This window comes from Aeribacillus composti (genome assembly GCF_007827555.1).
In the GTDB taxonomy this organism is placed as follows: domain Bacteria; phylum Bacillota; class Bacilli; order Bacillales; family Aeribacillaceae; genus Aeribacillus; species Aeribacillus composti.
In genome coordinates this window covers 1-48,180 of record NZ_VISS01000036.1, presented here as the reverse complement: position 1 = coordinate 48,180, position 48,180 = coordinate 1, and the positions used below count along the sequence as shown (strand labels likewise).

47 protein-coding genes and 1 riboswitch are annotated in these 48,180 nt (G+C 37.4%); of the genes, 22 read left to right on the top strand and 25 right to left on the bottom strand.

Going from position 1 to position 48,180, the window contains the following annotated elements:
* Nucleotides 1-94 precede the first annotated feature (94 nt).
* From FB379_RS16050 to FB379_RS16040, 3 genes are read right to left on the bottom strand one after another with little or no spacing between them, the layout of a single operon-like run.
* On the bottom strand, nucleotides 95-922 hold the full coding sequence (locus tag FB379_RS16050; protein ID WP_144598399.1) for a YihY/virulence factor BrkB family protein: 828 nt from the start codon (nucleotides 920-922) through the stop codon (nucleotides 95-97).
* A 29-nt stretch (nucleotides 923-951) separates the two neighbouring features.
* Complete coding sequence (locus FB379_RS16045) at nucleotides 952-1,275, bottom strand: YtxH domain-containing protein (RefSeq protein WP_063386772.1); 324 nt, start codon at nucleotides 1,273-1,275, stop codon at nucleotides 952-954.
* 16 nt (nucleotides 1,276-1,291) lie between these two features.
* Nucleotides 1,292-1,765, bottom strand: coding sequence for a low molecular weight protein-tyrosine-phosphatase (locus FB379_RS16040; protein WP_066247737.1), 474 nt, complete (start codon nucleotides 1,763-1,765; stop codon nucleotides 1,292-1,294).
* Nucleotides 1,766-1,915: 150 nt separating this feature from the next.
* Here FB379_RS16040 and FB379_RS16035 point away from each other — a divergent pair, with 150 nt between their 5' ends.
* Both FB379_RS16035 and FB379_RS16030 read left to right on the top strand, forming a co-directional pair.
* Nucleotides 1,916-2,146: a DUF1128 domain-containing protein gene (locus tag FB379_RS16035; RefSeq protein WP_063386774.1), complete on the top strand. Its 231-nt coding sequence runs from the start codon at nucleotides 1,916-1,918 to the stop codon at nucleotides 2,144-2,146.
* 509 nt (nucleotides 2,147-2,655) lie between these two features.
* Complete coding sequence (locus FB379_RS16030; RefSeq protein WP_063386775.1) at nucleotides 2,656-2,838, top strand: hypothetical protein; 183 nt, start codon at nucleotides 2,656-2,658, stop codon at nucleotides 2,836-2,838.
* Between the two features lie 41 nt (nucleotides 2,839-2,879).
* Here the strand turns inward: FB379_RS16030 and FB379_RS16025 are convergent, their stop codons facing one another.
* The 3 genes from FB379_RS16025 to FB379_RS16015 form a co-directional block, all read right to left on the bottom strand.
* Nucleotides 2,880-3,251, bottom strand: coding sequence for a DnaJ family domain-containing protein (locus tag FB379_RS16025; RefSeq protein ID WP_144598398.1), 372 nt, complete (start codon nucleotides 3,249-3,251; stop codon nucleotides 2,880-2,882).
* Between the two features lie 21 nt (nucleotides 3,252-3,272).
* Nucleotides 3,273-3,818 carry a DUF2179 domain-containing protein gene (locus tag FB379_RS16020; RefSeq protein WP_063386777.1) on the bottom strand — a complete coding sequence of 182 codons (546 nt, stop codon included), beginning with the start codon at nucleotides 3,816-3,818 and terminating at the stop codon, nucleotides 3,273-3,275.
* A gap of 103 nt (nucleotides 3,819-3,921) precedes the next feature.
* Nucleotides 3,922-5,157, bottom strand: coding sequence for a DUF418 domain-containing protein (locus FB379_RS16015; protein WP_242009353.1), 1,236 nt, complete (start codon nucleotides 5,155-5,157; stop codon nucleotides 3,922-3,924).
* A gap of 162 nt (nucleotides 5,158-5,319) precedes the next feature.
* Nucleotides 5,320-5,423, top strand: a riboswitch (TPP riboswitch).
* Nucleotides 5,424-5,492: 69 nt separating this feature from the next.
* Between FB379_RS16015 and thiT the strand changes: the two genes are divergently transcribed.
* Nucleotides 5,493-6,053 carry an energy-coupled thiamine transporter ThiT gene (gene thiT, locus FB379_RS16010; RefSeq protein ID WP_066247732.1) on the top strand — a complete coding sequence of 187 codons (561 nt, stop codon included), beginning with the start codon at nucleotides 5,493-5,495 and terminating at the stop codon, nucleotides 6,051-6,053.
* A gap of 41 nt (nucleotides 6,054-6,094) precedes the next feature.
* Here the strand turns inward: thiT and menC are convergent, their stop codons facing one another.
* Both menC and FB379_RS16000 read right to left on the bottom strand, forming a co-directional pair.
* Entirely contained in the window at nucleotides 6,095-7,204 is a 1,110-nt protein-coding gene (menC, locus tag FB379_RS16005; protein ID WP_066247766.1) for an o-succinylbenzoate synthase, read from the bottom strand.
* Nucleotides 7,205-7,467: 263 nt separating this feature from the next.
* Nucleotides 7,468-8,424, bottom strand: a complete 957-nt coding sequence (locus FB379_RS16000) for a carbon-nitrogen hydrolase family protein (RefSeq protein WP_063386780.1) — start codon at nucleotides 8,422-8,424, stop codon at nucleotides 7,468-7,470.
* Nucleotides 8,425-9,282: 858 nt separating this feature from the next.
* Here FB379_RS16000 and pdxR point away from each other — a divergent pair.
* From pdxR to FB379_RS15980, 4 genes are all read left to right on the top strand, one after another.
* Nucleotides 9,283-10,722, top strand: coding sequence for a MocR-like pyridoxine biosynthesis transcription factor PdxR (gene pdxR / locus FB379_RS15995; protein WP_144598397.1), 1,440 nt, complete (start codon nucleotides 9,283-9,285; stop codon nucleotides 10,720-10,722).
* A gap of 84 nt (nucleotides 10,723-10,806) precedes the next feature.
* Entirely contained in the window at nucleotides 10,807-11,055 is a 249-nt protein-coding gene (locus FB379_RS15990; protein WP_144598396.1) for a hypothetical protein, read from the top strand.
* Nucleotides 11,056-11,303: 248 nt separating this feature from the next.
* On the top strand, nucleotides 11,304-12,146 hold the full coding sequence (locus FB379_RS15985; RefSeq protein WP_144598395.1) for an SPFH domain-containing protein: 843 nt from the start codon (nucleotides 11,304-11,306) through the stop codon (nucleotides 12,144-12,146).
* A gap of 15 nt (nucleotides 12,147-12,161) precedes the next feature.
* Nucleotides 12,162-12,329 carry a type II toxin-antitoxin system antitoxin gene (locus FB379_RS15980; protein ID WP_065095528.1) on the top strand — a complete coding sequence of 56 codons (168 nt, stop codon included), beginning with the start codon at nucleotides 12,162-12,164 and terminating at the stop codon, nucleotides 12,327-12,329.
* Between the two features lie 169 nt (nucleotides 12,330-12,498).
* Here FB379_RS15980 and FB379_RS15975 read toward each other — a convergent pair whose 3' ends face one another.
* Both FB379_RS15975 and FB379_RS15970 read right to left on the bottom strand, forming a co-directional pair.
* Entirely contained in the window at nucleotides 12,499-13,554 is a 1,056-nt protein-coding gene (locus FB379_RS15975; RefSeq protein WP_144598394.1) for an acyl-CoA dehydrogenase family protein, read from the bottom strand.
* Nucleotides 13,555-13,940: 386 nt separating this feature from the next.
* Entirely contained in the window at nucleotides 13,941-14,474 is a 534-nt protein-coding gene (locus tag FB379_RS15970; protein WP_066247720.1) for a DUF4242 domain-containing protein, read from the bottom strand.
* Between the two features lie 126 nt (nucleotides 14,475-14,600).
* Here FB379_RS15970 and FB379_RS15965 point away from each other — a divergent pair, with 126 nt between their 5' ends.
* The 11 genes from FB379_RS15965 to FB379_RS15915 all read left to right on the top strand — a co-directional run bounded on the left by FB379_RS15965 (nucleotide 14,601) and on the right by FB379_RS15915 (nucleotide 25,954).
* On the top strand, nucleotides 14,601-15,047 hold the full coding sequence (locus tag FB379_RS15965; RefSeq protein ID WP_066247718.1) for a winged helix-turn-helix transcriptional regulator: 447 nt from the start codon (nucleotides 14,601-14,603) through the stop codon (nucleotides 15,045-15,047).
* 637 nt (nucleotides 15,048-15,684) lie between these two features.
* Entirely contained in the window at nucleotides 15,685-16,476 is a 792-nt protein-coding gene (locus FB379_RS15960; RefSeq protein WP_066247716.1) for an ABC transporter ATP-binding protein, read from the top strand.
* Nucleotides 16,477-16,536: 60 nt separating this feature from the next.
* Nucleotides 16,537-17,517: an ABC transporter substrate-binding protein gene (locus tag FB379_RS15955; protein WP_066247714.1), complete on the top strand. Its 981-nt coding sequence runs from the start codon at nucleotides 16,537-16,539 to the stop codon at nucleotides 17,515-17,517.
* A gap of 188 nt (nucleotides 17,518-17,705) precedes the next feature.
* Nucleotides 17,706-18,464 (top strand): ABC transporter permease, encoded by a 759-nt coding sequence (locus FB379_RS15950; RefSeq protein ID WP_063386789.1) that lies wholly within the window; start codon nucleotides 17,706-17,708, stop codon nucleotides 18,462-18,464.
* Nucleotides 18,465-18,967: 503 nt separating this feature from the next.
* The gene (locus tag FB379_RS15945; RefSeq protein ID WP_242009352.1) at nucleotides 18,968-19,570 is read left to right on the top strand and encodes a glycerol-3-phosphate responsive antiterminator; all 603 of its coding nucleotides are present in this window, start codon (nucleotides 18,968-18,970) and stop codon (nucleotides 19,568-19,570) included.
* 468 nt (nucleotides 19,571-20,038) lie between these two features.
* Nucleotides 20,039-21,352 (top strand): ABC transporter substrate-binding protein, encoded by a 1,314-nt coding sequence (locus tag FB379_RS15940; protein WP_066247712.1) that lies wholly within the window; start codon nucleotides 20,039-20,041, stop codon nucleotides 21,350-21,352.
* A gap of 112 nt (nucleotides 21,353-21,464) precedes the next feature.
* A complete protein-coding gene (locus FB379_RS15935) occupies nucleotides 21,465-22,364 on the top strand; it encodes a carbohydrate ABC transporter permease (protein WP_144598393.1) in 900 nt (299 codons plus the stop codon).
* The gene (locus FB379_RS15930) at nucleotides 22,354-23,178 is read left to right on the top strand and encodes a carbohydrate ABC transporter permease (protein WP_003252244.1); all 825 of its coding nucleotides are present in this window, start codon (nucleotides 22,354-22,356) and stop codon (nucleotides 23,176-23,178) included. The genes FB379_RS15935 and FB379_RS15930 overlap by 11 nt, the downstream gene beginning before the upstream one ends.
* A gap of 14 nt (nucleotides 23,179-23,192) precedes the next feature.
* Entirely contained in the window at nucleotides 23,193-24,338 is a 1,146-nt protein-coding gene (locus FB379_RS15925; protein ID WP_063386792.1) for an ABC transporter ATP-binding protein, read from the top strand.
* Nucleotides 24,339-24,349: 11 nt separating this feature from the next.
* Complete coding sequence (locus FB379_RS15920; protein ID WP_063386793.1) at nucleotides 24,350-25,150, top strand: sugar phosphate isomerase/epimerase family protein; 801 nt, start codon at nucleotides 24,350-24,352, stop codon at nucleotides 25,148-25,150.
* A gap of 15 nt (nucleotides 25,151-25,165) precedes the next feature.
* Nucleotides 25,166-25,954: an HAD-IIA family hydrolase gene (locus FB379_RS15915; protein WP_144598392.1), complete on the top strand. Its 789-nt coding sequence runs from the start codon at nucleotides 25,166-25,168 to the stop codon at nucleotides 25,952-25,954.
* Nucleotides 25,955-26,087: 133 nt separating this feature from the next.
* On the opposite strand, the gene FB379_RS15910 is transcribed toward FB379_RS15915, so the two are convergent.
* Nucleotides 26,088-26,888 carry a uroporphyrinogen-III synthase gene (locus tag FB379_RS15910; RefSeq protein ID WP_144598391.1) on the bottom strand — a complete coding sequence of 267 codons (801 nt, stop codon included), beginning with the start codon at nucleotides 26,886-26,888 and terminating at the stop codon, nucleotides 26,088-26,090.
* A gap of 441 nt (nucleotides 26,889-27,329) precedes the next feature.
* Here FB379_RS15910 and FB379_RS15905 point away from each other — a divergent pair, with 441 nt between their 5' ends.
* Nucleotides 27,330-27,947, top strand: coding sequence for a YiiX/YebB-like N1pC/P60 family cysteine hydrolase (locus tag FB379_RS15905; protein WP_144598390.1), 618 nt, complete (start codon nucleotides 27,330-27,332; stop codon nucleotides 27,945-27,947).
* Nucleotides 27,948-28,091: 144 nt separating this feature from the next.
* Nucleotides 28,092-29,021 (top strand): hypothetical protein, encoded by a 930-nt coding sequence (locus FB379_RS15900; RefSeq protein WP_144598389.1) that lies wholly within the window; start codon nucleotides 28,092-28,094, stop codon nucleotides 29,019-29,021.
* A 494-nt stretch (nucleotides 29,022-29,515) separates the two neighbouring features.
* On the opposite strand, the gene FB379_RS15895 is transcribed toward FB379_RS15900, so the two are convergent.
* From FB379_RS15895 to FB379_RS15880, 4 genes are all read right to left on the bottom strand, one after another.
* Nucleotides 29,516-30,472: a siderophore ABC transporter substrate-binding protein gene (locus tag FB379_RS15895; protein WP_144598388.1), complete on the bottom strand. Its 957-nt coding sequence runs from the start codon at nucleotides 30,470-30,472 to the stop codon at nucleotides 29,516-29,518.
* A gap of 163 nt (nucleotides 30,473-30,635) precedes the next feature.
* The gene (locus FB379_RS15890; protein WP_144598387.1) at nucleotides 30,636-31,394 is read right to left on the bottom strand and encodes an iron ABC transporter ATP-binding protein; all 759 of its coding nucleotides are present in this window, start codon (nucleotides 31,392-31,394) and stop codon (nucleotides 30,636-30,638) included.
* Nucleotides 31,388-32,338 carry an iron chelate uptake ABC transporter family permease subunit gene (locus FB379_RS15885; RefSeq protein WP_144598386.1) on the bottom strand — a complete coding sequence of 317 codons (951 nt, stop codon included), beginning with the start codon at nucleotides 32,336-32,338 and terminating at the stop codon, nucleotides 31,388-31,390. Before FB379_RS15885 ends, FB379_RS15890 begins: the two co-directional genes overlap by 7 nt.
* A complete protein-coding gene (locus FB379_RS15880) occupies nucleotides 32,328-33,281 on the bottom strand; it encodes an ABC transporter permease (protein WP_063386800.1) in 954 nt (317 codons plus the stop codon). The genes FB379_RS15885 and FB379_RS15880 overlap by 11 nt, the downstream gene beginning before the upstream one ends.
* Before the next feature lie 384 nt (nucleotides 33,282-33,665).
* On the opposite strand from FB379_RS15880, the gene FB379_RS15875 reads away from it, so the two are divergent.
* Nucleotides 33,666-34,142 (top strand): N-acetyltransferase, encoded by a 477-nt coding sequence (locus FB379_RS15875; protein WP_144598385.1) that lies wholly within the window; start codon nucleotides 33,666-33,668, stop codon nucleotides 34,140-34,142.
* Nucleotides 34,143-34,350: 208 nt separating this feature from the next.
* Here the strand turns inward: FB379_RS15875 and FB379_RS15870 are convergent, their stop codons facing one another.
* The 5 genes from FB379_RS15870 to FB379_RS15850 form a co-directional block, all read right to left on the bottom strand.
* The gene (locus FB379_RS15870; protein WP_144598384.1) at nucleotides 34,351-35,205 is read right to left on the bottom strand and encodes a Cof-type HAD-IIB family hydrolase; all 855 of its coding nucleotides are present in this window, start codon (nucleotides 35,203-35,205) and stop codon (nucleotides 34,351-34,353) included.
* A gap of 39 nt (nucleotides 35,206-35,244) precedes the next feature.
* The gene (locus tag FB379_RS15865; protein ID WP_144598383.1) at nucleotides 35,245-37,107 is read right to left on the bottom strand and encodes an ABC transporter ATP-binding protein; all 1,863 of its coding nucleotides are present in this window, start codon (nucleotides 37,105-37,107) and stop codon (nucleotides 35,245-35,247) included.
* Nucleotides 37,088-38,821: an ABC transporter ATP-binding protein gene (locus FB379_RS15860; protein WP_144598382.1), complete on the bottom strand. Its 1,734-nt coding sequence runs from the start codon at nucleotides 38,819-38,821 to the stop codon at nucleotides 37,088-37,090. Before FB379_RS15860 ends, FB379_RS15865 begins: the two co-directional genes overlap by 20 nt.
* Before the next feature lie 275 nt (nucleotides 38,822-39,096).
* Nucleotides 39,097-40,560, bottom strand: coding sequence for a catalase KatA (katA, locus tag FB379_RS15855; protein WP_066250008.1), 1,464 nt, complete (start codon nucleotides 40,558-40,560; stop codon nucleotides 39,097-39,099).
* Nucleotides 40,561-41,010: 450 nt separating this feature from the next.
* Nucleotides 41,011-42,213, bottom strand: coding sequence for an MFS transporter (locus FB379_RS15850; RefSeq protein WP_144598381.1), 1,203 nt, complete (start codon nucleotides 42,211-42,213; stop codon nucleotides 41,011-41,013).
* A 159-nt stretch (nucleotides 42,214-42,372) separates the two neighbouring features.
* On the opposite strand from FB379_RS15850, the gene FB379_RS15845 reads away from it, so the two are divergent.
* Nucleotides 42,373-43,341, top strand: coding sequence for a glycine-rich domain-containing protein (locus FB379_RS15845; protein ID WP_144598380.1), 969 nt, complete (start codon nucleotides 42,373-42,375; stop codon nucleotides 43,339-43,341).
* A 294-nt stretch (nucleotides 43,342-43,635) separates the two neighbouring features.
* Here the strand turns inward: FB379_RS15845 and FB379_RS15840 are convergent, their stop codons facing one another.
* From FB379_RS15840 to FB379_RS15820, 5 genes are read right to left on the bottom strand one after another with little or no spacing between them, the layout of a single operon-like run.
* Nucleotides 43,636-44,691, bottom strand: a complete 1,056-nt coding sequence (locus FB379_RS15840; protein ID WP_395994391.1) for an ABC transporter substrate-binding protein — start codon at nucleotides 44,689-44,691, stop codon at nucleotides 43,636-43,638.
* Between the two features lie 14 nt (nucleotides 44,692-44,705).
* A complete protein-coding gene (locus FB379_RS15835; protein ID WP_066250016.1) occupies nucleotides 44,706-45,509 on the bottom strand; it encodes an ABC transporter permease in 804 nt (267 codons plus the stop codon).
* 10 nt (nucleotides 45,510-45,519) lie between these two features.
* Nucleotides 45,520-46,311, bottom strand: a complete 792-nt coding sequence (locus FB379_RS15830) for an ABC transporter permease (RefSeq protein WP_144598379.1) — start codon at nucleotides 46,309-46,311, stop codon at nucleotides 45,520-45,522.
* A complete protein-coding gene (locus FB379_RS15825) occupies nucleotides 46,301-47,380 on the bottom strand; it encodes an ABC transporter ATP-binding protein (protein WP_063386811.1) in 1,080 nt (359 codons plus the stop codon). Before FB379_RS15825 ends, FB379_RS15830 begins: the two co-directional genes overlap by 11 nt.
* A 27-nt stretch (nucleotides 47,381-47,407) precedes the next feature.
* Entirely contained in the window at nucleotides 47,408-47,950 is a 543-nt protein-coding gene (locus FB379_RS15820; protein ID WP_066250024.1) for a helix-turn-helix domain-containing protein, read from the bottom strand.
* Between the last annotated feature and the right edge of the window lie 230 nt (nucleotides 47,951-48,180).

Here is a 48,180-nt window from a genome sequence, read left to right as displayed (position 1 = left end):
TTTGTTGGCACATCTATTCTAACCAAGGAATCGGGTTCATGTCTCCTTTTTTGTTTCGATGTAAATTTATGTTAGTGATTTTGCTCATCTACAGTTAATTATTGGAATCTTTTGATAAAATTGCATTGATCTCCCCGCCTAATATAATAATAACCGCGGAAAGATAAAACCAAATTAGAAGAATGATCACCCCGCCGAGGCTTCCATATGTCACGCTGAAATTCCCAAAATTTCCGACATAGTAAGAAAAAAGAAGAGAAACAACAATCCAGCCAACGGTAGCAAATAAAGCGCCTGGATATGCTTCAGAAATTTTCATCCGTTTATTTGGCGCAATAAAATACAGTCCTGTAAAAACGATGCACAAAATAACAGCACTTAATAACCATCTTATCGTATTCCATATCGTTAAAAACACTTCTGTAAATCCGAACGCCCGAAATATAAACAAGCCTATCTCTCTGCCAAACACCGGAAGCAGCAGTGCAACTAAAATGACTAAAATCATGGCAAAAGTCAACAAAATAGACATCAAGCGAGCTACAAGGAAATGACGGTTTTCTTCCACTTGATATGCTTTATTAAAAGCTCTGACAATCGCATTAATCCCATTTGAGGCGGACCAAATTGTTCCAATGACTCCGAACGACAAAAGGGTCACATTTTGAGTTTCAATAATATGCCTCACATTGTTTTCGATCAATTTCATTGTATTTCCCGGTGCATATTGTGCGACAAAATCAAGAACAACATCTGAAGAGAGGGGCAAATATGCAAGGAGATTCATTAAAAAAATAAGGAATGGAAAAAGAGACAAAAGAAAGAAGTAGGCTAACTCCGCAGCTAAACTTGATATTTCATCTTCTTTAAACCGTTTAAAAAGCTCTTTAGCGATTTGAAGAAGGTTGATGTGGTCATCCATCTTGGCACCTCATTTCAAACTAGTTTCTGTCAAAGGCGCTCCTTCCATTTCTCTTTTGCTTCTTTCATTATTTCCATTACTTTCGGTGTCGTTTCTTTTAATTCTTTCACTTTTTCAGAAACAAATTCAATATCTTCGATTGTTTGCTCGATTGTTCTTTTGACAGAGTTCATTTTTTCCTTTGTTTTATCAGCAATCTCCATCGGATTTTCTGCGCACTGCTTGATTTTGCTAAAAGCTGATCTGCTTTTGCTGATTACATCGTCCCTTGTTTTTTTATCCAATAAAGAAAGCGCTGCGCCTGCGATCGCTCCGATGAACAGCCCTTTTAACAATTTATTTTGCGATTTCATTTGACTTTCACCTCTTCTACGAAAGATGGTGTTCTTCTTTGATCTTCTGGAGCAGCCCTTTGCAGCCTTTGACAACCATGTCATAAACCTCTTCAAAGTTCCCAGTATAATACGGATCAGGGACGTCCAAAATATCAGCATCTGGTACGAAATCCATTAAACGACTGATTTCACCCGTATTGTTATATCCTGCCATCCGATGCAAATTTCCTAAGTTTTCTCCATCCATGGCAATAATATAATCAAAATCTGATAAATCATTCTTATGAATTTGACGTGCTTTTAAACCTTCATAAGAAATTTGGTAACGGTCTAATATTTCTCGAGTACCTCTATGCGGCGGGCTTCCTACATGCCAGCCTCCCGTTCCCGCTGAATCGACAAAAATTTTATCTTCCAAACCTTCCCGTTTAACTAAATCACGAAAAACCGCCTCAGCCATTGGCGAACGGCATATATTTCCTAAACAAACAAAAAGTACTTTTATCATTGCTGAAACCTCCTGAAACCATTGCTTCAATCGTTTTTTCATAAGCTGCAAAGAATAGTTTGGAAAGATCAATTTTTTTGATCATAATATTCAATCTTTCATAATACATGATACAATGAAACAAATAAAAAAACGAGAGGATGAAATCAATTGAATTTATGTGAAAAATCAGCAGAAAATATGGAATACATGATTAAAAAAATTACAGAAAAATTGAATATGATCAACATCAGTGCAGTTCAACCAACACATTTTAATGTAAATATGTATGAAGACCTAAAAGAAATTTATGACCATGTAATGAAAAAAAATACTTTCAGCCCCAGCGAAATGCAAGCAATTGCAGAGGAATTGGGGAACCTACGAAAGAGCACTCTTTAAGTGAATTGAGCTTTCTGCTGCTCGTTGCGAATGGGCTTGTGCAAATGACGGCAATAAGTGTTTAACTTAGCGATGTTGAAGTGTTGTGAAAACTCGCAGCTGCTGTCCTCATCAGCTTGCTTCAGTTGATTTGTTATATGTGGTTCTATACGCTTCTCAAAACGATGTTCGAGTCACATTAGGAACCGCCCAATCTGCCATCCATCAGAGGTTTAGCTTGGATTCTAAAGCAGGCGAATCGTGTACGCGCTCCATTTTCATCATTCTCTTTTTTCTTTTGCAGGAGAAAAATAAAGATAGACCTCCTTGTTGTTTAGATGCCAGATTTCAGAAGAAATCGTTTTTACTTTAAAGCAGCTTTATAAATTCAGTATAAGCTGCTTTTTGTATAATAACTTTTTGTCAAAACGGTGTCTATTTTTTGAACAAAATGTGAATTTTTTGTTTCGTTTTTGTGACAAATGATTTATAATAAAAGAAAACGTTTTCTTTGTTTGGGGGTCAAAAAAATGGTCGTGACACTTATGAAATATTTTTATTTATTCGTTGCTCTCTTCTGTTTATTGTCTGGAATTTTGGTCGGTTTTGCAAAGGAGCTTCCGCTTTCGGTGATAGTCATTTTCTTAGGCTTTTTCAATCTTGCTTTATATTATGTCTTCCATAGAGAAGCCTTGAAAAAACAGCAAATTTAAAAGAATGGCGAAAATAAAGGCACCATTCTTTTTCGAAAACGTCAAATAAGCTTTTTATAAACTTTATCTTTATAAAATTGAGATGCAGATGTGTTGAATATATTCCTTTTCTTCACGATTCGTTCCAATGCTAATTGTTTTTCCGACAGCTTTTGTTGTAATTTTTTCCTTTCTGCTTCATCTTCACAGCATTTTAGTAAATCTTGAATAGTTAATTGTTCCTTTTTCAAGTCATTTTCTTGATCGACCATACCGGCGTTTCTCAAAAGACGATAAGCCATTCGGAGTTCTTCCGGAATATCAGACAAATCGTCATGCGGGAGAGGCTTCCCCATCCCGGGAAGTTCTTTAAACTCTCCCTCTTCATATGCCTTTTTGATCCGATCCTCAGCAATTTGTGCAAATATATCCACGCTTCATCCTCCCTTCGACCGTTATGTTCGTTCTTTTTCTAAACGCTTTACCCGCTTTTTCATCGCTTTTGTTAAATATCCGCCTTTAAAAGAACGAATTTCATATGAGCTTAAAAACGCTTTTGGTTCTATTTCATTGACAAGTTTTAAAAATTCTTCCTCCCGAGACCGTTTGGCAACAACTTCCAAACGATACCTAATCGAATTCATTCCTTCTCCTTGAAAGACCGTAACCCCAAAACCAGCCTCCCTCAATTTTTTGACTAATCCGGAATTTTTATCCATTAAATTCACATTGTATGTTACATATCCAAAAGCCAGCTTTTTCTCCAGTTCACCGCCCAACAACAGCCCTGCACCAAAACCGATAATATATGCACTAATATTGTAAATATTAGATAAATCTTGAAAAACTATTCCTAAAGCGACAATATAAATCGCTGCTTCTAGCAAACCTATACCAGCAGCAGCCTTTGTTTGATTTTTCACTAACAAAATAGTTCGGATCGTCAATACTGGTACATACAATAATTGCAGCAAAAAAATAAAAATTGCTTGTAGAAACATGTTGCCTAGACACTCCTTTGTTCCATCATACTATAAATTATTTTCAAAAAGAAAGAGCTATCATAAACTCAAAATCTGAGATTTGAAACTACATTTTTACAATTCATCTTGATCTGTTATTATGCTTCGAAACTTCCTTTTTCATGCGAATAGGCTGGCGCTTGAAATACATCGCTGTTCTCCATACCCACTCCAACGGCCCTAATTGAAAATATTTAAACCAAATATGGCTGATGATAAGCTGCACGGCAAAAATTGCGAGTGCAAGCCAAAAACCGGCGAAGGGGTATACTTTACCGTACAATCCCAATCCGTAATGATAAAAAATATATGTACAAATAACAGATTGCATGATGTAATTTGTCAATGACATGCGTCCAACAGGCGCAATCTTCTTAACAATTTGCCGACAGATTGGGTGAAAATATAAAAATATGAGAGAGATCACATAAAACAACATGAGAAATGGTGCACCGAACACCATGTAAAAACTATTTTTAGCGGTGACCGCAAAAATATTTAACGGAAGCCCAATGATAAGCCCGAAAAACCAGATGGCTGTTAATAACCTTCGATGCTTCTCCGGTTCTTGAAAAAGCTTTTGTTTCGCAAATATCATGCCAACTAAAAACATGCTGATATATGGGAGCATGTTTATTATATAGACAAGCGGTTGAAAAGGCCACATGCCAGACATAGACATGTAAAAAAGCCGATCATGAATACGCTGATGGAAAATATCAGTAAAACTTCCGTTTTGATATGAATGGATTGCGTTTCTTGCCTCCTCTTCCAGTAAGGCAGCCTGCTCTCTTTTTTGGACTAAAGCATCCTCACCATTGGATACAGCCGTCATCAAACCAATAAGGAGCAAATATAAACTAAATAAACATACAGTCCATACCAAAAGGGTTTTCCAGGAACACTTCCGGAAAAAAAGGAGAAGAAACCCCAGCACAGCATAATCCATTAAAATGTCTCCATCCCAGATGAAAAATGAATGAATTAGTCCAAATACAAAAAGCACCACCAGTCTGCGTATATATATAGAAACAAAGTTCCTGCCGTTTCCTAAAGCCCGTTCCTCCATGATGATGATTCCAAATCCGAACAATAATGAGAACATTGTAATAAACTTCATTTGTACAAATATTTCCAAAATATTTTTCGTTAGAAAATCCCATGTTCTCCATGTTTCAGTAAAAAAATTTTCGCTGCCTATTTGGTATAAATATACATCTGGATAGCTGAAATGCGCCATATTCACAAGTAAAATGCCAAATATCGCAGCCCCCCGCACCACATCCACTACTTCATAACGCTCACGTTTAAGATTCAAACCAAAACCCCCATTCTGAAAAAAGTTCTTATTGTTAACGCCCTTTTTTCATTACTTTTTGTCCAAAGGCTGCATTTCAGCTTAAATTTATTTGAATATAGCGAAAAAAGAATGACAATTTTCTTATAGTCTATTATGATAGACATAAGATTCGAATATCAACAGATCCACAAGGGGAGCTATATGCTGAGAGTGGACGGATATTTCGTCCAGACCCTTTGAACCTGTTAGTTAATGCTAGCGTAGGGATGTGGAAGTATACTGATCCATGATACAGCCTTTTTCCCCCTTATGGATATTTGTTGATAGCAAATAATATACAGGGGGTTTTATTTTTGGAAAAAAATCGCTTATTACTATTAATAGAAGCAGCAATCTTTGCAGCATTGGCAGTTATACTTGATCTTCTCCCTTCCATTCAATTATCATCAGCCATTTCTATATCCATTGCCATGGTGCCTGTACTCATATTATCGTTTCGATCCGGTGCAAAGATTGGCTTCATTTCCGGCTTTTTATGGGGATTATTGCAAATTGTATTAGGTGATGCATACATCCTGACGCCTGTTCAAGGCTTCATCGACTATTTTCTAGCTTTTTCCTTTATCGGTTTAGCCGGTCTTTTCAGCAAAACTATCCAAAATAAGCTGAAAGATGGAAAGAAAAGCTCTGCTCTTGTTTTCATCATCTTTGGCGTCTTCATCGGAGCTTTTGCACGTTATTTTTGGCATTTTATCAGCGGTGTCTTTTTCTTCGGAGAATATGCACCAGAAGGAATGTCAGCGGTCGTTTATTCTTTGATCGTAAACGGCATTACGATGATAGGAGCCTTTGTATTATGCGCTGTCGTTACTGTTATTCTCATTATGGCGGCGCCAAGATTGGTTGTAAAATAAATAAAATAGTCCTCTGCAAAACATGCAGAGGATGATTTTGTTTATAGGGTAAATACTTTCGTTTCAACAGTGTATTTTTTTAATTTTTCACGGCTTACATGAAAACCGATCCCCGGGTTATCAGGCAAGGCAATTTTTCCATTATAAACCGATATTTCCGGTTCAATAATATCTTCTTCCCAATACTTAGATGAACTGGATATATCTCCTGGCAGTGTGAATTGTTCAAGTGTCGCTAAGGCTATATTATGGGCCCGTCCAATCCCTGATTCAAGCATCCCTCCGCACCAAACTGGAACATTTTGCTCTTTGCAAAAATCATGGATTTTTTTTGCTTCTGTCAAACCGCCAACACGGCCGATTTTTATATTCATAATTTTGCAGCTTCGAAGTTCAACAGCCTTTCGAGCATCTTCGAAGGAACAAATACTTTCATCTAAACAGATCGGTGTGTCCAATTCTTTTTGAAGTTTGCTATGATCCACAATATCATCGTGCGCAAGAGGCTGCTCAATCATCATTAATTGAAACTCATCCAATTGTTTTAGATGATTTATATCTTTTAATGTATAGGCACTGTTCGCATCAGCCATTAAATCCAAGTTCGGAAAATGCTTCCGTATTTCCTTAACTACTTCAATATCCCAACCGGGTTTAATCTTTATTTTTACTCTCTTGTATCCTTCCTCCTGATATTGTTCAATAAGACTGATTAAATCTTTTATTGTCGGCTGAATACCGATGCTCACCCCAGCTTCAACTTCTTTTTTCATTCCCCCGAGAGCTTGTGAAAGAGGTATATTTTGCTGTTTTGCATATAGATCCCACACGGCACCTTCCAAAGCCGCTTTTGCCATATAATTTCTGCGAATAAAACGAAACGATTCAGCCAACTCACGAGGATGATGAAACGACGTCTTTGATAAAATCGGAATGAGGAAATCTTCGATCATGTGCACAGTTGTTTTCACGGTTTCTTCTGTATACCATGGAGTGGAAAAAGCAACCCCTTCTCCAAAACCGGCTGCACCATCATCATCCTTTACTTCTACGATCAACAATTCGCGATCGTGAATGTCTCCATAGCTAGTAGAAAATGGGGCTTTCAAACGCATCTGTAATATATGCAAAACAATTTTCTTAATTTTTATCAATTAAGAGCATCTCCTTTTTTAAACAAGCTCTCAGCTAAGTTCGACAAAATCATTCCCATTCGCCAGAGGGCTCGATATTTCCCGGAAAATATTTCTTAAAATAGCGAATCCACTCGAACGTTTGTTTTACACTAATTATAAAATAAACGCTTTCTTAATGTAAAGGAGCAAGGGATTTCTTTATTTCCCTTATTGTTTATTGAACTGTAAAATCTCAAATAAATAATGAGATAATCGTAGAAACGAGTCTCATCATGAGATTAATTTTTCCACTCAATAGTTGTCTTCTTCTCTTTGTTGACTAGCAATTTAAAAACATCAGGTCTTGCATAATGCCCAACAGGATCAAAATCAAACTGGCTATAGGCGATTTGTTTCATATCCAGTTCTGCAATGATGATGTCTTCCTTGCCAAATACGGGCTCTGCCACATATTCGCCCAACGGTCCAACAATCGCGCTACCACCTCTGCTCATTACTTCAGGTGAAGAAGCAAGTTCATCATAACAAGCCAAATCTTTCGGATACATATCTTTTGTCACATATTGATTGGCAGACAAAACAAAGCATCTCCCCTCCAAAGCAATGTGGCGGATTGTTGACTGCCAAGTTTCCCTTGCATCAGCCGTTGGGGCAATATAAATTTGAATTCCTTGTGCATACATCGCAGCCCTTGCTAACGGCATATAATTTTCCCAGCAGATTAGCGCCCCTATTCTTCCATAAGGGGTGTCAAACACTGGTAATGTGCTTCCATCCCCTTCCCCCCAAACAATCCGTTCTGCTGCAGTCGGTTTTAATTTGCGGTGTTTTCCTAACAACTGTCCGTCAGAATCGAAAAATAAAACAGAACAGTAAAGAGTCCCGCCGCTAAATTCATTATCCCTTTCTGTAACGCCTATCACAAGGTAGACACCTGCTTTTCGAGCCGCTTCGCCCAGTTGTTCCGTCGTTTCGTCCGGAACAGCTACAGAATTGCTCCAGTATCTATACCAATCCTTCCTCCCTTCAGCCGAACGGCTCCCAATCGTTGTACCGAAAGATAAGCCTCTAGGATAAGCGGGAATAAAAGCTTCAGGAAATACAACAATCTTTGCTCCTTTTTCAGCAGCTTGATGTATGAGGCTAACCGCCTTTTTTGTCGTGGCGTCCCGGTCCATAATAACAGATGAGGCTTGTATAACAGCAACTTTAACCTTTTGTGCTCTGTTCGACATATTCTTCCCCTCCATCAAATTGAAAAATCTAAAGCCATCTTAAATGCCGAAGCTCATGAACCTTCAAAGTCAATAACCTTCGGAAGTTGCCCCCTATTCATCTTCCATAAAAAAATCTGCACAGGAAGGAAAACACTTTGAATAATCCTCTTTTTAAGCATAGAAGGGCCGGCCCATGTATTAGAGTTCAAAATAATTGGATTATGTTTTTCCATGAGAGCTTTTCATGTGATATCTCATCTGAAGTAATTTAATGATAATTTCTTAGCATGCTCCTTTGTACAATACAGCTGTGGCTGAGTGTCGAACTAACTATCAACACTTAATTCTATAGAAGCATTAAGCGTAAAATATGAGAAACGGTTTGAATTGGAGTATATTATTCATAATAAAAATGTTCAAAAATTTTTGGACCATCCAATCAAAGACTTTGTCAATCATCCAATTTCAATACTGCAACAGCCATTTATCCAAGACGAACCATAAAGTGAAATAAATTTGCCGAAAATCGCACATCTATTTTAAGGGTTTTCAACTTCAAGTAAAGAAAAAATCGGGCAGGACAGCTTTAAGCATTGCGTCCATATTACAAAAGATAATGATTTTTCAGCAGCGTTCAAATCATGTGCTAAAAACTCCAAGTTAAAATAAAAGTGGATGGGTAAAATGTTACTGAATTGGATGGGCATTATTCTTTCATCTAGCGTTATAATTAATGTTTGAACAGGTTCAAATTTTGATGGATATAACAACATTTTCGATTATGTTCAATAGAAACATTCTATAGATAAATAACAAAGAACCTGATTAACTTGCCATATAGCAGGAAGTGCCAAGCAAATCTAAAGGGTGAAGCATATGGACTGGAAACCGGATCGAAATGCAAAAAAGCCTATATATAAACAGTTGGCCGAATATATTGAAAACGGAATTGCGGATGGCACATTTCCCCCTGATAAACCGCTGCCTTCTGAACGGTTTTTGGCCAATAAGCTGCAAATAAACAGAAGCACAGTTGTGGCTGCATATGACGAATTAGAATCAAACGGACTTATCGAGAGAAAGAGAGGAAGCGGAACAACAATCAGCAAAGATATATGGGGCATGACAAAGAAGCGTGTACCAAGCTGGAATCGGTATATTGAGGCAGGATCGTTCTTGCCGAATTTACCTGTGACCCAGAGAATACGCAAAGAGATGGAAGAGCATAAACTAATCAATTTAGCTAGCGGTGAATTGTCGGAAGATCTTTTTCCAATCGACTCCTTGCGAGAAATCATTTCGACAAGGTCATTTATCGGAAGCCTAGGATATGATCATCCTCAAGGGAATGAGATATTAAGAAAAACTATCACAAAGCATGTGAAACGATATCGGAGAATTGAGACAAATCCGTCTTCCATTCTCATCACATCAGGAGCGCAGCAAGCTTTATATTTAATCGTCCAATGCTTATTAAAGCCGGGTGATGCGATAGCATTAGAAGAGCCTTCGTATTATTACAGTCTCCCGGTCTTTAAATCAACCGGAATTAGACCTTTCTATTTACCAGTTGACAAAGACGGTATAAACCCGGATGATTTGCTTCTATTGCATAAAAAACATCGAATCAGGATGATCTTTTTAAATCCTGCTTTCCAAAATCCATCAGGCGCTTTCCTTCATAAAAACCGGCGGGAAAAAATATTGGAAATATCGTCTGAGTATGGAATACCGATTGTTGAAGACGATCCTTACAGTTTAACGTCCTTTAATGGGGGAGAGACCTACCCGCTAAAATCAATGGATGAGCATGGAAATGTCTTATATATCAGCTCATTGTCAAAAATTGTTGCTTCTGGTTTGCGAATTGGTTGGGTTATTGGACCAAAGCCTGTGATTGAAAGATTGTCTGATGCCAAACAGCAAGTGGATTTCGGTCATGCCAGCTTTACTCAATGGATTGCCAATGATTTTCTGGAATCTGACGACTTCGATGCCCATATCAACTGCTTAGTCAAACGGCTCGAAAACAGAAGGGATCAAATTGTCAAAAGCCTTCGATTCTACTTAAAAGACGATGTTGATTTTTATATCCCACAAGGAGGCATTCATTTATGGTGCAAAATAAAGAAAGACTTTAATGAGATCCAGCTGCTAGAAGAGTCGATCAAGCGCGGGGTTATTTATGTTCCGGGCTCAACGCTTGGATCAAGTACAAAATATGTCCGTTTTACCTTCGCAAGAGAAAATGAAGAAAATATAAATGAAGGAATAAAAAGATTTGCTGATGCATTTTATAATATTCAGCATAAATAAATTTCTATTTTCAGGTGATTATCAAGCAAGGACATTAACGAATCAATTCTCTACCACAATGTAAAGAGACAGGGAGATGGTTTTATGTATAGTATGTTATTGACCGTAGGCATTATTATTTGTATACTTGCACTCATTTTAACTGCGTTTATCGGAAAAGAAGTAGGAAACAAAATAGAAACATATAAAGCGATCGGGAACAGTCCCCATGATGAACTTGCAAGGTCAAGGGAATATGAAACAAGCTCCTTTCGCAATGTTCGCTCGTTGACATGGATTTATACCTTATTGTTTATTGTCATCCTCATTGTATGTCTTATTTTTCTGTTTTAATGCTAAAGAAACGAACCTATGCAAACAATAATGAACTAAATATATTTAAACCTAAATCCTCGACTAACCCTTGCTAACGAATGACGTTTAGCATGGTTGTTAGTTGAGGTTTTTTATTTTGGTTTTCATTGAATTTTCATAGCTCCAAAAACGTTTTTCGCCAAAATTTTTTGACAATATACATTTACATTTATTTCAAAAAGTGATATCATTTTAATATAAAAATAATATGAGAGGGGCAATGAAAGTTGAAAGAAAAAAAGGCATGGTTTATTGACGGGTTTATTGGAATTGTACTAATCGTTGCACTTTTGCTCGGAGCAGCTTTTACATTTATCCAGGAGTTTATTGTTCTTGCAATTGTATTGGTTGTTCTTGCCGCACTGCTTGGAAGCGGTCTTACCATTGTACAGCCGAATCAAGCAAACGTTGTCATTTTCTTCGGACGTTATTTAGGAAGCATTCGGAAAAGTGGCCTTGCCTTAACGGTTCCATTAACTATTAGACAAAAGGTGTCCCTTCGCGTTCGAAATTTTAACAGCAAAAAGCTAAAAGTAAACGATGTGGAAGGGAATCCGATTGAAATTGCTTCGGTCATCGTCTTTAAAGTAATCGATTCCGCAAAAGCAACTTTTGATGTGGATGATTATGAAGAATTCGTGGAAATCCAAAGCGAGGCTGCCATTCGTCATGTAGCAACGAAATATCCTTACGATACGTTTGATGACCACAATATTACATTAAGAGGCAACGCCGATGTTGTTTCAAAAGAGCTGGCAGATGAATTGCAAGAACGGTTGAACGTCGCTGGAGTTGAAGTAATAGAAGCTAGACTGACTCATTTAGCTTACTCGACTGAAATTGCCAGCGCCATGCTTCAGCGCCAGCAGGCAGCCGCCGTTTTATCTGCGAGAAAAAAGATTGTCGAAGGAGCCGTCAGTATGGCCCAAATGGCTGTCGAGCAGCTGGCTAGCGACGGAACGATTGAGCTTGATGAAGAAAGAAAGGTTAACATGGTGAATAATTTAATGGTTGCGATCATCTCCGATCGCGGCACCCAGCCGGTCATAAATACCGGAAGTCTATATTAATGGTTGTGTCGCACCATGGCAAAAAAGAAAAATTTCCCTTTAAGAATCGATCCTGAATTGTATGCCGTTATTGAACGTTGGGCGCAAGAGGAATTCCGCAGCGTCAATTCCCATATTGAATTTTTATTGCGGGACGCTGCTCGACGCGAAGGAAGGTTAAAGAAAAAAAAGGAGAAAGAATAAAACATCGATCATCTTTTCCGCAAGTCGAAAATTGGCTGCTGACTTCCTTCAGATCTTGGCGCCCTAGACACCCTTGTCTTAAACAAAATACTGCTGCTTTAAAGCTTGGCGAATGTACAGATGCCCAGCACATACAAAAAATCCCTTATGGAGAACCATGAGGGATTTTTTATGAGTGAAGAACTTTTTCTAAATGTTTCACTGTTGGTGTTAAATTAGCAAAGAAATACGCTTCGCGGAGTCTGCGGGAAGGTGCACTATGCATGAGATATCCGGCGCTTCCGTGATGAAGCATGTTTGCCTGTACAGCTTCAAGTGTTAAATAAGCAGCTTCCAAACGTATCCTTGCAATTTCTTTCCAGTCGAGTCTTTGACCGCTGAACAATGCATGAATGTCATCTTGAATTTTGCGCTCTTGTGTTTTCAATTGACCCGGCTGTATTTTTAAAAAGCTGTTGCAGCCATTTTGTTTATTAATAACCTTTTCAATGGAGGCGATGGAAGATCGTATAACACCTAAACCAAGAGGTATTTGATATAAAATGAAAACCGGGCGGATTTTCTCCACAAAAAGATCCGCATCGTCAGATACAACCCACTCATTCGGGACAAAAACATCTTGAAAAGTACAAGAATATGTTGCGCTTCCATTTAAACCTAGAAAATCATTTTTTTCCTTTAATATTAATCCTTCCGCATTGCTCGGAATAAAGCACATGATTCGTTTGTGTTCATCCACCTCAGCAATCACACCGAACCAATGATTGTCACCTAGATTGGATACATTCGGTAAAACACCTGAAAGTATATAACCATCTTCTTTAGGTTTTGCCTTTAAGTGCAATTTTTCAAGTCCTGCATAATATTTCATCGGATTCGATAAGCCTGTTGCACCTAAAATTTTTCCATTCTCCAGCAAAGGGAGCAATTTATTTTTTAATGAAAGATTGTTGGAATTTCGTACATAAGTTAAAGCAGCCAGATGGCACCATAGACAAAATGCAGTCGTCATACACCATTTTGCTGTTTCTTCTACCACTTTCATTTCCTGTAAAATATATTCCTTTTGCGACTTATGATTCGTAGAGAAAAATCCAGCTTTCCCTAGCTCCCGCAAATATTGCTCCTGGTAAAAACCTTCCGCATCAATTTTTTTCACATATGGTTTCAATTCTTTTTCAATTAACTGCTCCAACGTTTCAACTTTTTCGTCCAAACTATTCATTTCATTCATCACCCGCGTTCATAATGTCCGAAATCAGGCATTCCAATTATTATTAAATAAATAATTCCTACGTGTTTAGTTGGTTTAAAGTCATTTTATTATATTAGGTTCAAAAAATCAATCTTTATTTTGCCGCCCCTTCTATTTTTTTGATAAAGATGAACCTGTATATGTATTTCAAAAGAGCTTTGCAAAAAAAAGACAATAAACCAATGCTTGGTTTATTACAACTTCCTGAAAGTAGCCGGCATCCGCCAGCTACTTTCAGATAAAAATCGAAAAAATATAAAAGCAAGTGGAGAGAAACGCATTGTTTTTCTCCACTTGCTTCATTTTAGAGATTTATCGGACAGCCCTGCCTCTTAAAAAAAGGTTATTAAAATTTATTATTTATCTGCCAATATTTCCGTAATGGAGTCAATTGGTGTTTTTACTGCGTTGCGAGCACGCTTAACAGCCTCTTCATCTGGTGCATCGTAGAAGCAAAGGCATTTTGTCATATCTTCACAAACATAAGTTCTCGAAAATGTTACTTCAGGAACTTCTTGATAATGTACAGAGTTTTTCTTCTTTCTCTCCAAATATTGTTCCATTGTCAAATCTTCTGGTAAATTCCATTCAACCAAATAATTGACAACTTCATTATTTTTCTTTACATCTTCGAGTTCTTTTCCAACAAGACGTACTTGTTTTACTAGATGAATAGGTATATGAATATCTTTTAACGTTTCAGTGGCAGCTTTTTGATTTTCTGCTTCAACAATAAAGAATGCGCGTGAGAAATCCTTTGATACTTGAAGTTCAATTAATGATGCCTGATTTTCGTTTAATTTTCCTTGAAGCTCTGAAACTTTTTGATCTAATTCCTCTTTTGCTGATACAATACCATTTAAGGATGATTCAATTAAGTATAGCGCCATATTTTTATCCCCCACTTTTTTATTATCATAAAGTCATTTTAATATACTTAGTTCAAAAAATCAACTTAATCACTTTTAAATTATTTTATGTTAAAATGGATTGTAACAAATGGAGGAGATTAGTTTATGAAAATAAGATATGATATCCCTTGCAACATCGCGCAATCACTTAATATCATTGGAGATCGTTGGACACTGTTAATTATTCATGAAATTTTAAACGGAAATGCACTTTTTAATGAAATTAAAAAAGCTTTACCGGGAATTTCTTCTAATTTGCTTTCGGAACGTCTCAGATATTTAGAAGAAGAAGGCCTCGTTCAATCAGAGCTTTATTCACAGCATCCACCTCGATACCGCTATGTATTAACACAAAGCGGAAAAGATTTAGAGCATGTTTTCAATGCACTTATTATTTGGGGAAGCAAACATTTAAAAAAATGTTATAAAAAACTGATTGACCCGGCTACAGGTGATGAGGTGGACATTGCCTATTATTCCAAAAAAACAGGCGAACTTGTCCAAAATGTTGAAGTTATTTCTATTGAAAGTGAGCTTCAAAATATTAAATAAAAATGCTGTCAGGTCCTCTAAGACTAGTTTAAGGATAGGCGTGCTGGAAGCTCCGGCAATTGCCTTTCAGGAGGAGTTTTTCCACGCGTCTAGCCTCTTAGATACCAATTTTTACATTAATTCATTTCCCTTTGTCTAACGAATACGAAGTCCATATTATAAATCCCCTATTCCAGGTTATCATCATTCCGTTGTTCTCCTTTTTCAACACCTTCCGTAAAATCCAGTATGCTTGAATCACCTACCTATTCTTAAAGCATCACTTTAAAAATCCCGCTTACAGCTTTAAATGTTTTCCTGCCTCCGGCTTCAAAAATGCCATCCGCAAACGTCCATCATAATAAAAATCTATAAAAACGCAATGACTAAGCTTATCCTCATTGAACTCCCATCACTTCTTCTACAAAACGTCCAGATACATCGGTGCAAACCGCTCACAATCAAAATAACACGATTCATTCTCAAAAATTAAAATCATTGATACCAAAAAATATTTTCTATATATAGTTGAAAAAACTAACAAAGTATAATAAAATGATCTACAAATATTAAAACTTACTATTCTTATAAGAATTATTTTGTTAATGAATTAACCAAATATTAATGAAAATCCGACGACTAAGAGGCGGTGTAATGAATGGATTCTCAGCAGTCTACAATTATTAAAGTTGAAAATTTGAGCAAGAGCTTCACAAATAAAAATAAAAAAATACACGTTCTAGACAATATTTCACTAGAAATAAAGCAAGGTGAAATCATCTCCATATTAGGAGAAAGCGGCTGCGGGAAAAGCACTTTTTTAAATATTATCGGCGGCTTTGAAAAGGCGGATAGCGGTCAAGTTTTGCTTGATGGGAATGTGGTGAATCAGCCGAATCGCAAATGCATAATGCTGTTTCAAGACTATGGACTGCTCCCATGGCGAACAGTGCTTAAAAATGTAGAATTGGGGCTGGAAGGTCTCAAGCTTCATCCTGCAGAACGAAAGGAAAGAGCGTTACATTACTTGGCATTGGTTGGTCTAAAAGGAAAAGAAGATTTGTTTCCTCATGAACTTTCTGGAGGAATGCAGCAAAGAGCTGGAATTGCCAGAGCACTTGCACTGAAGCCAGAATTAATTTTAATGGATGAACCGTTTGCAGCATTGGACACGTTTAATCGTTATTATTTGCAGGATGAACTGCTTCGCATCCAGCAAAAGGAAAAAACAACTATTATTTTAGTTACCCACGATATTGATGAAGCAATCTATTTATCAGACCGGATTCTCATTATGCATCCAAATCCCGGTCATATTCACAGGGAGATCAAGATCGCTCTCTCGAAGCCTCGAGACCGAAGCCATTCTGATTTTCAGTATTATCGAAAAATCATTTTTGAAGAATTCCACTTTAACCATCCTAATGTAACAACGGAGTATTATATCTAATTTTTCAAAGCAAGCTCACATTGTATATAAAAAAATAAAAATAGGAAAAGGGGAAATTAGATGAAAAGGATTATTCAATCTGGACTGTTTCTATTAGTTATATCAGTATTGTTATTGACAATGGCTGCTTGTGGGGCAAACGGAAGCGATAATACTTCCGAAAGCGGCAAAGATGGAAAAAGAACAATCAAGATCGGGTATTTGCCGATTACTCATGCAGTACCTCTGTTTATCGAGAAGGAATTAGAAAAATATGAAAAATTCAATCTGGAACTCGTGAAATTTGGTTCGTGGCCTGAGCTTGTAGACGCCTTAAACACAGGCAATATTGACGGAGCTTCCATGCTTGTTACTTTGGCTATGAAGGCAAAAGAGCAAGGCATTGATTTAAAAGCTGTCGCATTAGGACATCGAGATGGGAACGTACTTGTCGTAGCAAATGATATTAATAGTGTTAAAGACTTAAAGGGGAAAAATTTTGCTATTCCACACAAATTCTCCACTCACAATATTTTGCTTTATCAAATGTTAAAACAAAACGGATTAAAGTACGATGATGTAAAGGCTGTCGAGATGCCTCCAGCAGAAATGCCGGCAGCTTTATCTGAGGGCAGAATTGCTGGATACGTCGTTGCAGAACCTTTTGGTGCAGCTTCCGTATCGATCGGAAAGGGCAAGGTACTATTTCAAGATAATGAAATTTGGCAAAATTCCATTGACTGTGCACTAGTACTGCGCGGTGAATTTATCGAAAAGGAAAAAGAGATTGCTCAGGATTTTGTTAATTATTACTTAAAAGCTGGTGAGGTAGCAGAGCACAAGGATGAGCAAACAATTGAAATGTCCTCCAAATATATGAAAGCGGACAAAGAAGTAATGGATTTATCTTTTAAATGGATTGCTTATGACGATTTAATCATTCATGAAAAAGACTATAAAGAATTAACGAAAAACTTGATTGAGATGGGCTTACAAAAAAATCCGCCATCTTATGAAGAATTTGTAGATCATTCGCTAATAGACAATGCAAAGCTTCCATAAGGGGGATTCCTATTCCTCTCACTCATTTTGAGCAAACCGAAAGATGGACGCGAATTTATGGTTAAGCAGGTACTAGGCATGTTGAACAACAGAAGCCCTAATGATGGAAGGATACTGGAATGACAGTTCCGCATGGTTGATGATGCATAAATTCACCAATTAATTTGAGAAAAAAGAGAAGTGATAGGATGATTAAATATAAGAATTTCATAAATGTCATCATTGGTTTTGCTATCTTGATTACCTTGTGGCAGTTAATTATTTTCATTGGAAAATATGATTCAGCACTTTTCCCTTCACCCATTCAAGTATGGGATGGAATACTTTCGCTTATTAAAGATGGTACACTGTTCGAACATTTTCAAGTGAGTATCATGCGATTTTTGGCTGGATATCTTTCTGCCGTTGTATTAGCGATCATTTTAGGACTTATTTTTGGCAGAATTCCACTATTATGGGGAGTGATTGACCCAATTATCCAAGTATTGCGGCCTGTTTCGCCAATCGCATGGTCGCCGTTTATTGTACTTTGGTTTGGGATTGGCAATATGCCGGCAATAGTAATTATTTTTATTGCTGCCTTCTTTCCTGTTTTGCTATCGACAGTATCTGCTGTAAAGAACGTTGATAAAACTTATTTGAAAGTGGCGCAAAATTTCGAGATTAAAAAATTCGAGCTATTGCGCAAAATCATTTTTCCTGCCACATTCCCTTATATTGCGAACGGGCTTCATATAGCTGTAGGTACAGCTTGGATTTTTCTTGTAGCAGGAGAGATGGTTGGAACGCAGTCAGGACTTGGTTATTTAGTTGTCGACGCCAGAAATTCCATGAGGCTTGATTTAGTCATGGCTGCTATACTATTTATCGGCGTATCCGGGCTGCTTCTCGATAAAGCGGTCGGACTTATTGAAAACTGGATTAATCGTATTTGGGGAAGAGCATAATCGCTGTGCACGGCAAACTTTCCTGTTTCAAGGGATATCTCAGCCCTACAAGTTGAAAGTGCTTTTCCAACTAATCATCTAGTTGCCTATATTAATTTTTCAGAGGATAGTATGTTCATGATAAGAGCATACATCCTCTTTTTTATACACATCTTTCTTATTTGGAACCAGTCTCTCCAGCGACTTTAGAAAACGGCAAAAATAATTCGGCTATTAAAAATAATCTTTCATGCAAAATCATGCTAGATGTAAATCTTTTGTAAAGCAAAATTTACAATGAATTAGCTTTCGCACAATATTTGCTTAATATTTGTTTTTTATATTTCTTTTAAAAGCTTTTGATCCTCTGCCCCCATCCAAAGAGCAAGCATATTCTGCCCAACAAGATGTTTCGCGCAATCCAAAATATAACAAACGTTTGCCAATCGAATTGCTTTTATAACAAAATACTTTGTTAAATCTTGAGAGCAGATTCGGAATTTTAAAAGAAAGGAAATTTAGCTGTGGCAAAAAGCAATGCAGGAACAATTTTGTTGGAAAGATTAAAAAAACATAAAATGGTAGCAGCTATTAAAGAACCGAAATATATTGAGAAAGCGATCAAGAATAAAGAACATTTAAGTGCTGTCTTACTAATGACAGGAACCATTTTAACGGTAAAAAGATATGTTGATTTCATCCAGTCTGAAGGGCTCCCCGTCATATTGCATGTTGAAAAAATAGGCGGTCTGGAAATGGATGGCGATGGAATTGACTTTGTAAAAAAGAATGTCCAGCCAACGGCGATCGTTACAACGAGGAACGGCATAATAAAAAAGGCAAAATCAAGCGGTTTATTTGTTATTCAGCGAATCTTTTTAATTGACACGGAAGTTTATCATAATTTAGTGAAGGATGCGGATCAAATCCGCTCAGATATAATAGAAATTATGCCGTGCCGTGCGCCGGATTTTTTAAAGAAATTCACAAAGGTTTCGCAAGTTCCCGTTATAACAGGAGGGCTGTTGACTTTGCCTGAACATGCGAAGGAAGCGATAAATAATGGCGCACTCGCTGTAACGACGTCCAACTCAAAATTGTGGGAAATGGATATAAATAAATTTTAAAAGAGAATTTACATATGATTTATACTAGATTAACAATTATCATCTATATTAAAAGTAACAAGTGAATAATTACTGGTGCAAATAGAGAGACCTCAAATTTAATGTATATGAAATAGATATATACATTATATTTGGAGTCTCTTTTTTTGTTATGCAAGCAATTGGAGGTGATTCGACATCATTTAATAGATTTGTCAGGTCGGGAGATGAAAAGCATTTACACCAAAATATTAATGGCAAACGATCTGCCAACCTGTCATTGGCATAACGATGAAAAATAGCTTTATCTGTAATTGAAGACAGCTTGTAGAAGCCGCTTGCTCGAACACGGACGGTGATAGCCAGTCAAAGGCAACACGATTTGTTAACTGATTCATGTAAAGAATTTTCTAAATAGGCGAAATGTCACGACAGTTTGAAGATCCCTTTCATTAATTACGCTCAAACAATTTGGTGAGGAGGAATATAATGAAATCATTTGTAAAATTGATTTGCGCATTTACATTAGTATTTATGTTAGCAGCTTGTAACAACACGAGCAAGCAGGCAGCCAATGACTCTCCTTCTAAATCAGAGGACGGCAACAAAAAAACTGTTATCGAATACTGGCACGTAAATGCTGAAACTCAAGGCGGAAAAACAGTAGAAGAGTTAGTGAAGGAATTTAATGCACAAAGTGATACTGTAGAAGTCGTAGCCAAATACAACCCGGACATGTATAAAGGGTTGATGCAAAATTTACAGGCTGAAGTAGCTGCGGGCAATTCACCAGCAGTTGTACAAGTAGGATGGGCATTTTTAGACTACTTCTCAAATAATTTTCATTATGTGCCGCCGCAAGAAATAATAGATAAATATTTTCCAGAAGATAAAACATTTTTAAAAGATCATTTCTTAAAAAATGTTTTGGATTTAGCGAAAAATTCGGATGGTGAACAAGTCGGGATTCCATATTCGTTAAGCAATCCAGTCCTCTATATTAATCGAGACCTTTTACGAAAAGCTGGTTTAGATGAAAATGGGCCAAAAACGTGGGAAGAGGTAAGAGAATTTTCCAAAATAATAAAAGAGAAAACAGGAAAATATGGGTTTTATTTGCAGGAGCCGGCAGATAACTGGGCTACACAAGCTTTATTAGAAAGCAACGGAGCCAAAATGATTACGGACGGAAAAGCAACATTTGCTTCAAAAGAAGGAATTGAAGCGTATCAACTATGGGCTGATATGGTGTTAAAAGATAAAACAGCCTTGCATTTGCCTTGGGATCAAGGTGTACAAAGCTTTATCGATGGCAATGTCGCCATGGTCTATACAACGATTGCCCAACGTTCGCATATCCAAGCGAATGCCAAATTTGACGTAGCGGCAATCAAATCGCCAGCATGGGAAGGAAAAGAAGTAAGACTGCCGGCAGGTGGCGCAATGCTGGCTATTACAGCAAAAGATGAAGATCAGCAAAAAGCAGCATGGGAATTCATGAAATTTCTTTATAGCGTTGAATCAATGGCTAAATGGACAGAAGGAACAGGTTATGTGCCTCCACGTAAAGATGTTGCAGAAGCAGAAAATGGACTTAAATCATTTTTAGAAGAAAATGAAATGATGAAGCCTGCCATAGAACAAATGGACAAGATTGTTCCTTGGGCATCATTCCCTGGAGACGCCGGTTTACAAGCAGAGCAATTATTAATAGATGTACGCGACGAAATTCTTACAGGAAAAGTGTCAGTAGAAGAAGGTTTAAAATCAACGGAAAAATCCATCAACGAATTGTTAAAGTAAAAGGAAATGTCTACAAAGGGTGACTAACATTTATAACAATTTTTCAAAAAAACTTCCTTTAGTCACCCTTTTAACTTTTATTTTCGGTATCAGTGCGGAGGGTAATAAAAATATGAGTGATGGGACGGTTTTTAAAAATAAAGAGAGTTGGAAAGCGTATTGCTTATTGATTCCAACGTTAATTATATTTTCGATATTCATGTTCTGGCCATTTTTATACACGATTTATTTAAGCTTTTTTGACTGGAACATGATTACTCCGACAAAAGAATTTGTCGGATTGAAAAACTACATTGATGTTTTATCAGATCGAAATACATATAAAATATTGGGAAATACATTTATATATATTGCTTTCTTATTAGTTATAAACTGTATCATACCGTATCTTTTTGCTTTCGTTTTAGATTTAATTTTAAAACGATTTAATGGTTTTTATAAAAGCGCCTTGTTTCTGCCGGCATTCATCTCATTGGTCGTCGGTTCGATATTGTTTACGTGGATTTTAAATCCAGTTTCCGGACCTGTTGCCATTATTTTAGGATGGTTCGGTATTGAAATGCCGATTTGGAGCAAATTAGACGGCTGGGTCATATTGGTTTTAAGTTTGATTACATCCTGGAAAGTATTTGGCTATAACTTTATCGTCCTTTATGCTTCTATCAACGGTATTTCACGCGAAATAATAGAAGCAGCCCGTTTGGATAATGTTCCTTTATGGAAAATATTCTTTCATATTGTCTTGCCTATGAGCAGCGCTACTGGCATTTATGTGTTTATTATTACAATCGTCCAAGGACTGCAGTATGTATTCACGCCTATAAAAGTGATAACACAAGGCGGTCCAAATTACGCCAGCTCCAATGCGATCTATCACGCCTATCACGAAGCCTTCGTACTTTACAGAACAGGACATTCTGCAGCTTTATCAATTATGACGATGTTAATCTTTTTCATATTATTAGCTCTTGAATTTAAGTTTGTTGAAAGAGGTATCTATTATGAAAATTAAACGATCTGTTGCGATACCTTGGCACATTATTTTTATCATTACAATCATTATTCTTTTATATCCGATCGTTTTTGCATTAGGTTCATCGTTTAAAACGTTGGAAGATGCCTACAACAATGTTTTGAACATAGTTCCGTTAAATCCGACATTCGAAAACTATATCACATTCTTTAATAGTTTACCTGCTTTCAAAATTACGATGAATACGTTCATTATTGCCTCTGTTGCAACAATTTTCAAACTGATTACTTCATTTTTAGCAGCGTATGCTTTCGTATTTTTGCAGTTTAAAGGGAAAAACATTTTATATTTTATGTTAATTAGTACAATTTTTATCCCTTTTACCGTAACAATGATTCCAAACTATTTGATCATATCGGGTATCGGTTTAGTCAACAGCGTTTGGGGTGTTATTTTGCCGCAGCTTGCCAATGCGCTTGGTATCTTTTTAATGAGGCAGTCGATGAAAACAATCCCCATCTCGTTAATTGAAGCAGCCAAATTAGATCATATTGGACACGCCCGGATTATGAAAGATATCGTTCTCCCATTAGTTAGGCCGGCTGTCACATCAACAGGTATCTGGTTTTTCATTACTACCTGGAACGAATACGTATGGCCGGTGCTCATTTTAAAAAGCAAGGAAAATTATACATTGCCTCTTGCTTTACAGATGTACATCAGCTCAGAAGGCGGCACGAATTTTACTGTCGCCATGGCCGTATCAGTCATCACAATGATAATACCTTTAACTTTATATTTAATTTTCCAGAAGTATATTATAGGAACATTTACTTCTTCTGGAATTAAATAACGGAGGATGGCACAATGAAGGAAATAAGATTTGAAAACGTTTGGAAATCCTATGGAAAAACACATGTTGTAAAAGGGCTCAATCTTACCATTCATCCTGGAGAACGTTTAGTTCTTCTAGGTCCGTCCGGATGCGGCAAATCGACAACTTTACGCATGATTGCAGGCCTTGAAGAAATTACTTCGGGCGACTTATATTTGAATGGCGTAAAGGCGAATGACATTCCAAGCGGAAAAAGAAATGTAGCGATGGTATTTCAAAATTATGCATTATATCCTCATATGAATGTCGTTGAAAATATTACGTACGGTTTAAAAGTTCAGAAGGTTCATAAAGACGAAATTCAAAAAAGATTAAATGCTGTGTTAGAAATGCTCCAGTTGAAAGGATATGAAAACAGATTGCCGAAAGATTTATCCGGCGGGCAAAGGCAGCGTGTCGCTTTAGCAAGAGCCGTTGTAAAAAAATCTGATTTCTTTCTGCTTGATGAACCATTATCAAATTTAGATGCGCAGCTAAGAGTATCTGCGCGCAAGGAACTAGTGAAAATCCATGAAATGTATAAGCAAACAATCGTTTATGTTACACATGATCAAATTGAAGCAATGACTATAGGGGATCGTATTGCGTTAATGAATCAAGGGCAATTGCAAATGGTAGATACGCCGGAAAATGTATATAACCGCCCTGCAAACATCTTTACGGCAAAATTTATCGGCTCGCCTCCAACGAATATTGTCGATATGGATTATTATGATGGCAAGGTTATGATCGGGAAACAATCATTTTTATTGCATCCGATGTGGATCCGACAAATAAATGAATGCAATGCCAAAACGTTTGTTTTTGGAATTCGTCCTGAACATCTAGAAATTTATAAAACTCCCCAAGAAAACACATTAAAAGGCACAGTGAAATACGTGGAAAACCAAGGAAGCAGCTACAGTATTTATATAAATTTAGAAGGTCATGAAGTGATTGCGATGAGTGAAAAAAAGAATTGGCATCCGGGGGAAATGGTCTATTTAAAACCAAAAATGGATCGTATTCATATTTTTGATCAAGAATCCACACAATCAATAGGCTATCCGCAAGAGCTGGATCTGAATGAAAGCAGTCCGATGAATCACAAAATCAATGTGGAAACATATCTTTCATGAGGTGGTTGTTTATGAAAAGAAAAATCTGTTATTCTGATTTGCCGCTTGTATCAAAAGATCCTTTAAAAAATGTCCATGACTTAATTGAATATGGAGCTGATAAAGTTGAACTATTAATGGATGGCGAAAAATGGGATGACATGGAAAAATCATTCAAAAAATTGTCTTCCAAACTAAAAGAATTGCCCATCGGCTACACCATTCATCCGCCAGCATGGGATATTAACTTAACAAGTGAAAATAAAGCGATTCGGGAAGCTTCATTTTTTGAATACAAAAAAGCGATTGAGTTTGCCGGCATGATTCAGGCTTCGCATGTTGTGATCCATCCTGGGTTCTGTTTTTCTCCGGTTTTTGACAAACGTTTAGCAAAGCAGCGAGCTGAAGATTATATCCATCAATTATGTGAATTTGCTAAACCTTTGAACGTCAAGCTGGCAATCGAAAACGTCGGATACAACGGCAGTTCGATTTTTACGCAAGATGAGTTTATAAGCTTTTTAGAAAATATTCATGACACGGCAGGATATTTACTTGATATTGGCCACGCAAATTTAAACGGTTGGGATATTCCGCAAATAATGAAACAGACAAAGGATCGACTGATTGCCCTCCATGTTCATGATAATAACGGAACAGGAGACGATCACTTGCCAATCGGTGAAGGAACCGTCCCATGGCAAGAAATCTTTAAAACGATTCATGAACAATCAATCGATTGTCAGCTCATCCTAGAATATGCCCCCGGAACACCGTTAGAAAAGTTACGCGAAGGCAAAGAAATTCTTCTAAAAGAACTTTCAACAGAATAAAGGTGGAGTATTGTATTGTTACACATTGACGATTTTGATGCATATTGTTTTGATTTAGATGGAACTATATATATTGGCAATAAACTTTTGCCCGGTGTAAAAGAAACGATCGACCGATTAAGGCGCCATAACAAAAAAATTCTTTTTATCACAAATACATCGACACAAACAAGAGAAGAATGCAGAGAGCGGCTTCATCATTTAGGAATTCAAGCGAAACTGGACGAAATCATGACAGCTTCTTATTTGTCAGCTGTATATTTTTTAGAGAAATCTCCGGACTCTTTAGTCTATATTGTAGGTGAAAAAGCGATTTCGGAAGAATTCCACAAATTTTCCCTAAAAATGACCGACAATCCTATGGACGCGACCCACGTACTTGTCGGGCTTGATCGCTGCTTCACTTACGAAAAACTCAATTTGGCAATGAACTCGGTTCGTAATGGAGCCAAATTAATTGCAGCCAATCCGGATTCGCTTTGTCCAGTTCCTGAAGGGTATATTTCAGATACACTGGCAATAGCGAAAGCAATAGAAGCTGCATCAGGACGGCCGATCGATCAGGTGATCGGGAAGCCTTCCTCTTTTTACGGCAAAAAAATTCTTGAAAAATTAAACATAAACAGCAACAGGTGCTTAATCATTGGCGATCGCTTAGAAACCGATATTTTGCTTGGAAAAACAAATAATTGCCGCACATGCCTTGTATTAACAGGAGCCTCTAGAAAAGAAGATATTGAAAAAAACAAAATTTACCCGAATTATATTGCACAAAATTTACAGTATTTGTTTTTCATGAAATAAATCGATGCTTTCATACATACTGATTTTTAGGTAAAAAGTTCAAACCCAGGTGGACGTGATTCATCCTCAAAGCTGTCACGCTCCACCTGTTTTTTATACACACAATCAGCCATTAAATTTTTTGACAACAACATCATTGAAAATACTCATCCAAAGCGACAATCATCGCCCCCATCCGCTCCAGTTCTGGAGCCACGATGCGCTGCACCCCATATTCCTTCAATTCTCCAGCAGTTACTTTGCCGACGGCTGCTGCCAAAACATTTTGTTGAAATGCCTCTATAAGGTCGGATGTTGCTCCTTTTTTTTCAGCCAATTTAAAAAGCACTCTTACTTGCGGGGCAGCTGTAAACGCAACAGCATTCAGCTTATTCTCGATTATTTCATCCAGCAGCTGCTCGACGGTCTCAGGATTAGGTACAATGGAGCGGTATGGCAAAATTTCATGCAAAATCGCTCCGTGCTTTTCAAACCATTCTGAAAGCTTTGGCACCGGTTCTCCATGCAATTGTAAAAAAACATGCTTGTCTTTAAAAGAAAATCCTTCAATAGCCCGAAGCAGCCCGCCATTCGTTCCGTCATCATCGGCAGCATCCGGCTGAATGCCGATTTGTTTAAGAGCCGCTTTCGTTTTATAGCCGCGGGCAGCTATTTTTGCTTCTTTTAAAACGTTTATAAATGAATCCAAAATGCCGATCTTTTCTGCCGCTTCCAACAGAGCATTCGTCCCTATTCCTGTCGTAAACACAGCCCAGTCAGTCCCTTTTTCAACAATGCTTCGAAGATCAGCCTCCAATTCCGAAGGAGAGCATTTTATTGTTTCTTGAATGGCTCGAATAACAGGCTCCCCTCCTTTTTTACGAATTAACGTGGAAATTTCCTCGCTCTTTCGAGAGCCTGTGATGGCGATCCGCTTCCCATGTAAATTTCCCATGCCTTTCTTCCCCCTTTTTCTCTATCATACTATAAATACTCCGTTCATCCCTTATTTTCAAATGAAAAAGTTTGAGTCAAGTATTTGTGGGCAACTTTTTTATGGAAGTAGCGTTAGAGCCGTTATGGAATTTCAATGCTTTTGTATGTTAGCGGTAGACGGGATTATAGGAAAAGCACACCTGGCTTTCTGTCTTAATAAGTACCGATGTTGTTTTTGGCTAACTTTATCTGCAAAAAGGATCACCATTTTCTATGTTCATCTATTATTCTATTTACCAGAAATATTTTACTAATTTACCAAATTTAAGTTGAAAAAAGTTAAGTTTAATATATAATGAAAATGAAAAGGAATTTTTTCCTAATACTTTATTAACAGAGGAGGAGAATTCTTAATAAAGGGAAAATTAGAAAAGTATTGAGTACAGTCTTGTCCTTATGCATGTTATCGGTAATTTTGCCAGCTGTATCTCATGCAAATTCTACTTCTTCTGAGGACATAGTCCAACAACAGTTAGAAACTTTTGAAAGAGTGGAGAAAGAGATCGAATCTGACCCAGAACTAGTTCAACCTGATAAAAATTCATCATCTTATAATTTTAAAGCTAATAATTTTCAAGCGTTAGCAGCACCATCATATCCAAAAAGAAAAGGAGTTATATTAGTAACTAAAGATGGAAAATTTGGTTCTCTAGTAGGTCATGCAGGAATCATATACTCAGAAACAAAAACAGTTGAATCTTTCCCAGAAAAAGGAGTAAAAACATACGATAATGATTGGAATACAAAATATAAAACTGTTTATGCGGTAACGACAAAGGGAACAACTGTCGCTCAAGATGCAAAAGCTGCAGACAGAGCGTATTCACACAAAGGAAAACCTTATAATTGGGAATTTACGAATATCAACACTACAAAAAAATTTTATTGTTCGCAATTAGTATATGAAGCATATAAGTATACTACAGGTTTAAACTTAAATCATAGCGGAAGAATCGTATTTCCAATTGATTTAGTTAACTCTTCTCACACGTATATCATTTATACTAAAGGAGTTTAACAAATGAACCTTTTTAAAACGATAACAAACAGATACAAAATGATCTTTATCTGTTTGTTATCCTCCATGATCTTTTTACAAGGATGCTTCTCAACGGAAACAAAAAACATCGAAGATTACAAATATGCAGTGATTTATACAAATATGTTTGAGAAAGCAGTTATACACCTGTACAATGAAAAAGGAAAGTTTCTTTCAAAACATAAAACGAAATACAGAGGAATGCCTCTTGGAGCTTTTATGGAAAGACCTATTCATATGAATAATAAAGTATATTACGCTAATCCACAATCTAAACACAACACCAATGAATTTATATTAGAGTTAAATAAAAGTAATTTGCAGATTAAAGAAATTCCTAACGAAGAAAAAATTGCTCCCACAGTTTGGACTGTTGATAAGGAGTTTGCTTATATGTCTGAAGGAGATCTTACTTCCTCTAAGCTTGCCAAAACAAATATAGCAACAGGAAAACAGGTCGCATCCACTAAGCTCAAGGGGGAGGCGAACTATATGATTGAACATTCAGACAAATTATATGTATTAACCTTTATACACTCCAATCCAGATGATATTTACGGTATTATCAATGTAATCAATAAAAAAGATTTATCTTTAATTGAAACAATAAAAATAGACGATATGATGTATTCATCAGATATGGAGCTCGTTGACAACGATCTTTTCCTAGTAAAAACATCAGATGGAAAAGACAATCAGTCAAATGAATTAATAAAAATAAACTTGATGAACAAGAAAATTGAAAAGATTACCCTTCCGTTCAAATCCTTGAGTGATATGCATGTACACAAAGATCATATGTTTATCACACAAGGAAATTCGTTTCTAGAACCCACGGAAAAGAAAATTGCGAAACTTCATTTAAATTCTTCTAAAATTGATGTATTTACTACAGAAATTGAAAACTATGTATCATATATTCATGAAGATCAATTTATTACATCAGACGGCACAAAGATACAAATTTATAATCTTGATAACTTCAAAAAAGAAAAAGAATTTAAGTTAGAAGGAGATGAGAGTCTATTCACTTCATTTTTCATCAATGATTAAAAGCCAATACTATGGTAGCAAGGTATTGGCTTTTTGTAATGCCTTCTTACGGTGTCTAACTTGCGAGTTTCATAATCAAATGTTGACCTCGTCTATGACTTTCAGCATATGTATGTGTTTCTTGCGTCTGTTTCTTTTATGGAAAAGGTTGAGACGTTCAAGCACATACTAATCAATTCGACATGTCGGTCATACCTCCCTGGGTAAGGGTGCAGTCTTTCCTTCCACCTGTCTGCTTCATTTACTCTGTACCATCTTCGACAGAAAGGACTTTGTTTCATCCAATGGCAACTAGCCTCATATGAAGTTCGTGTTTCGAGAGACACCCTAAGTTTGCTGCCCGCTTCCTTCAGATTCCACATCACCACGGACACCCTTGCGTTAAGCTAACTGCTACTTTTGTCTTTACAGCTCGGGACTTTCACCCTAGAGATTACACCCATGCCCGGGCGCATATGAAAAAAGAGAGCTGTTTTCAGCTCCCTTTTGAAAAATTATTGGATCACATTATCCACTTCTTTCACCATTTCAGCAACCGAAATCAATCCGCCGCCGGATAAATACCAGTAGTTAGGATCTAAGTACACAATATTGCCGTTTTTGTAGGCATTTGTCTTTTTCACTAATTCATTTTCTACTGTTTGTTTTGCAGATGATTGGCCGCCTACTGCAGCACCGCGGTCTACCACAAATAAGTAATCAGGATTTTTTTCAACGATATATTCAAATGAAATGCTTTGTCCGTGTGTAGAAACTTCAATGTTTTCATCTACAGCTTTAATTCCAAATTCATCATGGATGAGCCCAAATCTAGATTTCGGTCCATATGCGCTGACTTTCCCTTCATTGGCTAAAATAACTAATGCATTTTTTCCAGACGCTTCTGCTTTTTCTTTTAGCTTTTTAATCGATTCATCGATTGCTGCCAGTTCTTTTTCAGCTTCCTCTTCTTTACCGAAAATTTTTCCAAGTGTATTCACATTTTCATGGAATGACTCTAAATATTTCGTTGTATCAACACCCATAAAGATGGTTGGTGCAATTTTCTCAAACTCTTCATAAACCTCTGATTGTCTTCCGGAAATAATGATCAAATCAGGCTCAATCGAACTGATTTTTTCAAAGTCCGGTTCTTTTAAACCGCCGACATTTTCATATTTATCGTCACTGTATTTGTCTTTTAAATAGGATGGAAGGTTATCCTTCGGTACACCTGCCACTTCAACGCCAAGCTTATCCAATGTGTCAAGAGCACCAAAATCAAAAACGACGACTTTTTCTGGATTTTTCTTCACTTTTGTTTCGCCAAGCTGATGCTTAATCGTCAGTTCTTCTGACTCCTGTTTCGTGTCATTTTTTTCACCTTCGCCGCTAGTTGCTCCGTTCGAGCCGCAAGCTGCAACAACAAAAACCATCAAAGAAGCAATGAGAAAAACTAAAAACTTTTTCATAAAAATTACCCCCTGTATATTTTTTAAATGATGTCGGCAATTCTTTAAACATCTCGCAATTGAATAAGAAAATCATTATCATTTCGAATTCTTTGTAAGGAAGAGCTGACAGCTCTTCCTTCTGCTGAGATGTTTATCAAAATGCCTCCATCAATACTACCCTTTAAGAAAAGTACACACATATTTTGCAATTGTTTATTTGCTGGATGTTTATATCCATATCATATACGTCTTTTAAGACAGAACGATCTATGACTCGATCAGTTGGCCCGACGTGTACGAGTTCTCCATCTTTCATTGCAACCACATAATCGGCATACACCGATGCAAAATTGATATCGTGCAGTACAATGACAATTGTTTTTCCAAGTTCATCGACAAGTTTTCTTAGCATTTTCATAATTTGCACAGAGTGCTTCATATCTAAATTGTTCAATGGCTCATCAAGCAAAATATATTCGGTATCCTGCGCGATCACCATAGCGATAAAAGCCCGCTGCTTTTGGCCTCCGCTCAATTGATCAAGAAATTTATGTTCAATCTCTTCAAGCCCCATGTAACGGATCGCTTCATCCACATGCCTTTGATCTTCTTTTGTTAATCTTCCGCTTGAATACGGAAATCTGCCGAAAGAGACCAGTTCCCTGACTGTTAAGCGAAGATTAATGTGGTTTGATTGCTTTAAGATCGAAATTTTTTTCGCCAAATCGTTGCTTTTGCATGCGCCAAGTTCTTTTCCGTCAATCAAGATTTCTCCTTCATCTTTTTTTATTAATCGGCTGATCATTGATAGCAGCGTGCTTTTCCCAGCTCCGTTTGGGCCGATGAAGGCTGTGATTTTTTGTTTCGGAATTTTCAGCGAGACGCCTTTTACTACAAATTTGTTTCCGTACTGTTTTGAAACATTTTTTACTTCTACCATGATCGATTCTCCTTTAATAGAAGATAAATAAAATAAACCCCTCCAACAAAATTAATGACAACACTTAACGTAGTTGAAAATGTAAACACTCTTTCGACCAATAGCTGACCGCCAACCAACGCAATGATGGAAAAAAGAACGGTTCCGATCGTTAAAACACTATGTTTATATGTGTTTAAAAATTCCCTTGCCACGTTAATCACGAGAAGGCCTAAAAACGTCATCGGACCGGTTAAAGCTGTCGAAATCGAAACGAAAACAGCCACAATGATCAAAAGCCTTTTGACAACATAATCGTAATCAATGCCGAGATTAATCGCATGCTCCCTTCCAAGTGCCAGCACATCTAAATATTTGGCATATTTCAGTGAATAAAGACCCACCAGCAGCATAACGGCAATCGACAAGTACAGCAAATCCGTATTCACGTTATTGATGCTAGCAAACATTCTGTCCTGCACAATTAGAAATTCGTTAGGATCTATCAGCACTTGCATAAAAGAAGTCAAGCTGTTAAATAATGTTCCGAATATCAGTCCAATCAGAAGAAGAAAATAAATGTCTTGGCCTTCGCCTCGAAGAAGGAATTTGTAAAAGATCAGTGCAAACAGCATCATAAAGCACAAGGAAAGCGCAAAGTTAATATTTTTATCGATCATCGCAACATGTGTTGAACCAAATAAAAAGACAAGCATGGTTTGCAAAAGCATATATAAAGAATCTAAACCTAAAATGCTCGGAGTTAAAATTCTGTTGTTTGTAATCGTTTGAAATACTAACGTTGAAAAACCGATTGCTACACTTGTAATAATAACCGCCAGCATCTTCACCGAACGGCGCGGCAATGCATAATCCCAATTTTTGCCGAGGTCGATGAACAAAAAGGTGATAATTAAAAGGACTGCGACCACTAGAAGAGATGTTATTTTCGCTCTATAACCCATATGCTTTTCTCCTCATAAGTAAGTAAACAAAAATGGCACTGCCGATGACACCGACGGTTAAGCTGATCGAGATTTCGTACGGATATATAATGATTCGCCCTAAAATATCGCAAAACATAACGAAAACAGCACCGAGCAAAGCGGTATGAATCAAATTCTTTTTCAAATGGTCTCCATTGTATATGGCGACAATATTCGGAACGACAAGACCTAGAAACGGAATGGTTCCAACCGTCAATACAACAGATGAAGTGATCAAAGCTACGATAACAAGTCCGATATTGACAACTTGTTTATAATTCAAGCCTAAATTTTTCGAAAATTCCTCTCCCATTCCAGCGACAGTGAATTGATTCGCATACAAGTATGCAATTAATACAAAAGGAATGCTGACGTACAATAATTCATATTGACCTTTTAAAATTAACGAAAAATCTCCTTCCAGCCATGAGGAAACATTTTGAATCAAATTATTTTTGTATGCAAAAAAAGTAGTGATAGATCCAATGATGTTGCCGAACATCAGCCCGACTAGAGGAACAAAAATAGTATCTTTATATTTAATTTTTTCTAATATTTTCATAAAGATAAATGTTCCTAAAAGTGCAAAAGCAAAAGCGACAATCATTTTTTGAATCGGACTAGCGTCTGCAAAAACCATGATCGCAACTAAAATCCCCAATCTGGCGGAATCCATTGTTCCTGCCGTAGTTGGGGAAACGAACTTGTTTCTGCTCAGCTGCTGCATAATAAGACCGGCAATGCTTATACTCGTTCCTGCAATAATAATGCTAATAACGCGCGGAATTCTGCTGATGATCAAAATTTGTATTTGTTCATCTGTCAAATTGAATATATCAGTTGGTTTAATATCGTTTACTCCGATAAAAATCGATGCAATTGAAAGGATAATGAGAGCAATGATCAAATATCGTTTTTTCATTTTTTAACTCTTTCCGTAATAAATTAATAATGAGATTCGTTATCAATTATAATAAGAATAAGACTCATTTTCAATAAATTAAGAAAAAATGTCTGAATTTGTCCACAATTTGATGGATGAAGAAGATTAAACCTCTCTTGTAAACATCCATTTTGTACCATAAATTTCATTGAATGCTAGCTTCCATGTAGTAAAATCCTCTTATCAAATATTTTCTCCCGCCAAAATTTTACTTACAGAAAATGTTTAAACATTTGATGAACTTGCATAATTATAAATTGTTTGGTTTTTTTATTGACAAAATAATGTTCATACCGATAATATATATGAATAAATATTTTGTTTAACTTATAATTATTCATTCGATTAAATGAGGGAGTATACATGCACATTCGAAGAGCGACTATGAGCGATACAGATGCCATCTATCAATTAATTAAACATTATGCATTGGAAGGAAAGCTGCTCAGCAGAACGTACGCATCTATTTATGAAAATTTACAAAATTTTTATGTTGCAGATGATGGCGGAGCAGTGGCTGGCGTTGCCAGCTTGCATATTTTAGACAAAGATTTGGCTGAAATCCGCTCGCTGGCCGTTGACCCAGACCATACCGGAAAAGGCATCGGAAAAGAGCTCGTAAAACAAATCATTTATGAAACAAACAGGTTGGAAATTGAAAATTTGATTGCCTTAACGTATCAAATCGAGTTTTTTACCAAATTAGGATTCGATATCGTTGACAAGCAATCTCTCCCGCAAAAAATGTGGAAGGATTGCATCAATTGTCCGAAACTTCCATCGTGTGACGAAACAGCTATGTTAAAAAAAGTATGGCAGAAAGAACTAGCGAAACAATAAAATTAATTCATCACACTTTTTTATTGCCCGCCTCAAAGAAGCCGCACCGTCGCAGTTTTCAATAGTAAATAAAATGAAAGGAGCTATCCAGAAAGTCAAATCCCTATCGAAAACAAAAAATCATAAACGTTGTTTCTAAAACATTAAAGGGGGCGTCAATAAGCCGTAAAAACGACTTATTAGACACCCCTTCGCATCCATAAACCATTTACAGCACAAATTGTCGAATAGCATGGGCGACACCGTGTTCATCGTTTGTCCTCGTCACGATATCGCACATTTCTTTCACCTCAGGCTCGGCATTCCCCATTGCAACGGAAAGCCCTGCAGCTTCCAGCATTGGAACGTCATTGAAATTATCACCAATCGCAATCGTTTGTTCCAATGGGATATTGTAGTGCTTGGCAACAGCTTTTAATCCGTATCCTTTATTTCCCTTTTCATCCATTATTTCAATGTTGTAGTCACCTGATGTCGTAACCGCAATCCCAGCAATGTTTTCTAATTGTTCCATAATTTCTTTTCTAGTATGTTGATTAAATTGCAAAATAAAAAACTTTTGGACCGATAAATCACCGCGGTTTATAACATCTTGTATATGACGAAAGTATCGATTATTGTCGGTCCTTTTTGGCTGCTCGATAAACTGTTTGTACTCAGATTCAAGCAAACATTTTGCCAGCTCCGGATTCGACTGCAGAGCAGAGCGAACTTTGGCGCTCCAGTCTTCCGGCATCCAAATACCATCATTTGTATAAAGTTTATACGGCACACCATAACTCTCCAAAATTTCGGCTGCTTCCAACATGTTTTGTTTGTTCATTGAAATGTATTTCGGCTTTTCTCCTTCGATTACGACAACTGTTCCATTGCTTGCTGCAAATGGACATGCAAAATCATATTCGTCCAGCAGTTCACGAATACTCTCAGGCGCCCTGCCGGAGCAAATCATGATGATGTTTCCCTCATTTTGTGCTTCCCGAATAGCTGTAAGATTTTCTTCTGATATGGTTAAATTTGAAGATAGCAATGTCCCGTCTAAATCAATAGCTACTAATTTCATACTGTTTCCCCTTTTAACAAAGTAAAGTGATTATATTCATTATATATGATCCTTTATTTCTGACAACATGTCTTTCGTTTTTAATTGCGGTTTTAGCTGGTTTGTGACTAAATCAAAATAAAACCCCTCTTTTTCCAGCAATTCATCATGAGATCCTTTTTCCACAATGCGGCCATCCTGGATAACAAATATTTGATCTGCTTTTTTAATCGTATTCAGCCGATGAGCGATCACAAAGCTTGTTCTCCCCTTCATCAGCCTCTCCAGCGCTTCTTGAATCTTTAATTCTGTTACAGTGTCAATGCTGCTTGTCGCTTCATCCAGCAATAAAATGGACGGATTTTTTAAAATCGCCCTCGCAATTGAAAGAAGTTGTTTTTGACCTTGACTGATGCTCGTTCCACCTTCGTTAATGATTGTATCATATTGATCAGGCAGGTTTTTAATAAATGAATGAGCATTTGCTAGCTTTGCCGCTTCCTCCACTTCCTCATCTGTTGCATCCAATCTTCCGTATCGGATATTTTCACGAATTGTCGTGTGAAACAAAAAAGGATCCTGCAATACAAACCCCATTGCTTGACGAAGTTCACTCCGTCTTAATTTGGAAATATCCTTTCCATCTATCAAAATTCTCCCTTCATTTATTTCATAAAAGCGTGCCAGTAAATTGATGATCGTTGTTTTTCCGGCGCCGGTGGCACCGACAAGGGCAGCTGTTTCTCCCGGAGAAACATGAAAGCTAATATTTTTTATCGTTTGGCTCTCTTCCCCATATGAAAAAGATACTCGATCAAACACAATGTCCCCTTTTATATTTGCGGATTGTACATATTCTCCAAAATCAGCTTCCTCTGCCTGCTCATCGAGCAAATCAAATACCCGCTCTGCACCGGCAACCGCAGATAATAATGTATTAAATTGATTGGCAAGATCATTTAAAGGCCGTGTAAACTGCCTGGCGTACTCCGCAAAAACAACAATCGTTCCGATGGTTATCCACCCTTTTAGAGCAAAGATTCCACCGAACCCTGCAATCAATGTAAAACTTAAATTGTTTAATACGTGCATAAGCTTTGGGATAAAACCGGAAATCGTCTGAGCCCAAAATGAAGATCTCCGCAGCCTTTCATTTTTTTCTAAAAACTCATGCATAACCCGGTTCTCTTGTGAAAAGGTTTTGACAATTCGCTGACCAGTGATGGTTTCTTCAATGTATCCATTCAGTTCTCCTAAACTTCGCTGCTGCTCTTTAAACAATTGTCCAGTCCGCCGGGTAATCCATTTCATACCTACAACCAATAAAGGAACAACTATTAAGGTGATGATTGTCAAAAAAGGGCTCATCCATAACATAACAGAAACAACACCAATTAATGTAAGAACACTGGATGAGATTTGAATCACTGAGCTGTTTAATGTCGAGCTGACGTTTTCAACATCATTGGTCATTCGGCTCATCAGCTCTCCCGTTTTTTTCTGATCAAAAAAAGAAATGGGAAGAAGATGAAACTGGCGAAATAGATCGGATCTTATTTTATACACAGTATTTTGCGCCACTTTGATCATCCATATGTTTTGCAGCCAAATGGAAAGGGAATGCAATGCATAGATCAAAACAAGAACGACGAAAAAAAAGAAAAAGTGATTTCCGCTTTTTTCTACAATATAAATGTCGATCCCTTTCCCTACTAAAAAAGGCCCAAGGATTGTTAAAGCTGTGCTAATAAAAACCATGAGCAAAACGAAAAAAAACAAAACCTTTTGATCTGACATATATCCCCAAATTCTTTTTAATGTTCCTTTCCAGTCTTTAACTTTTGAAGAGCTTTTCTTCACTTTTGACTCATTTGTCAGCTTTAGTTTTTCATATCGGAAAGGTTCAATAAGACTTTTGAGCATGACGGATGCCATCCTTTCCATATTGTGATTCATAGATTTTTTGGTAAAGTGGAACGCTGCGTATTAATTCATCATGCCTTCCTTTCGCAAGCACCTTTCCGTTTTCTAGTAGCAAAATTTGATCAGCCGCCATCGCTGTTAAAATTTTTTGCGTAATGATCAAGGTCGTACATGGATATTTCATCAATGCTTGAAGCAGTTTTCTTTCCGTCTTTAAGTCTAAAGCACTCGTGCTGTCATCAAGCAGCAATATTTTTGGCTTTCGGACAAGCGCTCTGGCAATCGAAATTCGCTGCTTTTGCCCTCCGGAAAGATTCACGCCTTTTTGGCTGATAAGGGTATCATATCCATGAGGGAGCTTTAAAATCGTATCATGTATTTGGGCATCCTTTGCAGCAGCAATGATTTCTTCCATAGTAGCATCTTCTTTTCCCCATAAAATATTATCTTTTACCGTTCCAGTGAATAACAGCGATTCTTGCGGAACCATCCCAATTGACCTTCTTAAATGCTCAAGCTTGATCGTACGTATATCGAAACCGTCAATATAAACGGCTCCTTTTTCTAAGTCGTATAATCGCGGAATTAAATTGAGAAGAGTCGATTTGCCGGAGCCGGTAGCCCCCATCACCGCCATAGTTTCTCCAGCATTTACCGTAAACGATACATCATCAAGCACCTTAACGGCTGAATCCGGGTATGCAAAGGACACCGATCGAAATTCAATTTTTCCCTCTGTTATTTGATGACTTGATTCGGCAAGCTCATCAGTCAATTTTACTTCTGTTTGAAGCACCTCCGAAATCCTTAAGCTGGAGGCTTTTGCCCTTGAAAAACCAGAGACAATAAAAGACAGCATAGATAAAACAGAAATGATCCTCGTTGAATAATTGACGATCGCAACGACTTCACCTACTTTTACCTCACTTGGTCCAGCATGAGCCGCCCATAAAATAATTAAAATGCTTACATTCATTACAAAAAGCAAGACAGGCTGCATAATTTCCATAAAGCGGAGCACGGAAATTGTTTGGTCTTTTAAATCTTTGTTCGCCTTCTGAAAGCGATTAACTTCATAGTCATTTCGCAAAAAAGCTTTGATTAAGCGCATATTCGTCAAGTTTTCCTGTATGACTTTATTCACCGTATCCAGCTTTTCTTGCACGATTCGAAACATCGATCCTGCTCTTTTCATCATCCATAAAAGAAAAAAGATCAGGCACGGAAGAATGACGATGAGAATGAAGGATAATGTAAAATTTACTGCTAGAGCCATAACCGCGCCGCCGACCACCAACAATGGAGCACGCAGCATAATCCGAAGTCCCATAAAAATTGTGTTTTGCACTTGGGAGACATCATTTGTCATCCTTGTAATGAAAGATGAATTGGAAAATTGATTATAGTTCGCAAATGAAAAGGATTGAATTTTCCCAAAAAGAACTTTTCTAATATCAAATCCAAAGCTCTGGCTGACATGCGCCGCAAAAAATGAATTAATGATGCCTGCTGCAAAGGCAAGAGCCGATACACCAACCATCACCAGCCCCCAATGGACGACAGCTGATAAATCCCTTTTCAAAATTCCATCATCTACAATTTTTGCCATAAACAAAGGCTGGACAAGCTCCACTGTCAGCTCGGTTAACATGAGAGCAAGAGCAATAACAACCGCCAAGCGGTACGGTTTTAAGAAAGACGCCACTTCTTTCATAAGCATAGCCTCCAAAAAGTATGAACGAAACTATTTATATTTTCCATCATACAACTTTATAAAAAATTTTTTAACTATTTTTACTTTTCCCTATTAAAGAAGGCAATTATATGTTTTTATGGGACGTGTGGTAATTCCAACTATTGTTTGAAAGCTGACGCATTCACAAGCAAGCAGGTTGTAATTCCAAATATTTTTTCGAAAGTGACAAAAATTAAGACGACCCCGAAAAGTTCGTTTGAACCTTCCGAGATCGTCCAGCTATGAAATATTTATTAACCTTTTTTTACTTCTTCAGGCACTTGCAAACCAAGACCTTCTGCAACGCGGGTGCCATATTCAGGATCTGCTTTGTAGAAGTGGCCGATTTGGCGGAGTTTTATTTCTTCCAGCTTAACTGGCTTCATTGAATTTACAATATTTTCAATAAGACGTACTCTTTCATCTTCACTCATGAGACGGTATAAGTCGCCCGCTTGAGTATAATGGTCATCATGGTCATAAGGAACGTTTTCCGCAACACCTGATACTGGGTATGATGCTTGTTTTGCTTCAGGTGTTTCTTTTGGACCGCCGAAGCTGTTTGGTTCATAATATACAGAGCCTCCGCCATTTGAGTCAAAGCGCATAAATCCATCGCGTTGATAGTTGTTCACTTCAACCCGCGGACGGTTGATTGGAAGTGAGTTATAGTTTGCCCCGATGCGGTAGCGATGTGCATCATGATATGCAAAGAGACGACCTTGCAGCATTTTGTCCGGCGATACATCGACTCCTGGAACTAGGTTTCCCGGTGAGAATGCAGCTTGCTCAACTTCTGCAAAATAGTTTTCAGGGTTTTTATTTAATACTAATTTTCCTACTTCAATTAATGGATAATCTTTGTGAGACCATACTTTTGTCACGTCAAATGGATCCCATCTGTATGTGTTGGCATCTTCAAGCGGCATGATTTGCACATAAAGCGTCCAAGAAGGATAGTCTCCGTTTTCAATCGCATTGAATAAATCCTCTGTATGATAATCCGGATTTTCTCCGGCAATTTTTACAGCTGTTTTCGTATCAAGGTTTTTTATACCTTGGTCAGTTTTGAAATGATATTTGATCCAGACGCTTTCCCCGTCTTCGTTTGTCCATTTAAATGTATGGCTTCCATAACCATTCATATGACGGTATGTTGCCGGAATTCCGCGATCTCCCATCAAATAAGTTACTTGGTGCAATGATTCAGGCGATAGAGACCAAAAATCCCATACGGCAGTAGGATTTTTCAAATGTGTTTTTGGATCGCGTTTTTGTGTGTGGATAAAATCAGGGAATTTAATCGCATCGCGAATGAAGAAAATCGGCGTGTTGTTTCCTACGATGTCATAGTTTCCTTCTTCTGTGTAAAACTTAACGGCAAAACCGCGCGGATCGCGGACCGTATCAGCGGAGCCAAGCTCACCTGCAACAGTTGAGAATCTGACAAATACTGGTGTTCGCTTGCCTACTCCGTTGAAGACTTTCGCTTTCGTATATTTTGACATATCATTTGTCACTTCAAAGTATCCGTGAGCACCGGCACCTTTTGCGTGAACAACTCGTTCAGGAACTCTTTCTCTATTAAAATGGGCTAGTTTTTCCAGAAGATGTACGTCTTGAATTAATGTCGGACCTCGATGGCCTGCTGTCATCGAATTTTGATTGTCCCCTACAGGAGCACCCCAGCTCGTCGTAAGCTTTTTATTCTCTCCCATTTACCGATCACCTCATAATTTAAAATAATATTTCTCTAATTATTACAACTATATGATAACATATTTTAATTAAAAATCAATAGTAAATTATAATAATTTTAATAAAATAGTTTGAAACCGTTGATCTATCAATCAATGAACCCCGTTTATTATCAATTAGCCACTATTTTTTTCATTTTGTTCTGTTTATTTTCTTTGACAAGTTGTTAAAAAAATTGGCAGAAAAAAACGGCTGAGCAAATATAGCTCAGCCGCTACAAATTGAAAGGTTCTTATGGAAGCTATCGAATGGAAACTGAAAAAACAACATACATAGATGAAAAAGACCGTTGATCTCTCCGTGCAAAAACAGCAAGGCATTTTCATTTATGATAAGATGTCATTCATATTCCCAAGCAATATATGATTCAACGCTAATATGAAAAAATGTTCGTATTTCACTTCATCTCTTTACGAAGAGATTCGCTCCGCTTTCCTTTCCATGCGAGAGCTTGGAATGAATAAAGACAGAAAAGCAGCTGCAAAGGCAAACAGGCCGGTTGCAAGAAACACTTCATAAAAACCGATGTGATCTGCAATAAAGCCCGCTAACATCGGACCAGTGAAAATGCCGATTGCATAAAATGATTGATAAAAACCCATTGCGGTCGTCCGATATGCTTCTTGACAGCTTTGAATAACCATCGCAAGCAGCAGCGGAAAAATAAAACCAAGCCAAAACCCTATGAAAATATGCATGAAGCAAATCCATAGAATCGAATTTGACAACGGCAACAGAAGATGAAATAATCCGCTTAAAATAAATGAAAGCAAAAGCAGTTGTTTTTGCTTTCGAACAGGAAAATAGGCAAGCAGCAATGATGCAGCTGCATGCGGAATAAAAAAGGAAGTGACGACCCAAAAAAACACGGACTCACTAAATCCGATTTTCGAGACATAAACCGGTGTAAATCCAAAAATCGTCATAAACAAAATTCCGTGTCCGGCAAGCGATAAAGCTGAGATGCCCCAAAGCGGCTTGATGCCGAGAACATATTTTAATTGACTCATATATTTGAAATCAATAAGATTCACCTTATCGCCGATTTCTTTAATGCGAAATGAAAGAATAAGACCAATCAAAGCCATGACGGTCCCAATGAGAAACGGCATTTCCCAGCCGAACCACTCTACAATTTTCCCGCTGATCGCCATGCTAATAAATTGGGAAACGACCGTCATAAACTGGAGAATTCCCATCGCTTTGGAAGATTGACTTTCCGTAAAATATTGAGCGTATAATGTAGTAGCCATTACCCACATCGACGCGGTAATTCCTGAAAGAAGTCTTGCAATAAAAATCGGGATAAATGATTGAAAGAAAAGAAACAGGATTCCGCTGGCAAACGCCATAAAAAAACCAGCTATAAGCATTCCTTTTCTCATTTGCCCTAAATAATCTGATAAAACTCCAAGAGGCAAACGAATTAAAATCTGGGTGATGCCGTAACTGCCAAAAATAATGCCAACAAGTGAATAATCAAACTGCAAATGTTCTAAATAAACCCCAAAGATTGGAACATAAATATAAATGGAAAACCAAAAGCAAAAGATAACTGTTAAAAAAATGATATGATCTTTTTTCCCTGCTATATTTATTTTTTGAACGTTCATCGCCAAAACCTTTCTATATGATTAAATAGGAATTTTTTTCTCTTTCCATTTTACGATATTTTTGAAATTTTACAATATTCAAGTTGCACGAAAATCGTTTCTATAAATTTCCTATTCCAATAGTATAATAAGATATATATAGTGTTGTGGAGGGATATTATGACTGAGCTTTTAGTAGGATTGATCATTGGTATTTTCATCATGTTCATCGTTGTCAATATCAATAAAACGAAGAAAAAAAGATCATTAAAGCTTGTTCAAGAGGCTGTCCCGACAGAATTAGCCTGCCGCATTCCAGAAGGGCTGCCAATTATCTCTCGTTTGGAAGACTCTCTAAACTCAGAATATATGGAAAAAGTAAAGAAAAGAGTGTTAGCAAATCATCCTAATTGGACCGAAACGGACTTTAACTGGCGCCTATTTGAATTAAAAAGATATTTTTTATTGGCAGGAATTTTAAAATCAGTTCCAATGTTCAGCGATGAAGTGGATGAAATATGGCATGAAATGATTATGTTTACGAAAGAATACGAAAATTTTTCAAAAAAATTTTTTGGATCATTTCTGCATCACAGCCCTAATGTGGAACGGACACCGATTCCCCATGAAAGAGCCCTTTTTGATTGGATGTATTTGCACTTATTTGAAATCTATCCAAACAGCACGAAGCTGTGGGGAGGCTTTTTAAAAAATCCGCTAAGCAAAACTCTTTTGGAAGAAGTTCGCTCAGCTAGTGACGAAAAACTGTTTGATAAATATTTTCGTTCGTTTGACCCGATCAAACCATTACAAACAAAGCTGCTTGAACAGCTGAAAAACGATATTGAAAAAGCAGAAGTAATGAAACGGCAAAACAAATCGCTCCGCAAGGAAATAAAAACAGACGATACGTACTCGATGCTGCTGCCGGCTATGGTATTTTTATCGCTGTACGAGCAGGATAGTTATACAGAAAAAATGTCGCAGCTTTTGAATAAGGATGCAGGGACAAGCGGAGGTTCTGTTTATGCATGCGGGGCTGCGCTCAGCGATTCCAATGATCATTCAGGGGGTTCCGGATGCTCTTCTTCAGGATGCTCCAGTTCAAATTGCGGAAGCAGCTGCGGCGGAGGATGCGGCAGCAGCTAAGGAAATGTTCATAACCACACTCTTTTAAAGGTGAGCGCGATGAGCAGAAACCGGCAAAGTGCCGATTCTTGTTTTCGATTTTAAAAGCCCATATGCGCATTTTTTCTATGCTGCAAACGGCTGCCTTCAACGTGCCAATTACATCTACTATACGTCTATTTTTACAGCCGCATAAAGATAGGGTTATGCTGTATATTTTTCCAACAACAGCTCGTTCTTGCTTCAAAGATCAGATTTCGCAAAAATCATTAAAAAACCATCGCCTTCCAAATTGAGGATGGCGATGGTTTCCTTTTATTTCGAGTGCATTTTAAATTCTAAAAATAAATCATTATAATAGGAAAGCATTCGTTTCCCTAGGTTTTCATACACTTCCAATTTATCCGTTAATTCAGGGGACGGGTAAAACCGCTCATCTTCAGAAATCTCTTTCGGCAAGTATTCAAGCGCCTTTTCATTTGGAGTAGAGTAGCCGACATATTCAGCATTTTGCGCAGCCACTTTCGGGTCTAGCATAAAGTTGATAAATTTATGAGCGCCTTCTATGTTTTTGGCCGTTTTCGGAATAACCATATTATCAAACCAAAGATTAGAGCCTTCTTTCGGCACCACGTAATCTAGCTTCTCATTTTCCCACATGATATCTGCAGCATCTCCCGACCAGACGAGAGCGGCGCCGGCTTCTTCGTTTGCCATCAGCATTTTGATTTCATCTCCAACGATCGCCTTCACGTTTGGAGTCAGTTTATCCAGTTTCTTTTTCGCTTCTAGCAAATGGTCTTTGTTCGTATCATTTAACGAGTAGCCAAGACTGTTCAACCCCATTCCGATTACCTCTCGGGCGCCGTCGACAAGAAGTATTTGATTTTTCATATCTTTATCCCATAAATCATTCCAGCTGTCGATCTTTTTTCCCCCGAGAGCTTCCGGATTATACAAAATGCCGACCGTTCCCCAAAAATATGGAATGGAATATTTATTCCCCGGATCAAACGATAAATTTAGAAAACGGGGGTTGATATATTTTAAATTAGGAATTTTCGAATGATCAATCGGAATAAGAAGACCTTCTTCCTTCATTTTGCTAATGGCATACTCAGAAGGGACGGCAATATCAAATGTTGTTCCTCCTTGGGAAATTTTTGTCATCATCGCTTCATTTGAATCAAATGTTTGGTAAATCACTTTTATACCTGTTTCTTTTTCAAAACGGTCGATCAATTCCGGATCAATATATTCTCCCCAGTTGTAAATCGTAAGGGTATTATCACCGGAGTAGCCTTCAGATGCATTCAGTCTCGCAATAAAAAACAGGATGGCAAACGAAGCGATAAATACTATCGCAAACATCTGCACAATTTTTTTCATTTCCGTCCCCCCAATCTTCCCGGACGATTATAGCGCAGCGTGATGAAATAATAGCCGATTACAAGCAAAATCGTTAATAGGAAAATGAGTGTTGACAAAGCATTAATGGTAAGAGAAATGCCTTGTCGAGCCATTGAATATATTTCAACAGATAAAGTGGAAAAACCATTTCCAGTAACAAAGAATGTAACGGCGAAATCGTCCAAAGAATAGGTTAAAGCCATAAAAAATCCAGCAAAAATCCCAGGGGTAATATAGGGAATTACTACTTTTGTTATGACATTCCACTGGCTCGCCCCTAAATCTCTTGCCGCATCGATTAATGTCGGGCTCATTTCCTGAAGCTTTGGCAATACCATCAATACGACAATCGGCACACTAAAGGCGATATGAGACAGCAAAACAGAAATAAAACCAAGCTGAATGCCGACAATGGTAAACAAAATTAAAAAGGAAGCTCCGATGATGACATCAGGACTGACTAATAGAACATTATTTAACGAAAGCAATGTATTTTTCACCCGTCTTGTTTTGACGGAGTAAATGGCGAGCGCACCGAAAACGCCGATGATCGTTGAAATCGCCGCAGAAAGCAAAGCAATTACAATCGTATTCAGTACAATAATCAACAGACGCACATTTTGCAGGACTTCTTTATACCAGTCCAACGTAAAATTTTCAAAATGATGCATTTTTCCGCCGCTGTTAAACGAGTAATAAATAAGGTAGAAAATCGGAGCGTATAAGATGAAAAATACGATGATTAAATATATATTTGAAACCTTCCATTTTCTGTTCATTTTTCATCCCTCACTTCCGATTTCCTGTTAAAAACATGATGATCACCATTGCAATAATTAAAAAGACCGCAATGGTTGCTCCCATTCCCCAGTTTTGAGTAACTAGGAAATGCTGCTCTATTGCTGTACCAAGCGTAATTACCCGGTTTCCTGCAATCAAGCGGGTAATCATAAATAACGATAATGCAGGAATAAACACTGCTTGGCATCCGGATTTAACACCGTCCAGCGTCAGCGGAAAAATGACACGGCGGAACGTAATCCAAGGGGATGCTCCGAGATCCTTAGCTGCATCTACAAGCGTTGGATTTAATTTTTCTAAAGCATTAAAAATCGGCAAAATCATAAATGGAACGAAAATATAGACAGAAACAAACACAAAGCTGAAATCTGTAAACAATATTTGTTTAGCACCGACACCAATTAATTCCAAAAAATGATTGGCTATTCCATAGGTTCCAAAAATGCCGAGAAAGGCGTATGCTTTTAACAGCAAATTGATCCACATCGGCAAAATAATTAACAAAAGCCAAAGCTGCTTATGTTTTGTTTTCGTTAATAAAAGAGCTGTCGGATAAGCGATCAATAGCGAAAAGGCTGTAATTAAAAACGCATACCAAAATGAACTTAACGCCATTTTCAAATAGACCGGCGTGAAAAATTTCTCGTAGTTTTCAAAAGAAAATGTTCCTTCAATGTTAAAAAACGAATAATAAATGATAAGCAGAATCGGAACGACAACAAATAGTAAGATCCATAACACATATGGTAAGAAGTATAAAGCGCGAATATTACTTTTCATCGGCAACACCAATACGAGAATTTTCTTCTAAACGCATAACGTGTATTGCTTCCGGTTCAAAATAAAGACCAATTTCATCGCCGACTTCTGCCTTTTTTGTAGAATGAACAAGCCACTCGTTGCCATCCTTATCGTAACAGCAAATTTCATAATGAACTCCTCTAAACAGCTGGGAATCCACATAAACCTTCAGCTTTCCTTTTTCAGGTGTTGTTATTTCCAAGTCCTCCGGTCGAATTACCACTTCTACGTCCTCGTTCGGAGCAAAGCCTTTATCAACACATTCAAACTGCTTTCCGACAAATTCAACAAGATAATCTTGAATCATTTTTCCTGCGACAATATTCGATTCTCCGATAAAGTCTGCCACAAAGCGGTTAACAGGTTCATCATAAATATCTTTCGGCGTTCCGCTTTGCTGAATTTTCCCCTTATTTAAAACAAAGATTTCATCAGACATTGCAAGAGCTTCCTCTTGGTCGTGTGTGACAAAAATAAATGTAATGCCGAGCCGGCGCTGAAGCTCCCGCAGCTCGTACTGCATTTCCGTGCGCAGCTTTAAATCAAGAGCTGACAACGGTTCGTCTAACAGAAGCACTTCCGGTTCATTGACTATCGCTCTCGCAATGGCGACCCGCTGCCGCTGTCCTCCTGACATCTCCTGAATGTTCCGTTGTTCATAGCCAGATAAGTTTACAAAACGAAGGGCATCTTTTACTTTTTGTTCGATGATATCCTTTTTCATTTTTTTAATTCTAAGGCCAAAGGCAACATTTTCAAACACATTCAGATGCGGAAAAAGGGCATAATCTTGAAACACTGTATTGACTTGACGTTTGTTCGGCGTTACATGGTTAATATTTTTTCCGTTAAAATAAATCGTGCCGCTGGTCGGTTCCGTAAATCCCGCAATTAGACGGAGAATGGTTGTTTTTCCGCATCCTGAAGGTCCAAGCAACGTGTAAAATTTTCCGCGTTCGATTTCAAAACTTACATTATCCAATACTGGCAAATCATCATCATATTTTTTTGTCACTTGTTCAAAACGAATAATTGTTTTATTGTTCATGAACGTTTCCTCCAACCGCATCAAGAATTATAAATAAGATTCAGTTGCCACTAAAATTACTTGCGACATGCTTTCTGCCTCATTGACAATTTGATGCTCATCGGATGCATGATAATAAATGGATTCTCCTTCCTTTGCCACATACTTTTTTGTTCCGATCCGAACTTTTATTGTTCCTTTCAAAACATAGGCAAACGTTTCAGATAAGGATGGTTCAAAAACTTTAAACTCTCCTTTTTCAAACAACGTTAAAAGAATCGGCTCCATTTCTTTTTCATTTGATTCAGGAACAATCCATTCAACCTTATATCCTCTCTCTTGGTCAATAAATACTTTTCGTTCTTCTTTGCCGTAAACTACTTTTTGCTCGGCATCCTCATCATCGAAAAAATCTTTTGGATTGCATCCCAGCACATCCAATATATTCAGAAACGTTTCCAATGAGGGAGAGCTTAAATCTCTTTCCAATTGGGAAATGTATCCTTTAGACAAATCGGTTCGTTCGCTTAGCTCTTCTTGCGTCAGACCTTTTTTTATCCGCAAATTTCGAATTTTCCTCCCAATTTTCATCATAACAACCTCATTTGTTTAATACTAGTAAACTTTTTGTCAAAAAAAATTAATATATTTATCGAAAATTGTTTATTTCACGACGATTTATTATACACAATTACACAAAAAACACAATAAAAAATTTTCAAAAAAAGAAGGGGCTGTCCGATAAGTCCCTAAAATGAAGCAAGTGGAGAAAAACAATGCGTTTCTCTCCACTTGCTTTTATATTTTTTCGATTTTTATCT

Bases quoted from the DNA above. Each gene is read 5' to 3' on its own strand.
- FB379_RS15955 (WP_066247714.1), top strand. From the start codon at position 16,537: ATGAAAAGGATTATTCAATCTGGACTGTTTCTATTAGTTATATCAGTA.
- FB379_RS15905 (WP_144598390.1), top strand. From the start codon at position 27,330: ATGTTATCGGTAATTTTGCCAGCTGTATCTCATGCAAATTCTACTTCT.
- FB379_RS15890 (WP_144598387.1), bottom strand. From the start codon at position 31,394: ATGGTAGAAGTAAAAAATGTTTCAAAACAGTACGGAAACAAATTTGTA.
- FB379_RS15880 (WP_063386800.1), bottom strand. From the start codon at position 33,281: ATGAAAAAACGATATTTGATCATTGCTCTCATTATCCTTTCAATTGCA.
- FB379_RS16040 (WP_066247737.1), bottom strand. From the start codon at position 1,765: ATGATAAAAGTACTTTTTGTTTGTTTAGGAAATATATGCCGTTCGCCA.
- FB379_RS15865 (WP_144598383.1), bottom strand. From the start codon at position 37,107: ATGCTCAAAAGTCTTATTGAACCTTTCCGATATGAAAAACTAAAGCTG.
- FB379_RS15925 (WP_063386792.1), top strand. From the start codon at position 23,193: ATGAAGGAAATAAGATTTGAAAACGTTTGGAAATCCTATGGAAAAACA.
- FB379_RS15960 (WP_066247716.1), top strand. From the start codon at position 15,685: ATGGATTCTCAGCAGTCTACAATTATTAAAGTTGAAAATTTGAGCAAG.
- FB379_RS16050 (WP_144598399.1), bottom strand. From the start codon at position 922: ATGGATGACCACATCAACCTTCTTCAAATCGCTAAAGAGCTTTTTAAA.
- FB379_RS15980 (WP_065095528.1), top strand. From the start codon at position 12,162: ATGGCAAAAAAGAAAAATTTCCCTTTAAGAATCGATCCTGAATTGTAT.
- katA (WP_066250008.1), bottom strand. From the start codon at position 40,560: ATGGGAGAGAATAAAAAGCTTACGACGAGCTGGGGTGCTCCTGTAGGG.
- FB379_RS15870 (WP_144598384.1), bottom strand. From the start codon at position 35,205: ATGAAATTAGTAGCTATTGATTTAGACGGGACATTGCTATCTTCAAAT.
- FB379_RS15850 (WP_144598381.1), bottom strand. From the start codon at position 42,213: ATGAACGTTCAAAAAATAAATATAGCAGGGAAAAAAGATCATATCATT.
- FB379_RS15975 (WP_144598394.1), bottom strand. From the start codon at position 13,554: ATGAATAGTTTGGACGAAAAAGTTGAAACGTTGGAGCAGTTAATTGAA.
- FB379_RS16045 (WP_063386772.1), bottom strand. From the start codon at position 1,275: ATGAAATCGCAAAATAAATTGTTAAAAGGGCTGTTCATCGGAGCGATC.
- FB379_RS15900 (WP_144598389.1), top strand. From the start codon at position 28,092: ATGTTTGAGAAAGCAGTTATACACCTGTACAATGAAAAAGGAAAGTTT.
- FB379_RS16020 (WP_063386777.1), bottom strand. From the start codon at position 3,818: ATGTTTCTACAAGCAATTTTTATTTTTTTGCTGCAATTATTGTATGTA.
- FB379_RS15830 (WP_144598379.1), bottom strand. From the start codon at position 46,311: ATGAAAAGTAATATTCGCGCTTTATACTTCTTACCATATGTGTTATGG.
- FB379_RS15860 (WP_144598382.1), bottom strand. From the start codon at position 38,821: ATGAAAGAAGTGGCGTCTTTCTTAAAACCGTACCGCTTGGCGGTTGTT.
- FB379_RS15825 (WP_063386811.1), bottom strand. From the start codon at position 47,380: ATGAACAATAAAACAATTATTCGTTTTGAACAAGTGACAAAAAAATAT.
- FB379_RS15935 (WP_144598393.1), top strand. From the start codon at position 21,465: ATGAGTGATGGGACGGTTTTTAAAAATAAAGAGAGTTGGAAAGCGTAT.
- FB379_RS15840 (WP_395994391.1), bottom strand. From the start codon at position 44,691: ATGTTTGCGATAGTATTTATCGCTTCGTTTGCCATCCTGTTTTTTATT.
- FB379_RS15895 (WP_144598388.1), bottom strand. From the start codon at position 30,472: ATGAAAAAGTTTTTAGTTTTTCTCATTGCTTCTTTGATGGTTTTTGTT.
- FB379_RS15920 (WP_063386793.1), top strand. From the start codon at position 24,350: ATGAAAAGAAAAATCTGTTATTCTGATTTGCCGCTTGTATCAAAAGAT.
- FB379_RS15835 (WP_066250016.1), bottom strand. From the start codon at position 45,509: ATGAACAGAAAATGGAAGGTTTCAAATATATATTTAATCATCGTATTT.
- FB379_RS15970 (WP_066247720.1), bottom strand. From the start codon at position 14,474: ATGGCGCTATACTTAATTGAATCATCCTTAAATGGTATTGTATCAGCA.
- FB379_RS16000 (WP_063386780.1), bottom strand. From the start codon at position 8,424: ATGTCGAACAGAGCACAAAAGGTTAAAGTTGCTGTTATACAAGCCTCA.
- FB379_RS16030 (WP_063386775.1), top strand. From the start codon at position 2,656: ATGGTCGTGACACTTATGAAATATTTTTATTTATTCGTTGCTCTCTTC.
- FB379_RS15820 (WP_066250024.1), bottom strand. From the start codon at position 47,950: ATGAAAATTGGGAGGAAAATTCGAAATTTGCGGATAAAAAAAGGTCTG.
- FB379_RS15910 (WP_144598391.1), bottom strand. From the start codon at position 26,888: ATGGGAAATTTACATGGGAAGCGGATCGCCATCACAGGCTCTCGAAAG.
- FB379_RS15950 (WP_063386789.1), top strand. From the start codon at position 17,706: ATGATTAAATATAAGAATTTCATAAATGTCATCATTGGTTTTGCTATC.
- FB379_RS15875 (WP_144598385.1), top strand. From the start codon at position 33,666: ATGCACATTCGAAGAGCGACTATGAGCGATACAGATGCCATCTATCAA.
- FB379_RS15930 (WP_003252244.1), top strand. From the start codon at position 22,354: ATGAAAATTAAACGATCTGTTGCGATACCTTGGCACATTATTTTTATC.
- FB379_RS15845 (WP_144598380.1), top strand. From the start codon at position 42,373: ATGACTGAGCTTTTAGTAGGATTGATCATTGGTATTTTCATCATGTTC.
- FB379_RS15940 (WP_066247712.1), top strand. From the start codon at position 20,039: ATGAAATCATTTGTAAAATTGATTTGCGCATTTACATTAGTATTTATG.
- pdxR (WP_144598397.1), top strand. From the start codon at position 9,283: ATGGACTGGAAACCGGATCGAAATGCAAAAAAGCCTATATATAAACAG.
- FB379_RS15990 (WP_144598396.1), top strand. From the start codon at position 10,807: ATGTATAGTATGTTATTGACCGTAGGCATTATTATTTGTATACTTGCA.
- FB379_RS15885 (WP_144598386.1), bottom strand. From the start codon at position 32,338: ATGGGTTATAGAGCGAAAATAACATCTCTTCTAGTGGTCGCAGTCCTT.
- FB379_RS15965 (WP_066247718.1), top strand. From the start codon at position 14,601: ATGAAAATAAGATATGATATCCCTTGCAACATCGCGCAATCACTTAAT.